Origin of the sequence: Blautia sp. DFI.3.45, assembly GCF_020593505.1 — a bacterium.
GTDB lineage: Bacteria > Bacillota > Clostridia > Lachnospirales > Lachnospiraceae > Blautia_A > Blautia_A wexlerae.
The window spans coordinates 1-57671 of sequence record NZ_JAJDMI010000001.1; the positions used below are offsets into that span (position 1 = coordinate 1).

The window sequence follows — 57671 nt, forward strand, 5'->3', positions numbered from 1 at the left end:
AAACGCTGAAGGCATCTAAGCGTGAAGCCCCCCTTAAGATGAGATATCCCATTCGAAAGAAGTAAACCCCCTTGAAGACGACGAGGTAGATAGGGCAGAGGTGGAAGTGCAGCAATGCATGGAGCTGACTGTTACTAATCGGGTGAGGGCTTGACCAAGAATCGCAGGAAGAATGAATCTCAAGGAAATGTCAACATGTATGTAGTTTTGAAGATACAGTGAAAACCAGCTAGGTGATAGCTGGTTTTTTTGTGTATAAAACAGATATCGACCGTACAGATGAGGGGATTGAGGCTGTAAAGAATGAGGAAATGCTTGGAATGGTTTATAATGATAAAGAGGGGCAGGCGCGTGAAATGCTGAATCTTGCATTTGTAATCGCAACGGATGGAGATAAGAGTGATATTCCGTTGATCGACGGAAAATATGTGCGCACGCCATATCATAAGCTTACGTTGGAAAATATAGAAGAGTCTGAGTAATTTCTCTGATCCGGTATTTATAGTAATTCTGTAAATAAAAAAGGCTGTTGTTAATGACAGCCTTTTTTATTGAGCATTTCTGATTAAAGTGTCTGTATATAAGATAATAATTCAGCTTTCTCAGCTGCGCTTAATTTATTTCCTGCTGTAAATGCAGCGATGAAATCTTTGATGGCTCCGTTGTAAGAATCCTTTACAATCTCCTGGGCATAATTTTCATAGAATTTCTTTGAGGTGACAGATGGAATATAGATAGCTCTTTTTCCGCTCTTGTCAATATTCAAAAAGCCCTTCTGTGCCAGACGGGAAAGAAATGTGTTTACTGTCTGTTTCTTCCATGCTTTCTTTTCTTCCTCATTAAAGTGAACCATAATCTCAGAAAAAGTTGCAGGTGTTTCTCTGGTCCATAAATATTGTAAAATATAAAATTCTGTTGCGCTCATTGCATTTCGTACCATTATTATAAGTCCTCCTTATCAGTGTAGTGATGTGTACTCTGGGGGTTATTAAAATTTTTATTGCCAGGTAAATACTTTTGTTTCTGGTAATCGTGGATGTTCAGCAGTCCGTTGAATGGAAAGTCTCCGAACAGTTAACAGTAATTAAAAATAGTAGCGGAAAAGTACACATGGTACTATAAACAAACAGATGTGGAAAAGTTTTATCCGACATCTGTTTGTTATTTTAATATAAAAGTATAAATATTACTAGACGTAGAAATAGACAAAAATGTAAGTGAAAAATAGGTTAATTTATCAATTACGGAGTCTTTATGTTAATAATTGCGAGAGCAGTGCAGGGACAGATTATACAGTAGCCTCTCGGATCATGCAATATTGTTTCAGACCAAAGTGAGGTTTTTCCACTATCCCGTATGTTTTAAATCCGAAGTGTTCATAAATAGGAACGTTATTGGGATTATGGGTTTCCAGAGAAATCAGCATCTTGTGTTTCTGGGCATAATTTATCACCTCATCCATCAGAAGTTCTGCCAGTCCATGATGCTGGTGTCCAGGGTCTACTGCAAGGTAGATCACATGGAGACGCTCTGTCTGGTGAAGCTGATCTGTCCAGCTTGAGTTCAGGTAGTCCTTGCCCTGAATGAAATTCCAGAAGGTTTTCAGGCTTGGATCTTCTTTGATCAGCCATCCGTCAGTGGTAAGTGCAGCTCTGGCCTCTGTGAGACAGTAGTGCAGAAAATTGTAAGGTTCGCTTTCGTCAGAAACAACCAGGATACTGTTCAGTTCGCTGCTGTCAGAATAAATTTCGCATGTCTGAAAGAACTCCGTCAGATCGCAGGAAAAGAGCTCCGGCAGAAGTCTTTCTCTGGTGTCATCATCAGGAATCAGGGTATGATACAGCGGATCCTGTGCGAAACAGACCGTTAACAGTTTCTGTAATCGTGGTAAATCTTCTTCCTGTACTCTGTACAAATTATCACTTTCCATGGTATGTAGTAATCTCCTTATTTATTGCCGGGAACATTGCTGTTCCCGGGAGTGGTAATGTTTTTTAAAAAGACAGTAGATTATTATAGATGTTATCCAACATCGCAGACAGCTTATTAACGGAGGTGTTTAAGTAGCGGATATCGTCCTTATAATAAGCCTTCTGTCTGCGCAGGGCAGCTTCCAGACGACGGATCTCACTGTCGAGTTCCGGTGTTTCTTCTTCCATGCGCTGCTTCAGTTTCTGCACGATCCCGTAGAGATTTTCGTGATGCATAATACGTCCGGCACCCCACATCAGACGGTCTTTTGGCTGGTGAAGAATGTATTCGGTGAAGTGATAGTAAACTTCTTCATCGAAGAGAAATGCGTACATATTATTGTCTACTCGATAGAGAGCCTTCAATGCATCTGTAATATTTCCCTCGGATAAAGCCCGGCTGGCTTTTTCCAGCTGTCGAATATTTTTGGAGGCAGCTTCCTGTGGGAAAATTACTTCATCTTGCCAGTTGAGACGTACCAGATAGTCTTGTGCCTTGCGGAAAGTTTTCAGCAGCTCCAGTCCGGCATATTCCCATTTGTGGCGGAAAGCAATGCGGGCGTCGGAGTCTGAAAGTGTGGCATATTCCGCATTAATCTGGCAGATTTTGTCATAAATATTTTCGGCAGAAGCGGTAATTGTCTGCAGGTTTCTGAGCAGAACATTCTGCTCAGGATCAGCAAATGAGAGTGCATTTTCGTGGATACTTTCTGCGACCGCGTTCATGGTATTGCTGAAATTCATCGGTGGCAGGACAAGTCTGTCAATGGCCATGATCAGTTTCAGATAGCATTCATGATGAAACTGATAGACAGCTTCCTGGTAAACATCCTGATTATCATATTGGGAATGATAATAATTCTGCATGAAGGGCCCGGCACTGAAATCATTGACTGTGGATGGGATACCTGCGATTGCCATGGAGAAATCATCAGACCATGTCTCGATGGGAGAGAGAACCGTGATCCCGTCAGGATATGCTTCCTTCGGGACAGTCAGGCTGTCTGTAAACTGTCTAATGAAATCTGCATATTCATAGGTACAGCGGATGGCATCCTGTCTATTGTGTGCGTGTGCAGGAAGTTCAAAGTTCAGGTCTGCAATCACTTTACCCTGCCAGTCAGGATGTACGCGGAATACCTGATTGTAGGCTCCTGTAGACCAGTCGTATTTGGAATCAATGATTCCCCATTCCTCGGCAGCCATTGCACAGAAAACGAGAGTGTGGGCAGGCTTATAGCCGCCCTTTACCAGTGAACGGGCAATGCCGAGCATCATGGCGACTGCTGCATTATCGTCCTGGAATCCATCGAAATAGGAATCATAGTGTGCAGACAGCAGGATCATAGAGTCTGTCTCAGTACCCTGTATTTTACCTGTGATATTGCCTGCTGTTGTATCCGGGATCACTCTGGAACGGGCATCCAGTGATACTTTTAATGAGGATCTGCGTAATAAAGCAGCATCCTGTTCCAGAGTGTTATGGGTATCTTCTGAATCAGTGGTGTTGTCTTCGCAGGCGGAAATTTTATTTCGGAGAGAACGCTTCAGGATACGTGCATCTGCCTGAGACAGAGAGAATGCAGGTGCGAAATCAGGACCTGCGATATCCTGTGCATTCAGCGCAGACTCTGCGATTTCTCCGTAGCCGTTTGCCTGAACTGCGATCAGGGCAGCAGCGCCGCGCAGATAAGCCTGATAAACAGGGAAGCTGATCCACCATTCGTCTCGCTGGTTGATCTCAACCATAACCAGCTTTCCTTTTACGTTTATGCCTTCATAATCTGCAGCAGTTCCTTTTCCCAGATAAACGAGTTCGTAATCTTCAAATCCGTCTGTCTCGAAATTTGTCTGATATCCGCCCATCTGAAAGGTGTGTTCCTGCCCGTCATCATCTGTAAATTTCAGGACTGCCTTCTCGAATTCCCATCCGTCCAGTGAGAATGTATCTCTGGTTACATCGGTAAGTCCGATAGCTTTCATTTCCCTGTATAACATATCTCCTGTAGCTGTTTCAGCAGCGGAACCTGCAGTACGATAGCCCAGAACAGGGTTTGTTTTCTCTTTTTCCATGCGTCTGGCAAGCTGGTAGGACCAGTCTGTGTCAATGCAGGAAATACAGGAATCTTCAATGTTCAATGTAATCGCCTCTTTCCTGACAGTTTGTATAATATGATCAGATATGATCAGTGCCGGAAATATCAGGGTACTGATCTGTCTGTGGTTTATGATTTTATACTGGAAATATTTTAGCATAGAACAGCAGCAGGAACAAGACAACAGTTGTTGAGAAAAAAGCTATTTTCTGTAAAGATACTGATATTGAAAAGAAAAAATAATTTTGTTATACTTCACTTTATTGAGGTGAATAAATATGGAAGTATTGTTGGCAGGAAATACAGGATATGTAACAGAAACTTTTATAGAAGAATCATTTCCTGAATGTGATGTAGTTGTACTGGGAAATGAGATGCTGAAATCAAATCGAAAAAAGAATATATTATCTCGTCCGTTCATAAAAGATGAGAAAGAACTGAAAGAGATTTTCGAAACATATGAGTTTGAAAGAATTGTTTATTTTTCCAATTATCTGACCATGCATGGAAGGATGACCGGAGAACTGGAACAACTGAGACAGATACTTCAGTTATGCAAAAAGAATAAGGAAATAAGAATGTTGTATCTGACCGGGCAGGAGAGCATTTATAATATTACAAGTGGAAAAACACTTCTGGTATCCGCAGCAGAAAATGTAGTTATGGAATATGGAAATATGTATCAGATAAACACCAAGATTCTGAGAATTCCTCATTTATATTCAGCGGTATACACACAGGACTTTTTTTATAAGCTGTTTACAGAGGCAGAAGAAAGCGGAAAAATTGTTTTTGAGGAATCACCGGAACAAAATATTTATTTTGTATGTATGGATGATCTGGCAGAACTGCTTTATAAAGTATATGACAATTGGGGAAAAGAACGCTGTCTGAATGTTCCGGATTGTTTCAGGCAGAGTTTCAGTGATCTGGAAAAAGAAATCAGAAAGACAATTCCCGGTAAACTGGATATAAGATATCAGAACAGCGGTCAGATTTATAAGGTACAGCCGGATGATCAGATTATAAGACATGAATATGGGTGGTTTCCAAAGATATCTGTTTTTGAAGATATTCCCGGGATGTATCAGGAGTATAAAAAATTATCAGATTCAGATTTCGGACATTTTGCAAATATCAGGAATTGGATATCAAAAAATACTTTGCTGATCCACATTCTGGAATTAATCTCAGGATTTATTTTATTTGAATTTCTAAACAAATATACAGGAACTTATGCTCAGTTTAAAATGATTGACCTGAGACTTGTATTTATTGTATTTATGGGAAGTCTTTATGGAATTAATTATGGAATATCAGCAGCTGCGTTGGAAACTTGTTCTTTGATTGCAGCGTACAGGCAGGAGAATGTAAACATATATACTTTGTTTTATGAGGCTTCTAACTGGATTCCATTTATTTTTTATTTTGCCGCAGGTGCTGTCTGTGGTTATATAAGGCTGAAGAATAAAGAGGATATAGAATTTGTAACAAAAGAAAACAGACTGATCAAGGAAAAATTTTTCTTTATGCAGGAAATGTATCAGGAGACCCTTCAGGATAAAAGACAATATAAGAAGCAGATTCTCGGAAGCAGGGACAGCTTTGGAAAAATTTTTGATATAACAAGAAAGCTGGATGTGATACAGCCTCAGAAACTGTTTATGGAAACCATAAGGGTAATGGAAGATGTTCTGGAAAATCATACAATTGTACTTTATTCACTGGATTCATGGAAACGTTTTGGAAGGATGGAAGTGTCATCACCTGAAATTCGCAGAAAAATGCCGAATTCTATAAGGATTGAAGAGTATCAGAATGCGGTAGAAACGCTGGAAAAGGGTGAGGTCTGGAGAAACAGGGAACTGCTTGCCGGATATCCGGCATATATCGCAGGGATAAAGAGAAATGGAGAACTTGTAATGCTGGTATTTATTCAGGATGCAGCCAGTAGTCAGATGACATTGTATTATCTGAATCTTATCAAAATTTTATGCGGTCTGGTAGAAGTTTCTCTGCTGCGTGCACTGGAATATCAGGAAGCAGTCAGAGACAGGGAATATCTGGAAGGAACTCATATATTAAAAACAGAGTATTTTATGGAAAGGCTGAAGTTATTTCATTCCATAAAAGAACAGAAAATAGGATCATATGCTCTGCTGCAGATTGAAAATCCGGAAATGACACTGGAGGAAACAGAAAGGATATTAAAAAATAAAATCAGAGAGAATGACATACTGGGAATATCGGAGGATGGACAACTTTATCTGATACTGTCACAGGTGGATGATGCCATGTTACCGATAGTAATTGAAAGGCTCGAAAAGAACGGACTTCATTGCAGAGTGATTGACACCCGTAACGAAAGCAGGGTAGCTGAAGAATGATACAGAATATAACAGGGGTTGTTTTTATTATATTCCATATTATCTGTTGTGTTTTAGTATGGACAGGAATAAACTCCCATTTACTGAAGGTGAAGAGGTATCTCATATTACCTGTGATCTTTGTACCGGTATGGGGTATGATCTGTGTATTGCTTCTGCATTTCCAGATATTTTTTCACCAGGATAAAAAGCGTGAAATCGGAATAGAAAAAATGAAGATCAATGAAGAAATTTACAGGAGCATTATAGCACCGAAAGAAGAAAGTGACAGAAATATTGTGCCACTGGAGGAAGTGCTTCTTATTGATGAGGCCGCTATGAGGCGTGATCTGATTATGAATGTATTGAATGATGATCCGGAGAATTACATCGATATGCTTAAACAGGCAAGGATGAATGACGATGTAGAGGTTGTGCATTATGCGATCACAGGAATGGTAGAGCTGTCTAAGGAATATGAAAGCAGACTGCAGAAGATAGAATACAGATATGCAAAAGAACCGGAAAATCAACAGCTTATTTCAGAGTACTGTGATTTTCTTCAGGAGTATTTATCTCAGGGACTTCTAGAAGGACAGATGGAACTGGTGCAAAGAAATCAATATATAAAACTTCTGAAGAAAAAACTGAAATTTAAAGAGGATCTTCATACATATGTATGTCTGGCTGAGAATCAAATGCAGACGAAGGAGTATGAACAGGTGCTTAAAAGTCTGGAAAGAATGGATAAGAAGTGGCACAGAAATGAAGAATACTGGATACTCAGGATCAGATATTACGTAGAACTGAAACAGGGAAAAGAATTAAAGGAAACATTAGAGCAGATTCAGCAGGAACATATTTACCTGTCGGCGAAAGGAAAGGAGGCATTGGCTTTTTGGCAGGAATGATAAAATATTTACAGTCTTTTCGATTTAAGGGTCTGACTGTTATTCTGGGAGTTTTTCTGGCAATCAGTGTGGTGCTTTGGACAGAGCGTTCAGGAATTCAGTATCAGGCAGAGATCAAGAAGAAGGCATATCTGGACAGGGATACGGTTGTAACTGAAACACAGGCAGTCAAAAATATTGAGAGCAGTTGTCTGGTGCTGATGGACAGCAGTCAGGCAGACAGTGTGGTGGCATGGGAACAGTTTGAAAGAATTTTCATGGATATGAAAACAGGAGTAGATCTGGCAGATATCAGACAGAGTGAGATTCCTGATTTCTCAGGCTATGAAACAATAGTGGTGCTGATGTCGGATCTGAACCCATTGAAGGATGTAGTTATAAAGATTGGAAACTGGGTAGAAAAAGGAGGACGTGTTCTTTTTGCGTTAACACTTCAGAAGGATACATATGTTTCGCTCATTGAGCAGAAATTGGGAATTACAGACTCTGATTATGGAAATGTTCTGGTAGATAAAATCTATATTGATGATGATTTCATGATTGGAGGGGGAAGATCTTTCCAGATTCCGGATGCATATGATTCAGCATGGGAAGTAAGTGTTGGAGAAACGGCGAAGGTTTATGCATGGACAGATGATGAAAAGAAGGTTCCGCTTATCTGGGAAAACAGTTATGGAAAAGGTAAATTTGTAGTTGATAATTTTGGATTATGTGAAAAAGCCACAAGAGGATTTTTTGCGGCATCCTATAGCCTGCTGACAGATGTGATGGTCTACCCGGTGCTTAATGGATCTGTATTTTATCTGGATGATTTTCCATCTCCTGTGCCGAGTGGAGACGGAACATATATCAAACGTGATTATGGTCTCAGCATCAAAGAGTTTTATACAAATATCTGGTGGCCGGATATGCTGGATATGGCAGAGGAACACGGCGTGAAATATACAGGTGTTATTATTGATAATTATGAGGATGATGTGTCCGGAGATGTTGTGGAACAGGAAGATGTGCAGAGATTTCAGTATTTTGGGAATATGCTGCTTCATCAGGGAGGAGAACTGGGATATCATGGATATAATCATCAGCCATTGAGCCTGTCAAATGTGGATTATGCAAATATCCTTCCATATAAAACATGGGAAAGCTATGATGCAATGAAAAAAGCCATGACAGAGCTGATACGGTTTGGAAAAGAGATGTTTCCGGGGACAGAATTGTCTGTTTATGTACCGCCGTCTAATGTGCTGTCAGATGAAGGGCGGGAAATGATCGTAAAAGAATTTCCGGAGATACGTACAATTGCAAGTAATTATTTTGTCGGAGATATGGCATATACACAGGAGTTTGAGGCTGCAGAAGATGGAATTGTGGAACAGCCCCGTATTATTTCAGGTGCTGTGATTGATGATTATATGGAACTTGCGGCTGTATCTGAACTGAATATGCATTTTGTCAATACACATTTTATGCATCCGGATGATCTGCTGGACGAAGACAGAGGTGCCAGACTGGGATGGAAGAAACTGAAAAAACGGCTGGATGAATATATGGACTGGCTGTATACTTCAGCTCCATGTCTGAGAAATCTTACTGCTTCCGAACTATCAGGTGCAATACAGCGGTATGGGGCACTGGTGATCGATAAGGATGTATCAGATCAGGAACTTAATCTTAAATTAGATAATTTTTATGATGAAGCTTATATTATGATAAGAATGAATGAAGGGACTCCGGGTAATATAGAAGGTGGAGAACTGACGCATATTACCGGAAATCTCTATCTGCTTCGGGCAAAAGAGAAATCAGTGAAAATAGAAATAAGGTGAGAGAATTGAGAATCTGTCTGGTTTTAGAAGGCTGTTATCCGTATGTACATGGTGGAGTTTCTACATGGATGCATCAGTATATCACTGTTATGAAAGAGCATGAGTTTGTGCTGTGGGTAATAGGAGCACATGCATGTGACCGTGGAAAATTTGTCTATGAACTGCCGGATAATGTGGTGGAAGTCCATGAAGTATTTCTGGATGATGCATTAAAACTGAAGGAACATGGAAATCAAAATGGACAGCTGCACAGAATCAATCATTTTTCGGAAGAAGAAACAAGGAGTTTAAGAGAATTGATGGAATGCAGTCATCCTGACTGGGAAGTATTGTTTCATTTATATCACGACCGGAAAATGAATCCGATGTCATTTCTGAAAAGTGAGCAGTTTTTAAATATATTAACAGAGAGCTGTCTGGAAAAATATCCGTATATTGCATTTGCGGACGCGTTTCATACAATGCGTTCCATGCTGCTTCCGGTTTTATATCTTTTGGGTTCTGAGGTTCCTCAGGCAGACACCTATCATGCGATTTCAACAGGATACGGGGGACTTCTTGCCTGCCTTGGAGGATATGTTTACAGAAGACCGGTATTACTTACAGAGCATGGGATATACACAAGAGAAAGGGAGGAAGAGATCATCAGGGCAAAATGGGTAATCCCATCATTTAAAAAACAGTGGATTTCTTTCTTTTATATGTTATCAGAAGCAATTTATAAAAGGGCTTTTCGGGTAACCAGTTTATTTACGAATGCGATGCTTACGCAAATACAGATTGGCTGTGATGCAGAGAAATGCAGAGTAATTGAAAATGGTATTGATTATGACAGGTTGTCACAGATCCCTCTGAAAGAGGAAGATGGATGGATAGACATAGGTGCGGTAGTCCGTCTCGCACCCATTAAAGATATAAAGACTATGATATATGCATTTTATGAACTTTCATCCAGAATGGAGAATGTGAGACTTCATATTCTGGGAGGGGTAGATGACGAGGAATATGCAGATGAGTGTTATGCACTGGTGAAACAGCTGGATATCAAAAATCTTGTTTTTACAGGAAGGGTAGATATTGTACAGTATATGAGAAAACTGGATTTTACGATCCTTACCAGTATATCAGAAGGCCAGCCATTATCCGTGCTGGAGTCATTTGCGGCCAGACGCCCATGTGTAACGACTGATGTAGGATGTTGCCGGGAACTTCTGAATGGAAAAGAAGGAGATGATTTTGGATGTGCCGGTTATTGCGTTCCGCCTATGTACAGGGATGGACTTGCTTTCGCTATGGAAAAAATGTGTGAATCCAGGAGAAGACGGATCAGAATGGGAAAAAGCGGACAGGCAAGAACTAAGGCATATTACAGGCATGAGCGCATGATCAGTGAATACAGAAAACTTTACAGGGAGGTGGAGGAAGCATATGGCAGGGATTGGATTTGAACTCAAAAAACTGTTCAGCAGAAGAGGGCTGTTTGCTTCTTTCCGCGCCTATGGATATGCAGGGATTATCTGTACCGGTCCCATGCTGCTGGGGATCGTCCTTCTGCTGGGTGTTATGTTTTTGTGTGACAGGACAGGCGCTTCGAAACAGAGCAGAGAATTACTGGTCTGCATGATCACATATACACTTCTTGCATCATTGACGGTAACCAGTTTCTTGTCAATGGTAGTAACAAGATTTATTGCAGATATGCTTTATGAAGAAAAAAATGAGGCAGTTCTGTCATCTTTCTGGGGTTCGACAGGCTTAATGCTCATTGCAGGAGGAATTTTATATGGGATTTTTCTGATATTTTCCGGAGTTGGGCTTATAGATAAGTTTTTATGTTTTGAGTTGTTTGGAGAACTGATCGTTACATGGAATGCGATGAGTTATCTTACTGCAATTAAAGATTACAGAGGAATTATGTTATCCTTTCTTGCTGCGATCGCTGTTACTTTTCTTTCGGGAGCTTTATTGCTGTTTCTGGGAATTTCCCATGTGGAAGCATTGATGGCTGCGGTATGCATTGGATATGGGATCATGCTTTTATGGGATGTTGTTTTACTGTATGAGTATTTTCCACAAAGTGATATCAGTGCATTCTTATTTTTAAGGTGGGCAGATGAGTTTCTGCCGCTGGCATTTACAGGACTCTGCATTAATATCGGGCTGTTTGCCCACCTTGTGATCATGTGGGCCGGACCGCTGGGGAAACAGGTAAAAGGGCTTTTTTATGGGGCACCGTCACATGACGTACCGGCATTGATCGCATTTCTGACAATTCTGATCACCACTGTAAATTTTGTGGTTTCTGTAGAAGTTAATTTTTATCCGAAATACAGGAATTATTACAGTTTATTCAATGATGGGGGAACCATTAAGGATATTATGCAGGCCGGTACAGAAATGCTGGATGTACTGAACAGAGAATTGAAATATACCGCTTTGAAGCAGTTACTGACTACTGCGCTGGCGATTTCAATGGGTGAGAGTCTTTTGAAGTACCTTCCTTTGGGATTTAATGATCTGATGTATGGATATTTCCGGACACTTTGTGTTGGTTACGGCATTTATGCAGTTGCAAATACGATGCTTCTGCTTCTTTTATATTTTACAGATTACAGGGGAGCATTGGCTGCTTCTGTAATTTTTGCCGTGGGAACTTCTGTGTTTACTGTGATTTCACTGTTTTGTCCGCAGGTATATTATGGCTTTGGGTTTCTTGCAGGATGTGTACTGTTTTATTTTATAGTTATGATCCGTCTGGAACGTTATACCAGACGTCTGCCATATTATATTCTCAGCATACAGCCGGTGGTAGCAGAAGACAAATCGGGGGTATTTACCAGAATCGGATATTTTATGGATGAGAAACTGGAAAGGAGAACGAACGTTGACAGGAATTAAAAAAATAAATCTGATAAGTGCAGTATTAGTCAGTCTTTCTCTTTGTGGAGGCTGCACTCTGGAAAAAGCGGGAAACTCTTCGCAGGATCAGACAGTACAGGAAGATAACGAAACAGAACAGGTAAAGGCAGAAAAAGCAGAGAAAGAAGAAATCAATGAGATTCATTTAAGAGATAAGGATTCTTTGTATGAAAATGATGATGATACCAGTGTTGTTACCATGTATCTTACTGTATCTAAGGGAAATTCATCCGAAAATACATATCATACATGGAAGGAAATCAACAGCTATTCTGTTTATGACTACGAAGATATGGGAGTGGAGAGATATCAGGTGGCAGGACTTTTGCAGGTGGGAGATGAGAATGGACCGACACAAGGGGAAGTCGGATATGGAGAAAGCGTGCCTAATGCAACTGTTCAGATCAGAGGCCAGACATCCAGCCAGAATGCACAAAAAAATTATAAAATTGAGTTAAAAAAGAATAAAGGAACGTGGAGAGGCCAGAGAACCATTAACCTGAATAAACATATGACAGAAGGAATGCGCTTTCGAAATAAGCTGGCATATGATCTGATCAGGGGAATTCCTCAGATGGTTGGTTTACGTACACAGTTTGTGCATTTGTATGTAAAGGATAATACAGAAGAATCAGGTGTAAAATTTGAGGATTATGGAATTTATACACAGGTTGAACAACTGAATAAGACGGCATTAAAGAGTCATGGACTGGATTCAAACGGACAATTGTATAAGATTAATTCTTTTGAATTTTATCGCTACGAGGATATTATAAAAAAAGAAGATGATGCAGGATATGATAAGACAGCCTTTGAAAAAATGCTGGAAATAAAAGGGGATTCAGATCATACCAAATTGATTGATATGCTGACAGATCTGAATGATTATTCTATAGGGATTGAAGATGTACTGAAAGAACATTTTGATGAAGAAAATATTGTTTACTGGATGGCATTTCAGATTCTGATGGGAAACGTAGACACACAGAACAGAAATGTTTATTTATACAGTCCTCTGAATTCAGATATCTGGTACTTTATTGCCTGGGATAACGATGGCTGTCTGATGAGACCGGAATATGAATTAAGGAATTTTTCGGATCAGAACAGCTGGGAAAAGGGAATCAGCAATTACTGGGGAAATATTCTGTTTCAAAGGTGTCTGAAGTCACGGTCTTTCCGGGAAAAATTAAATGATGCCATTCTGGATCTGAGGGAATATCTGAACAAAGATATGCTCACATCAAAGATAGAGAGCTATAAGAATGTACTGAAGCCCTATTTATATTTGATGCCTGATGCAGAGTATGAACCGCTTACATCTGAACAATACGATCAGATTGCAGCATCACTTCCTGATGAGATAGAGAAGAACTATCAGTTATATCTGGAAAGTCTGGAAACACCAATGCCATTTTATATAGGTGTTCCGACAATAGACGGTGATAAGCTGAAATTTAACTGGGATGTATCTTATGATCTGGACGCAGAGGACATTACGTATTCTGTGGAGGTTGCGCGAGATTATCTGTTTCAGGATGTGATCTATCAGAACACAACCCTGACTGTTCCGGAAGCCGAGATGGACCTTCCGAATGCAGGACAGTATTTTGTGAGAGTAAGAGCAACAAATACATCTGGAAAAACGCAGGATGCATTTGATTATTATGTAACAGATGAAGGAAAACATTATGGTATGAAGTGTTTTTACATAACAGAAGATAATACGGTAGAGGAAGATATTTATGAGGAAGGCTGACAGGAAGAAAGAACGTTTTCGTAACGAGTGGAAATATCTTATCAGTACCAGTGAGAAAGAAGTCCTGAATCTTCGGATGAAGCCACTTATGAAACTGGATCCTCATGCAGAAAATGGAGGATATCTGATACGGAGCCTGTATTTTGATGATTACTGGAACAGTGCATATGAAGAAAAGGAAAGCGGCGTTCTTATGAGGAAGAAATACAGGATACGAATTTATAATTATAGTGCTGAAAGTATCAAGCTGGAAAGAAAAAAGAAATTCGGCAGTTATATTTATAAAGAAGATGCCCCACTGACAAAAGATGAGGTGCAAAAAATTCTTTCCGGCGAGTATGAATTTCTTCTGAAAAGTCCGTATAGTCTTTGCAGGGAATTTTATATAGAATGTATGAGTAATATGATGCGGCCGAGAACAATCGTAGATTACGAGAGAGAACCATGGATCATGGATGAGGGAACAGTCAGGATTACATTTGATACAGATGTCAGAGCTGCTGTTGGAAGCTATGACATTTTCGACAGTACGCTTCCGGCTTTATCTGTACTGGAACCGGGAAAACTGATCATGGAAGTGAAATTTACAGAGATGCTGCCTCAGATTCTGAGAAATCTTCTGCCGCCGCAGGCAGCAGAATTTACAGCAGTTTCCAAATATGTACTGTGTTATGAAAAAACGCGGTACATGAATGGATTTGAGTATTGGTATGATACACAGGGGAGGATGATAAGATGAGTGTACAGGATATGATAAAAAAATCTGTACTGGAATCAGGAATGTTCAGTCAGTATGATATACCTAAGATATTGGCTGCTCTGGCAGTGGCTTTGATTTTGGGAAGTGTGATTTATCTGGTTTATCAGAAATTTTATGTTGGAGTTATTTTCTCCAGAAGTTTTGCAGTTACACTTGTGGGAATGACAGTGCTTACCTGTATGGTAACACTTGCGATCAGCAGCAATATTGTGATTTCTCTTGGTATGGTTGGTGCATTGTCTATTGTACGTTTTCGTACAGCAATTAAAGATCCGATGGATCTTCTGTATCTGTTCTGGGCAATCACATCGGGGATTACAGCCGGTGCAGGTATGTATGCATTAACTCTGTTGACAGCTGTGATTATCATTCTGATGATCACCCTGTTTTATCACAAACAACAAAATGGAAGAATTTATATTGCAGTGATTCATTATCAGGGAACTCAGGCGGGAGATGAAATTATCCGCTGTTTTGGAAAAAGAAAATATTTCGTAAAATCAAAAACTATGCGCAATGAAAAAACAGAAATGGCAGTGGAAATATATTGCAGACAGAATGATATGGAGTTTATGGAAAAAATCCGGGATATCGGTGGAGTGGAAGATGTTACATTGATTCAGTATAATGGAGAATATCATGGCTAAAAGTCAGAAACAATCTCTGGTTCTGTTGGGTTTTGGACTTTTAGTTATTATAGCAGCAGGAGTATGGATGGTATTTGGAAGAAAAACTCAGATATATGAAAAAACAGAAGAAATTTTTGGAAATCCATTAATGGGATATGCACCTTGTGCCTGGGAAGAAACAATAGGAGAGGATATATCTTTACTGTATATGGATATTACCTGGGCTGAACTGGAACCGGAGGAAGGAAAATATGACTGGGAGAAAATCGAAAGAGAAAATCAGACTGACAGATGGAGAGAAGAAGGGAAACACCTGGTACTGAGGTTTGTGTGTGATATTCCCGGGGAGGAAAAGCATATGGACATTCCACAATGGCTATATGACAAAACTGATCATGCGGGAACCTGGTATGATATGGAGTATGGAAAGGGATATGCTCCTGATTATAATAATGAACAGATGATACAATATCACAAAAGGGCAGTTAATGCACTTGGAGAGCATTTTGGCAGAGATGGACTGGTCAGTTATATCGAACTTGGAAGTCTGGGGCACTGGGGAGAATGGCATGTAAATATTTCTGCAGGAATACAGAGTCTGCCAGAAGAATCTGTAAGAGAACGTTATATGATTCCATGGACAGAGGCCTTCCCTGATTCCATGATACTGATGAGAAGACCTTTTAGTGAGGGAGAACATTATGGAACAGGTCTCTACAACGATATGACCGGACAGCCAGAGAGCACAGAGGAATGGTTTCGCTGGATCAATGAAGGCGGTGAGTTTGACCAGACTCATGAGAAAAAAGGGTTATCCGCAATGAAAGATTTCTGGAAAAAGTTTCCTTCCGGAGGTGAGTTTACAAGTTCAATTACAATGAAAGAGTTGCTTGACACAAATCTGGATCAGACAATAAATCTGATAAAGAAAGCACATACTACTTTTCTTGGACCGAAAGTAGCGGATAAAACTTATGAAAACGGTTATAGGAAAGTTTTAGGAAGCATGGGATATCGTTTGTGGATTTCGCAAGCAAGCCTTATTCAGATGCCGGGGTATGTCAGCCTGAATCTTAAATGGAAGAATGATGGAGTTGCACCATTTTATGAAGACTGGCCTGTATGGGTTCTGGTAGAAGATGAGGATGGAAATAGTCTTGAAAAAGAAGCGGTTGACATTTCGTTAAAATCACTTCTGCCGGAAGAAACTTTACAGACAAAAACAAGAATGCAGATAAAAAAGATGATCTCACTGGCCGGAAAGAAATATAAGATCAGTATAGGTATTGAAGATCCGATGACTGGGAAATTAGCTGTTCGATTTTCAATGAAAGGAACTTATAATGAAGGGAAAAATTATCTTTTTCAGTAAACTGAAAGAGTTACGTTTTGATATTTAGAAACTAAAATTACCTTATTTAATTACTATAAATGAGCAAATTTGAAAAAATGCACAAAATTATCCTGCTAATTTCATAAATGCTTCAAAATCATCACTTGCTTTTGCACATAGGAATAGATACTGATACTTTTCCTGATGAACGGCACTACAGATTCGATGATATCCATCTTGAAAAGACCGATATCCGCCAGTTCCTGTGACACAAATATAATGTGTCAGTGACATCAACAGCCAGTACCTCTGTATTCCCTTTGAGGAGCGTATCTGGTATGTATCCAGGGCCAGATGGTTTTTGCATTGCCTGAAAAATATCTCAATCGGCCATCGACAAACATAACAGGAAAGGATCTCCTGTGTAGATAAGGATACATTTGTGCTAATGAAAGCACGTAGTGCTTTAGGATTACCAAATGCTTTTTCAGGATAGCTTAAAAGAACAACTGCATTTTCTATGCCGCTGAGGTTTCCCTCATACCGGTACACATAATAGTTGCGTTTTTTGACTGTGACGAGGTCAAATCCTTTATGTGTTGTGGATCGTTCAGCAGCCAGTTCACTGAGTTTCTTTTTCATTCCTGATGGATACAGCAGACGGTTTGTTTTCAAAGCACCAATGGTATGGAACCCTTTCTGTACAAAAGTATTGATTATTTTTTCAGAAACATACCAGCAGTCACAAAGGAAATAAGACATTACTGGTGGAACAGGCAGTTCCTTTGCAATATTTTGTACAATATCAATCTTGGAAATTGATTTATTGTACATTACAAAAGCATAGTTCAGGACAATGCCGTTACAGGAAAGCATAACAGCTACTGCCTGATGTCCGTAGTCCTGTTTCCCCTTTAAATGGGATTGGTGAAAGTACGCATCTTCAATCGGATACAGAGCCTGTGACGAAGGCTTTGTCTTTGAAGCTATCGTATCGTCTACAATGCAGAAAACAGGCTTTCCGGTGCGTGCTGCTTCTGAATAAATAATCTCTATAACAGAACGTTTTAACGTATCTGAAAGTAGAGAATCATCCCATTTCCCTGAATTAAGGAAATGTGCAATCGTAGTTCTGTGACAGGAACTGTTTTTAGCAAAATCCGTGGTTTTTCCATGATATCCTGAAATGAAAATGCTGATCAGGATACTTATAAGGTGGTTTATCACCCGGTTCGAATAAAATTTGCATAAATTTAATTTCTTAAGCTGGTTGTATATGAATGCGGAATGATGTATAGTATTTGCGAGAGACACCTTCTTTCGTAAATATTGCAAATGTTTGTTTAGGCACTTTCATTATACAACACACGGAATCGAGGTGTCTTTCTTTTATGCAAAATCACGAACTTGCTCATTTATAGTAGTAAAAATATTTTAGCATAAACAAAGAAATGCCACAAGAGAAGGTAGTGCTGCAAAGAGACCCTTATTATGGAATAGATACTGGAATCTGAATATTCAAGACCATAGTAAAAGTGAATAAAAAAACATATAAATATTAGATGTAAATTATTGACGTTAACCAAATGGAATTATATAATAAAAATATAATGAAGTTGGGGAAAAGCCTTAGCGCGGAGTAAAAATAGTTTTTGACTTTTAGCCCCTGATATCATATTATAAAAATAATGCATGTTTCCAGTAATATGGAATTAAAAGGGAAACCGGTGCAAGTCCGGTACGGTCCCGCCACTGTAAAAGGGAGCTTTTTATCATATATGTCACTGCTTAAGAGGCGGGAAGACGATAAAATGCGATGAACTTAAGTCAGGAGACCTGCTTGCATTAGAAAAGGTTATTTCTTACGGTGTATTAAGAAAGGCTTTATTTTTATACCTAAAATACATTTTAAGAAGAGGATCTTTTTTACTTCAGGAAGGGATGTGAGAAAAGAAAACTTGAATTTTTATACAAATACGACAGAAAGGTAAAAAAGGAATGAAAAAGATAATTAGTTTTATATTGACAATGATTATGCTGCTTACCTGCACCAGTATTTCAGTTATGGCATCTGATGTCCAGAGTGATACAGCAGATCAGGATGAAAAAATGACAATAGGAGTGTCTGTATATAATCTGAATGATGCGGAAGTAAGAGAGTTTAGAAATTATTTTGAAAATTATGTCGGTATGGCTTTTGAAGTTGAGTTTTTATATTCTTCCAGTATAAGCACTGCAGAAGAAGAAATCAGCTTTATAAATGAGCTTCATGAAAGAAATGTAAAGGGAATTATTTCTTTCCTTTCCTCTGATCTTGAAGAAGTTCTTCCGGTATGCGAAGAATATGGTATGTATTATGTGCGTGGTTCAGGAACGATCAGTGATGAAATGTATGAGAAAGTAAAGGATAATCCTTACTTTCTGGGAACGATAGGAACATCTGTTGAAACAGAAAAGGATGCGGCTGCCAATATGGCGGAGTATTTTGCTTCAGAGGATCAGAATAATCAGAATCATTACATAATAGCATGTGGAGGATCTGCCATCGGTAATGAGATGCATCGTCTGAGAACGATAGGTATTCTGAATAAGCTTCAGGAAGCATATGGTCTGTCATATGAGAAGTCTGTAGAAGAACTGGTGAATACGCAGGATACGGAAGAAATTGAAACAGGCAGTGATATTAAGATTACTCTGGTTCCGGGTTATCCAAAAGATCATCTGGATGAAAAGCTGGCTGCTCCGCTGAATACAGGAGAGTATAATGTTATTCTGAGTGTAGTGAGCGCAAGTGATTTTATCAAGGTAATTGATGCTTATGAAGAAGAGAACAGTACAGATGTATTGTTGGGGTCAATTGATTGTTTTACAGAAGATACATACGAAATGTTTAACAAGAAGGGATATAACGGCAAGGAAAGAATCGACTATCTTGTAGGAAAATATGGTGCTATCGTTGCACCATCATTTGTTGCTATGAAGAATGCTCTGGAAGGCTTTGCAGAAGATTACCGTGAAGATGGAAGTGCTTTCCGGCTGCAGCAGTCATTTTGGACAGCGGATTCAGTAGATGAGTTTAATAAGCAGTATGTGTTATCTATTGGAATGTATGATAATACATATAGTGTAGAGGACATGATGGGAGTTCTGAAATCCTATACACCGGAAACAAATTTTGAAGAATTCCAGAAATTTACGGAAAAATAGATAGAAAATAAAAGTCTGAAATAATTGACGTATGCATGATAGTATGTTATGATAAAGAAGTATTCATACGGCCATTTGATGATTTTAGAGATAAGTTCAGACCAGCAGAAGCGTCCTGCTGGTCTGATTAAAAGGGAAACCGGTGTAAATCCGGTACGATCCCGTCACTGTGATAGTTGTTTTTCAGCTGCATACCACTGGAAGATATTTTCTGGGAAGGTGCTGAAAGTATATAGGCTTAAGTCAGGAGACCTGCTTATTTCTAGTAAAAGAGATTCTTGCGGACGACGAGAAATCCTGATTAAGAGTTACAACTTCATGTGTTGCATATATATATGTTTGATTCTTTAACGGTAAGATTTCGTGACGGATGCGGGAGCATCTGTCTTTTTTTCGCTCAAAATCATAGGAATGGACAGTATGAGAAGGAAGAAAAACAACGAAGAAACAAAAAAAGAAAGGAAGTAAAGGATGAAAAAAACAAAAAGAGAATTACTTGTGTTAGCAGCAGCAACAACAGTTGCGTTATCAATGGGAGTTACTGTACAGGCGAAAGGTGATGAGAAGGTTTTAAACTTCGGATGTCAGATGTACACAGATGGATGTGTAAACAGTGCAAATGATGAAAACGGTGGATGGAATGCTATGAGATATGGTATTGCTGAAGCATTATTTAAATTCGATGACAATATGGAAGTTATCCCGTGGCTTGCTGAGAGTTATGAAGTAAATGACGAGCATACAGAATGGACGATCAAGCTGAAAGACGGAATTAAATTCTCTGACGGATGTGATTTAACTCCGACAAAGGTAAAAGAGTATTTTGATCACATGAAAGAGGTAGGACCTTCCGGATCTGCCAAACCGGAGAAATATCTGGAATTTGAAGCAGAAGTTACTGTAGATGATGATGCAAATACAATTAACATCAAAACAAGCAAACCATATGCAAACCTTGTAGGACAGCTCTGCCATCCAACAATGGGAATTACAGATGTAGAACATATTGAAAACTATGATAACGGAATTATTGGAACAGGTCCATACAAGATTGAAGAATTCAATGGTGTAGGTGTTGGTTATACATTAGCTGCAAATGAGTATTATCGTGAAGATGTCCCATACGATAAAGTCAATCTGCTGTTCATGGGAGATAACTCCGCAAAAACAATGGCACTTCAGAGCGGTCAGGTAGACCTGGTTGAGAACATTACAAACGTAGCAGATATTCAGGACTTCCAGGATAACGATGACTATACTGTTGATATCGCATCAGGTGTACGTTGTGGATTTGCATGGATGAACTTTGACGGTGTTCTTGGAAACAAAACACTTCGTCAGGCAATCCTGATGGCAATTGATAATGATACAATCTGTAATTCCAGAACAATCGGTGGACTTTATACACCAGGATTCTCCGTACTGCCTTCTACTCTGAACTATGACTATGACAAACTGGAAAATCCATATACCTATGATCCGGAAAAAGCAAAACAGATTCTGGATGATGCAGGAATCGTTGATACAGACGGAGATGGAATCCGTGAACTGGATGGTCAGAATATCAACCTCAGATATATTTCTTATGAAAACCGTCTTCTGAATGACTTTGCAGATGCTCAGGCACAGTATCTTGCAGAAATCGGTATTGGTGTTGTTCCTGAATACGGAAGCTCAGATGATCAGTGGAGTAAACTTGCAGCACTGGATTATGACCTTAATAACAATAACTGGATCACTGTTGGTACCGGAGATCCTCTGGCATATATGGCTAACTGGGCAACTGATACCAGCTACTGCGCATACTCCAACCCGGACTATGACAAGTTATATGAAGAATTAAAAGGTGAAATGGATCCGGAAAAGAGAAAAGATCTGATCTTCCAGATGCAGCAGATTCTGGTAGATGATGCAGCGGTTCTGATTGATGGATACTACAACTCATCTATGATCTACAGTAAGAAAGTTGGTTCTGCACATATCCATACAGCAGATTACTACTGGCTGTCAACAGAAATTACTCCTGCAGAATAAGAAAAGTCTGCGAATTGTGAAGTTACTGAATAGTTACAAACAGAAATAAAAAGAGGTGTCTTTTTTGAGTAAAAAGCAAATAATCAAGCGTTTATTACAGATTGTGATCGTATTGATCGGTATCAGCTTTATTACATTTGCACTGACCTTTATGTCACCAGGTGACCCTGTACGAAACATGTACACGGCAACCGGTGTAATGCCTACTGAAGAAATGGTTCAGGAGACACGCGAGGAACTTGGTCTGAATGATCCGTTTCTGGTGCAGTATACCAGATGGCTTAAGAACTGTCTGAAAGGTGACTTTGGCAAATCATACAGCTTAAATAAACCAGTTACAGAACTTCTTGCAGCCAGATTATGGCCGACTTTGAAACTTACATTAATGGCCATGATCCTTATGCTGGTTATTTCTGTACCTTTAGGTATGTTGTCTGCCATATATAAAGATAAATGGATCGATTATCTCGTCCGGGGAATTACATTCCTCGGATGTGCGATGCCTAACTTCTGGGTTGGACTTCTGTTAATGCTGGCATTCTGTGTTTATATCAATGCATTTCCGGTTATCAGTTCTGCGGGAGACTTTAAGAGTCTGTTTCTTCCGGCTTTGACACTTGCGATTGCAATGTCTTCCAAATATACCAGACAGGTAAGAACAGCGGTGCTGGATGAACTGAGTCAGGATTATGTGATCGGTGCACAGGCAAGAGGAGTAAAGAAATCAAAGATTATCTGGGGCAATGTATTTCCAAATTCATTGCTTCCGCTGATCACAATGTTTGGTCTTTCCATAGGATCACTTCTTGGAGGAACCAGTGTTGTAGAAGTAATCTTCTCTTATCCGGGTCTTGGAAACCTTGCAGTTTCAGCAATCACATCCAGTGATTACAATCTGATCCAGGGATATGTATTATGGCTTGCCCTGATTTATATGGTCATTAACCTGATCGTTGATGCATCTTATGTTTATATTGATCCACGTATGCGTTTAAAGGAGTAGAATCATGAAAAAGAAAAACAGATTTTTAGCAAATAAAACTTTTGTCGTGTTTTCTATTCTTGCAGTCTGTATTATTCTGACAGCAGTATTTGCACCGGTGGTAACCAGAGGGGTTGACCCGTTAAAAGGTTCTCTGGTAGATGCACTGCTTCCGCCATGCAAGGAACATATTTTTGGAACCGACAAAATGGGCAGGGATATTTTTTCAAGAGTTATTTATGGAGCACGTGCATCTCTGTCAGCAACCTTTGGTGTTGTTGCCCTGATCTTTCTGGTGGGAACTGTTACCGGAGTCCTTGCAGGATATTTCGGAGGTGTCATTGATGCTGTTATTATGCGAATTGCAGATATGATGCTTGCTTTCCCAGGACTGGTACTTGCTCTTGCTGTTGCAGGTATTATGGGCGCAAGTATCAAAAATGCGATCATCGCTATTGTAGTAGTAAGCTGGACCAAATATGCGCGTCTGGCACGAAGCCTAGTTATGAAGATCCGTGACAGGGATTATGTATCAGCAGCGATCGTTACCGGTTCCAAAACACCGTATATGCTGTTTCGATATATGCTTCCAAATGCACTTCCTACACTGATCATTACTGCTGCCACAGATATAGGTTCCATGATGCTGGAACTGGCAGCAATGTCCTTCCTGGGATTTGGCGCGAAGCCGCCGGCACCGGAATGGGGTTATATGCTGAATGAAGGAAGAGCGTGTATGCAGTCCGCTCCGTGGCTGATGATCTTCCCGGGTCTTGCTATTTTTGTAGTAGTTGTTGTATTTAATATGCTTGGGGATTCCATCCGTGATATCCTCGATCCAAGAAATGAGTAGGAGGAATAAACATGCTGAAATTAGATAATGTGACAATCTCCTACAAAAATGTTCCAACTGTTCAGAACTTTAATCTGGATATGAAAGAGGGACAGATCGTTTCTCTGGTAGGAGAATCCGGAAGTGGAAAAACCACTGTTATCCGTGCTGTTCTGGGACTTCTTGCAGGTGGCGGTAAGGTCACAGAAGGAAGTATTACGTTTGAAGGAGAAGACCTTTTATCCTATACACCGGAACAGTGGAGAAAACTTCGTGGTTCTGATATTTCCATGATTTTTCAGGACAGTGGTGCAATGATGAATCCGACACGTAAAGTCGGAAAGGTATTTACAGAATATATTCTTACTCATGAGAACATTTCCAAGAAAGAGGCATGGAGTAAGGGAATCGCAATGCTGGAGCGAATGAGACTTCCGTCTCCGGATAATATTATGGAATCTTATCCTTTCCAGTTATCCGGTGGTATGAGACAGCGAGTTGGTATTGCGATGGGAATGACTTATCAGCCGAAGCTTCTTCTTGCAGATGAACCGACTTCTGCACTGGATGTAACAACACAGGCGCAGATCGTACGTCAGATGATGAAGCTCAGAGATGATTACCATACAGGCATTATTGTAGTAACCCATAATCTGGGTGTAGCTGCCTACATGTCAGATTATATTGTTGTAATGAAGAACGGAAGAATGGAAGACCAGGGAACAAGAGAGTATATTCTGAAAGAATCAAAGAACGAATATACCAGAAAACTTCTGGAAGCAGTTCCATCCCGGGGAGGTGAACGATATGTCTGAAAAAAGAGAAGTCATACTGGAAGCGAAACATGTAACCAGAAGATTTGCGGCATCACATGGACGTACTCTGCTGGCGAACAATGACATCAATCTGAAAATGTACAAAGGCGAAACACTGGGTCTTGTAGGAGAATCCGGATGTGGTAAGAGTACATTTATGAGATTTCTGGTTTCTCTTGATACACCTTCAGAGGGTGAGATTCTGTACCGCGGTACAGATATCACGAAATTAAAGGGAGAAGAACTGAGAAATAACCGTCAGAACATTCAGATGGTATTTCAGGACCCGACCTTATCTTTTAATCCGAAAATGAACATTCGTGATATTGTGTGCGAACCTTTGATGAATTTCAAAAAGATTAAGAAATCTGAGAAGGATGCTGTCTGCAGAAAACTTCTTGAGATGGTAGAATTACCGGGAGATTTTGCGGATCGTTATCCTCACAATATGAGTGGTGGACAGCGTCAGCGTGTTGCAATCGCGAGAGCACTGGCACTGGAACCGGAAATCGTTGTTCTGGATGAAGCAACTTCCGCTCTTGATGTTTCTGTTCAGAAAACAGTAATTGAACTGATCACGAAGCTTCAGAGAGAAAAGAACATCACATTTGGTTTTATCTGTCATGATATTGCACTGGTTCAGTTAGTGGCACATCAGGTAGCCGTTATGTATCTTGGAAACCTCGTAGAGGTTCTTCCGGGAAAAGATCTTGATATGAAAGCAATGCATCCATATACAAGAGCACTGATGGGTGCAGTATTTGATATTAATATGGACTTTTCCAAACCAATCGAGAGTATTGAAAGTGAGGCTCCGAGCCCACTGGATCTTCCACAGGGATGCCCGTTTCAGGGAAGATGTGAGCATTGTATGGATATCTGCAAAAAAGAGAATCCAAAACTTGTGGAAGTGGAAGATGGACACAGTGTTGCCTGCCATTTGTTCCAAAAGGGCAGTAAATAATGAAAAAAGATAGTCTGATCTCTGAAAATATAGGAAAAGCATTATTACTTTTTGTACTTCCACTGATTGCGGGAAGTCTGATCCAGCAGTTGTATACAACAGTTGATGCGGTTATCGTCGGACAGTTTACGGGAAAAGTCGGACTTGCTGCAATTGATTCTGTACATACACTTTTTAAGTTTCCGATTAACTTTATGAATGGTCTTGCAACTGGTGCGACGATTATGATCTCCAGATATTTTGGAGCAAAAGATAAAGAAGGACTGCATTGCGCAGTGCGGACAGCTCTTTTGCTTGCCGGTATTCTGGGAATTATCTGTGCAGCAGCCGGTGCTGTTTTTTCTCCATGGCTGCTTGATATCATGTCTGTTCCGGAAGAAGTTCGTGCAGGATCACTAATCTACTGCCGCATTTATTTTGGCGGAATATGGGCAATGATCCTTTATAACATGATGGCAGGAGTCCTGCGAGCGTTTGGAGATTCTAAAAAGCCATTATATGTACTGGTCGTATGCAGTGTGGTTAATATTGTTGTAGACCTCATACTGGTAGGACTTATGCATACTGGTGTTGGAGGAGCGGCAGCAGCTACTGTACTTTCTCAGATTGTAAGTGTTGTACTTACCGCATATTTTCTTGTGAAATCTGATTTCCTGGAAGAAAAGATAGGAATCAGAACTATGAAAATCTGCAAAGAGCATATGGGGATGATGGTAAAAAAAGGTTTCCCGTTAGCTCTTCAATCTATGTTGTTTCCAATTGCCAATTCTATTGTTCAGGCAAGTGTCAACACAATGGGAACTGACAGTATTGCGGCATGGGGAATTTGTGATAAACTGGATTTACTGATCTGGCTGATCGCGGATTCTATGGTACCTGTACTGACGACATATACCGCACAGAATCTCGGTGCCGGTAAGACGAAGAGAGTAAAGAAAGGAGCACTGATCGGTACTGGGTTATCTGTAATCGCAGTAGGAATTATCAGTCTTGTTCTTTACTTCGGTTCAGGACTGATTGGACCGTTGTTTATTGATCAGAAAGACGTTCCGACACTGATCCCGCTGGTTGTAAGATATATGCAGATGATGGCACCTTTTTTTGTATTTTATGCAGTTGCAGAGGCGCTTTCAGGAGCCTGCTGTGGTCTGGGTGAAACGCTGGTACCGATGATTACTACATTACTTACAATTTGCCTGTTTCGAGTAGTATGCATTTTGCTTGTTTTACCGTCATTTAAAACAATGGAATGTATTGTATGGATCTATATTGGATCATGGGTTGTGTCCGGTGTTGCTTTTGCTGTTTTATATCTGGCAAAAGTCAGGAAACTCTACCATAAGAAAATTAAATAAAAAGATTGCAATCATTTTGTAAATGATAGATGACACAGAGGATATGGCAGGAAGAATGATCAGGCGGTATCCTCTGTTTTTATATATTTGCTATTTTTCTAACATTAAGCTATTGACAGAGGACGAAAATCTGTTATAATAAAATAAACAAATGAACAAGTGCTCATATGATAATGTGAAAAAATATTCATGAGCCAGAAAGGAAAAAATACTATGAAAAAGACTTACAAAATTGACGTAGACTGCGCAAACTGTGCAAATAAAATGGAGGAAGCTGCTAAGAATACAGCAGGTGTTAAGGATGCAACTGTAAACTTCATGATGCTGAAAATGATCGTTGAATTTGAAGACGGACAGGATCCGAAAGCAGTTATGAAAGATGTTCTGGCAAACTGCAAGAAAGTAGAAGACGACTGCGAAATCTATCTTTAATTCAGGAACGATTTCTGTTGATAATATATTTACGGGAATTGTCGTAAATTAGCAGAGAGGGACTGCGGCACAGAGATATATCAGGCGGTTATGGTTATCCACTGATATATATTCTGGCGGCGGTCCTGTTTTATAAGAAGTGAGGTATTAAGATGAATAAGAAGCAAAAAAAGATGCTGATCAGAATCATCGTAGCGGCGGTATTGATCGTGCTTTTTTCTAAATTGCCGATAGATGGATATGTCAGATTTGGACTGTTTATGATTCCATATCTGGTAATTGGCTATGATATTCTTCAGAAAGCATTTAAAGGTATCAGAAATAAACAGGTATTTGATGAGAATTTCCTGATGGCAGTAGCTACTGTGGGAGCAATCCTGCTTGGAGATTATTCCGAAGGTGTTGCGGTTATGTTGTTCTACCAGATCGGAGAACTTTTCCAGAGTTATGCAGTAGGAAAGAGCAGACGTAACATCAGTGAACTGATGGATATCCGTCCGGATTATGCCAATATTGAAGTAGATGGAAAACTTGAACAGGTAGACCCGGATGAAGTTGAAATTGGTACTGTAATTGTTGTACAGCCAGGAGAAAAAGTTCCGATTGATGGTGTGATCATTGATGGTGTTTCTATTTTAAATACCAGTGCTCTGACCGGAGAAAGCCTTCCAAGAGATGCAAAAGCCGGGGATGAAGTAATCAGCGGATGTATCAATATGACAGGTGTTCTGAAAATCCGTACGATCAGAGAATTCGGAGAATCTACCGTATCCAAGATTCTGGAACTTGTGGAGAATTCCAGTTCCAGAAAATCAAAATCAGAGAATTTTATTTCAAAGTTTGCCAAATATTATACTCCGGTTGTATGCTACGGAGCACTTGCACTTGCTTTTATTCCTCCGATCGTACTTTTGATCATGGGAAAACCGGCTATGTGGGGTGATTGGATTTACCGAGCACTTACTTTCCTGGTAATCAGCTGTCCATGCGCACTGGTGATCAGTATTCCTTTAAGCTTCTTTGCAGGAATCGGTGGAGCAAGTAATCAGGGCGTTCTGGTTAAAGGTTCCAACTATCTGGAAACACTTGCACAGACCAGCTATGTAGTATTTGATAAAACTGGTACAATGACACAGGGTGTTTTTGAAGTAAGCGGAGTTCATCATAATGAGATTTCAGATGAAAAACTGCTGGAATATGCAGCTCTTGCAGAATGTTCTTCTTCCCACCCGATCAGTAAGAGTCTTCAGAAAGCATATGGAAAACCAATTGACAGAAACAGAGTCACAGATATTGAGGAAATCAGCGGTAACGGTGTGACTGCAAAAGTGGATGGTATATCTGTAGCAGCAGGAAATGCGAAATTAATGAAACGTCTTGGAATTTCCTATCAGGAATGTCATCATGTGGGTACAGTAATTCATATGGCTGTAGATGGAAAATATGAAGGTCATATTCTTATTTCTGATATTCTGAAACCTCATGCAAAAGAAGCAATTGCAGAATTGAAGAAAGCAGGCATTAAGAAAACAGTTATGCTTACCGGCGATTCTAAACGTGTTGCAGACCAGGTAGCAAAAGAACTGGGAATTGGGGAAGTTTACAGTGAACTTCTTCCGGCAGATAAAGTAAGTAAAGTAGAAGAATTACTTCATCAGAAATCCGAAAAAGAGAAGCTTGCATTTGTGGGTGACGGTATCAATGATGCGCCGGTACTGTCCAGAGCAGATATTGGTATTGCTATGGGTGCACTGGGTTCTGATGCAGCGATTGAAGCAGCAGATATCGTACTGATGGATGATGATCCGCTGAAAATTTCCAAAGCGATTAAGATTGCAAGAAAGTGTATTCATATTGTATATGAGAATATTTATTTTGCAATTGGCATTAAGATTTTGTGTCTGATACTTGGTGCGCTGGGAATTGCCAATATGTGGATGGCTATTTTTGCAGATGTAGGTGTTATGATCATTGCGGTATTAAACGCAATCCGTACTTTATTTGTAAAAAACCTGTAACTGTGAAGGTACTGAACAGTTACAAAAATTTATAGAATAACAGACAGTTGCAGACAGGAAGGAAAATGGTGAAAGCGTGGAAAAACATAAAGACGAGGCTTGTGACTATTATGAAATTCATGAAGATTCAATGGAAATTATAAATAAAACAATGCCAGAAGAGACGGAACTTGAGGATTTGGCAGATTTGTTTAAGATTTTCGGAGATTCTACAAGAATCCGTATTCTGTTTGTGCTTTTCGAAACAGAGGTATGTGTATGCGACCTTGCGAAAGCACTGAATATGACACAGTCTGCAATTTCCCATCAGCTTAGAATCCTGAAGCAAAACAAACTGGTGAAGAACCGACGAGAGGGAAAGTCCATTTTTTATTCTCTGGCAGATGATCATGTGCGGACGATTATCAATCAGGGAAGAGAGCATATAGAAGAAAATTAATCCGATGTGAACGTATGGTAAAAGTAAAAAGCAGGGAGTTGATATTTCAAGTATTGGCTCCCTGTTTGAAAATATAAAAGTTTTATAGAACTAACTATTGAAAGTGGAATTTACAGAATGAAATAAGAGCCTGCCAGTGGATGATAAGATCTGGCAGAGATGGAATGAGTGGAAGGAGAAGATTTGATGCGAACATTACGAGTAGCAGACCTGGAAGCAAAACCGGGTGAGAAAGTATCAGGATTTGTGCACATCATCGGGGCAGAATTCGGAATTCCGGTAACACTGATCTGTGGAGAAAAAGAGGGGGAGACTGTTCTGATCTCCGGTGGGGTACATAATGCAGAATATGTAGGAATTCAGGCAGCTATGCAGCTTGCAGATGAGCTGGATCCGAAGAAGATCGCAGGAAATATCATAGTGATCCGTCTGATGAACCGAACTGGATTCGAACACCGTACCATGAGTCTTACTTATGAGGATGGAAAAAACCTGAACAGAGTTTTCCCTGGAAATCCGAATGGTACACTTAGTGACAGGATCGCTTATACTGTTGTGACAGAATTTTTCCCGAAGGCAGATTACTATGTGGATCTGCACTGCGGTGATGGATTTGAGGGACTGGTATCTTATGTATACTGTACAGGGGCAGCAGCTCCGGAAGTAGCTGCAAAGAGCCGTGAGATGGCGGAGATCGCACATGTAGATTATCTGGTAACTTCCATGTATGGAACAGGCGGAGCTTACAACTATGCCGGAAGCATGGGAATCCCGAGTATCCTGCTGGAACGTGGACACAGTTCCCGCTGGTGCGAAGATCTGGTAGCGGAGGATGTTCATGATGTGAAGAATATCCTCAGACATCTGAGAATCCTTCGCGGGAAGTCCCATATTCATGGCAAACCACCGATAGAAGTAAGTCCTGTGATCTATGAAGATGCCCCGGTATCAGGCTGCTGGTATCCGGCGAAACAGCCCGGTGAGACCTTTAAAGAAGGCGAAGTACTGGGAAGAATCTGCGATTATTTTGGACGTGAACTGTTTGTATACAGAGCCAAAATGGGTGGTATTATTCTTTATCAGACCATCAGTCTGTGCATTATGAAGGATACGCCGATGGTTTCTTATGGTACCTGGGATGAGGATACACAGGGTAAGATTGAAGTAGGATGTGAAGTGTGCGGAAATGAGAAACATAAGCATGGACACCATCATCATAAATCAGAGGAAAAACATCATAAACGGCATGAACATCATAAGCATCATGAGGATAAATAAATACTTAAGTAAGACAGAAATGGGTTCGACCAACTCAAGTGAACAGCAAAGCAAATGAGCTTATCGGTTCGACATAAATATAAAAACAGGGTATAAAAATACGGCTGACTATATCCGGGTTAAATGCGGATATAGTGCAGCCGTATTTTATACTATAGCAAGCCTCTTAATCAATATGCATTATTTATGAGGCTTGCTATAATCTTCGTGAAACAGAATCTGTGTAAAGAATCTTACATCTGAGTCATCTGCCCAGCAGACCATACCTACTGCATCAGCCATTTTCTGTGCATCTACACTGTAGGCGGACATACAGGAACAATTCTTATACGGTCCTGCGCTCATGATCAGGATATCTTCTTTTCCCGCTTCCTGCATCTGTCTGGCAAGCTGTTCTGTAAGAATATTCTGTGCATGCTTCGCCTGCTTGAAAAGTACCGGATCCATGATCGGATCCTTCAGAACAGTCTGGAGAACCAGTGCCTTTTCATATTTCAATGCTTTTGCCTGCATTTCTTCTACAGTACCGCAGGCAGGCGGACATGCAGGAACCAGGTTATAATTTCCACAGAGATTGTCCTCGCAGAACTGTCTGTATTCCGGCACAAATACCAGATCCTTTGTATCCATGATCGCCGCATCTGCGAAACCCATGGAAAGTGCTTCTTTTATTAAATCCATAAGAATGACTCCCTTCTTAAAGCGGATTATTTTGGCTTGAACATATCAAGGTGAATTATAACATTTTGAAATAAATAAAATCAAGTTTTGTCGAGAACTTCTGATGAGGGAAACTTGATGTAACAAAAAACTTATGTTAACATATAGATATGCAAATTGGGGGATATTAATAAGAGGAAGTGATTATATGCCGGAAAATATCAGAAACATCATATATAGATTTTCTCAGGAGTTAAGACGTATTTTGGGCGATAAATTGACAAAGATTATCGTATATGGATCATATGCGAGAGGAGATTTTCGAGAAAATTCTGATATAGATATTATGATTTTGGTGAAAATGTCTGATGAAGAAATTCGATTAGTGAAGAATGATATTTATGATCTTGCATTTGAGTTTGAAATAAATACAGGAATAGAGTTCTCTCCCATCATTAAAAATGAAGACCAGTATGAGTATTGGATTGATACGTTACCTTTTTACCGAAATGTGCGAGATGAGGGGGTAGTGATCGATGAATGACAAAAAAGAGGATTTATGTATATACCGTATTCGGAATGCGGTGGAGACATTGGGAGTGGCAGTATTATGCTTAGAAAGTCAACATTATAAAGATTCAATAAATCGTAGTTATTATGCTGCTTTTTATGCAATAAAAGCAGTATTAGCTTTAGAAGAGATTGATTTTAAGCGTCATAAGGATGCGGTTGCGTATTTTAATAAAACTTATATAGCAAAAGAGATTTTTCCAAGAGAAATGGGAAAGAGGTTGGGAAGACTAAAGCAGGAGAGAGAAAATAGTGATTATGATGATTTTTACGTTGCATCTTTAAAAGATGCATCAGATCAATATAAGTCAGCGAAGCTTATTATTGAAAAGATAGAAGAATATCTGTCAGAGAAAGGTATTCAATATTAACTTGTCGACACACTAGAGAAATGAATTAGCGAGAGGAAATCTTATGAAGCTGACGGCAGAAAACAGCAAGGGTGAAAAAATGAAATACCGTCTTGCGCGGTCGATGAAGGAATGTATGAAAACGATGTCTGTAGATAACATCACAGTAAAACAGATCACAGAGAATTGTGGTGTTACGAGGCAGACTTTCTATCGGAATTTTATGGACAAATTTGACCTTATCAACTGGTATTTCGATAAGCTTCTGGCGAAATCCTTTGAGCATATGGGAATGGGAAAAACTGTTTATGATGCTCTGGTAAAGAAGTTTACCTATATTCAGGAAGAGCATGTTTTCTTTGCAGCAGCATTTAAGTATGACAGTCAGAACAGTCTGCGCCAGCATGATTTTGAACTGATCCTGGACTTCTATGAGAATCTGATTCGTGAGAAAACAGGAAGGATTCCGGATGAGACCATACATTGCATTTTGGAAATGTACTGCCATAGTTCTATTTATATGACTGTAAAATGGGTACTGGGAGAGTTGGAATGTGCACCGGAGGGACTGGCGAAAATTTTAGTTGACGGGATGCCTGGAAAACTCTCGGAATTGTTTGAAAAGCTGGAAATATTGTCATAAATATAACAATATTAATGCATAATTTTGCACCCAGTTTTTCGGCATTATTGCACAAATATTGTGAGAAGGTTACATTTGAGCTAAAGTGTAACTTTCTTTTTTTATTTTATATTGTTAAGATAATAACAAAGATAAGTGATGCGGAAACTTACCTAATACTGAAGAATACCGAAAGGAATGGAAATCATTATGGCAAACAGAATTAACTTAAATCAGACATCTTATCACGGAGCAGGAGCGATCGAGGAAATCGCAAACGAAGCAAAAGCACATGGCTTTAAGAAAGCTTTCGTATGTTCTGACCCTGATCTTGTAAAATTCCATGTAACAAGCAAAGTTACAGACATTCTTGAGAAAAACGGACTTGCATATGAACTGTATTCAGACATCAAACCGAACCCGACAATCGAGAACGTACAGCATGGTGTTCAGGCATTTAAGAATTCAGGCGCAGATTATCTGATTGCAATCGGCGGCGGTTCTTCCATGGACACTTCCAAAGCAATCGGTATCATCATTGCAAACCCTGAATTTGAAGACGTAAGAAGTCTTGAAGGTACAGCTCCAACTAAGAAACCCTGTGTACCGATCATTGCAGTTCCGACAACAGCAGGTACAGCAGCAGAGGTAACTATCAATTACGTTATCACAGATGTAGAAAGAAAACGTAAATTTGTATGCGTTGACCCACATGACATGCCGATCATCGCAGTTATTGATCCTGAAATGATGTCCTCCATGCCAAAAGGATTGACAGCTTCTACAGGTATGGATGCCCTCACTCATGCAATCGAAGGATATACAACAAAAGCTGCGTGGGAAATGACAGATATGTTCCATTTAAAAGCAATCGAGCTGATCTCCAAATCTCTCCGCGGTGCTGTTGAAAACACAAAAGAAGGTCGTGAAGGAATGGCTCTTGGACAGTATATCGCTGGTATGGGATTCTCTAACGTAGGTCTTGGAATCGCTCATTCCATGGCTCATACACTTGGTGCTGTTTATGACACACCACACGGTGTTGCCTGCGCAATGATGCTTCCAATTGTTATGGAATACAATCAGGAATGCACAGGTGAGAAATATCGTGAGATTGCCAGAGCAATGGGCGTAAAAGGTGTAGATGAAATGTCTCAGGATGAATACAGAAAAGCAGCAATCGAAGCAGTTAAGAAACTTTCTGTTGATGTAGGAATCCCGACTAAACTGGAAGCAATCAAAGAAGAAGACCTTCAGTTCCTGGCAGAATCTGCACACGCAGACGCATGCGCACCAGGAAACCCGAAAGATGCAAGCGTAGAAGATTTGAAAGATCTGTTCCGTAAGATTATGTAATTAATAATGGTTATAAGATGAAATAAAAAAAGCACCGGCTGTAATGGAGTACTGTCACAGTCAGTGCTTTTTTATTTCCCATAAGTGTGCTGATGCTCTGAGTGTGGCGGGATTGTGCATGAGAAGCAGTGCCATATGTAAGTGTAAACGGACGAGAATTTTGTTTATAAAATGATTAGAATTGGGACACTGATTAAACACATTTCTTTTGTATGATGGAAACGTAATGGGGAAAAAATGGTTATTTTGCAGTACAAATGTGGAAAAAAGGTAAGTTCTGCAAAGAAGTACAGAATAAGAAATATGAAAGACAGAAGAATAACAGCAGAGGTTTTTACAGGAGAAATAATATGACAGATGAAGAATACTATGAATTTATACAACCATATGAAGATGCTAAACAGATGCTTCTCACACGTCTTGATGTGTTGAATCACAACCTGTACGGTGAAGCATCTGCAAGACCGATCCACAACATCCAATGCAGGATCAAGAAGAAACAGAGCATTGAAGAGAAATTACAGCGAAAGGGAAAAGAACCTACTGTGATGAATGCGAAGGATTATCTTCAGGATATTGCAGGTGTCAGAGTAATCTGCTATTTTGTAGATGATATCTATAATCTGACAGAACTTCTGAAGAGTCAGAGTGATTTGATCGTGATCAAAGAACGGGATTACATTGGAAACCCGAAGCCAAATGGATATAGAAGCTATCATGTGATCGTAGGAGTGCCGGTATACTGTCTGGATGGAATGGAATACTTCCCGGTGGAGATACAGTTTCGCACTATGTCCATGGATTTCTGGGCCAGTATGGAGCATAGGATTTCCTACAAAAAGGAACGCACAGATAAAGAACAGCTAAAAGAGGAATTAAGAGAATATGCGAATATGCTGGTAGAGATCGAGAGCCGTTTTGAGCAGTATAATGAGACGGATCATCAACAGGAAAAAAGAACAGCAGAAGTAAAACAGTCACTGTAAAAGGTGGCTGTTTTTGTGTCTTGTATTTTTTATAGTGGGATGTTAGTATAACATTGGTTTATAGTACTCTTATATTATTTTCTGACAGCACCTTCAGAAAATAATATAAAGGTAACTATTCAGCAGTTTATTATCCTGCTGAGGTACTGAACAGTTGTGATTCTGGAAATAAGAGAAGGAGAAGCGTGTGAAATATAATCAGAAGAAGAAAAAAGAAAACATAGAGATATTTCTGTTTATCATGGTGATGGCTGTTTTTGCTGCTGTTCTGGGAGTTATGTCACTGGGAGAAAAGATGCAGCCGGTGAACCAGATCAGGAAGATATCTTCTGGCTGGTACTATTATGACAACGGAAAAAGAACAGAAGTTACTCTTCCGGATACAATACAGGCAGAGAAAGGGGAAGAACTGATATTATATAATGACGGGATTACTGATCTGGATGCCGGTAAGGTAGTTACAACCAGAGGTGCACAGTATGATCTGAAAATCTGGCTGGGTGACCGTCCCATCTATGAATATCAGGATACAACCTTTGTAAGGAATACGCAGATGAAATCAAAACTGGAATGTGTAGGGGAAATCCCTACAGACATGCAGAATGAGCCGCTGAAGCTGGTTTATTCAAATCCACATCACGGAAAGTACGTTTTGACTTCTGTTTATATTGGAACCGGAAGTGCAGTCATTGCTTTACATTTACAGAATTCAGGAATAGTTATAGGTATTGCTTTGTGTTTTCTTGTTTTGAGCGTTATTTCTCTGTTGATTACAGTTTATCTGAAATACCGTCAGATGCCGGATGCCAGATTTCGCGATGTAGCATTGTTCCTTATGATATGTGCAGTCTGGCTGATTACAGATTCTTCTGCGATCCAGACCTATAGCAGTCATCCGGATATGCTTTGTACGATTTCTTTTTATATGTTTATGTTACATTCGGTACCGATGCTGCATTTTGCCCAGAAAATAGGTGGACTGAAAAAGGAACGCATTTTGGATGCAGGAATTGCTGTGTTTTATCTGAATGCATTTATTCAGGGACTTCTGGCCTATTTCGGGGTATTCACGTTTGCAGATATGCTGTTTGTAACACATGTTCTGCTGATAACGTGGGTACTGATCGTAGCGGTACTGCTCTGGAAAGAATATAGAAAGAAGCCGGATCGAAGTGTGCAGATCATATTGATCGCTTATATGATATTATTGTTCAGTGGACTTTTGTCACTGTCATTGTACTGGCTGTTTGAAATATCCTATTATGGAGCAATATTTGAGTTTGGAATACTGGTATTTCTGGTTATGATCATTGCAGATACTGTGATCAGTCTTGTTGGAAAGGTCCGTTACCGGACAGAAATGCAGGCATATGAACGACTGATGAAAGAGGACTGGATGACCGGAATGCAGAGCAGGGAACCTTTTGAAAATCTGCTGGCGGAAATTCCGAAAACCATGAATGAGCATAAGGATATCCTGCTGGTCTTTATGGATATTGATTATCTGCGCAGGATCAATAATGATTTTGGCAGAGCGGCAGGAGATGAGGTTATTGTGGCGGCTGCCAGATGCATTGAGAATGTTTTTGGAGCAATCGGAAAATGTTATCGCACAGGAGGAGATGAGTTTGCGGTAGTTGTGTTTGATCCGGAGGAAGACAGGAATGCATTGTCTGAGAAACTGGATAAAGAAATAAGGCGTTATAACAGAAACAGCAGATATCGTATGTCTATTTCAAGAGGTTTCAGTTCAATTCGGGATGACAGGGGAAAGCTGAAGACAACTGGTGAATGGAAGTATGAGGCAGATACGAATATGTATCAGAATAAAATGAAAGAGAGAAAGACACATGAATTATAATATAAACTTTCAGGTAGCGGCAGTTATTATTACAGCGTTACTCTTATATCATTTTCTGACGCAGAAGAAACTGCATAATGCAAATGTGAAAACATTTACATATATACTTGTCCTGAGCGGTTTATATACTTTGTCTGACCTGTTGGGTACGCTGACAATTATGAATTACACAGCGGAAGATGAAGGAACTGTCATGGGTATTCTGACAGGAATCTATTTGCTTGATATTCTGATTCCTTATATTTTGTATTCATGTATTCCTGATTCGCGTGAAAATGAGAAAAAGAGCGGTGCATTATCTGTGATCTGTGCCGGGATTACGGTGGCTATGATGATAGCTGTACTTGGAAACCTTGGAAGCGGGGGATTTTTCTGTTTTGACAGTAATGGCGTTTTTCAAAAAGGAACAGGGTACGTGTTTCTTTATCTCTATGCCCTGGTTTATATCGTTCTGATAATGCAGCGTATGATCAGAAGCAGAGAGGACTATACGCCGGAAAAGATGAGTATTGCAGGCGAATTTCTTGTGATCGAAGGCGTATGTATAGGAGTGGAACTGTACACAGGGTACATATTTCTGTCAGATTTTGGACTGGCACTTGGTCTCATATTTCTCTATCTTATGATGAACAATCCAGGTGATTATATAGACAGTACAACAGGAGCATTTGATAAAAGATATTTTGATAACTGGATACAGGAGAAATTTACCAAAGGAATCGAGTTTCATGTGATTGCTGTAGAGCTGTTTATGCTGAAACAGATTAATAAGGTTTACGGAAGCAGTACAGGTGATCTGCTTCTGGTACAGATTGCAAGAGAACTGCAAAACATTACAGGTTCTGTACAGGTGTTCCGAACCACAGGAAACTGTTTTCTGATCATTACAGATTCATTGACAGAATATGAGAAAAACAGACAGGAGATTGAGAACTATTTCAAAGAACCTTTTGAAACTGACGGGGAAAAAATCACTTTTCCGGCAATCATCTGCGGGATTATCAACGGTGAAAAGATGGAGAAGGAAGATGTACTGCTGGCATATATCGAGTATCTGATATCTTTGATAAAACGTGCAGATGAAACGGTAGTGATCCAGTCAGATGACAGGATTCTGGAGGGCTTCCGTTATGAAAAAGAGGTGGAGCATTTCCTGAAAACAGCAGTGGATAAAGACCTGTTTGAAGTGTACTATCAGCCGGTATTCTGGACAAAGGAAGATCGTTATATTACTCTCGAAGCTTTGAGCAGGCTGAAGCATCCCTGTATGGGAATGATCCCGCCGGATGTGTTTATCGGTATTGCAGAAAGGCAGGGGCTCATTGCACAGATCGGACTGCTTCAGTTCAGAAGGGTGTGCCGTTTTATTAAAGAGAATGAATATATGATGAAACAGATTAAGAATGTAAAGTTCAATCTGTCACCTTCCGAACTGCTAAAACCGGGACACAGTCAGCTTCTGATTAATATAGTGAAGGAGCATGAACTTTTACCGAAATATTTTCAGTTTGAGATTACTGAGACAGTGGCAACTGAATACAGTGAAAGTTTCTGCAAAGCTGTGGAGGATTTTACGAATGCGGGAATCGGATTATGTCTGGATGATTTTGGTTCAGGGTATGCAAATCTGAATGCAGTATTGAGACTTCCGTTTGATGTGGTGAAAATGGACAGATCGTTGTTAACAGGGATTACCTGTGATGAACAGGCTGCTGTTTTTTACCACAGTATTGTGACGGTTATGCAGAATATGGGTTATACAATTGTAGCAGAAGGAGCAGAAACAGAAGAAGAGGTGAGTCTGCTGAGAGAGTGGGGTGTGGACATGGTCCAGGGATATTACTTCTCAAGACCACTTCCAGAGACAGAGCTGCTGAGACTTTTCATGTTATAGTAAATTACTCCGTAATGTACCTATAACATAAAAAAGCCTTTCGGGCAGAATCGCACTGCGCCGGAGAGAAAGCAGGTGTTGTTCAATCAGATATAAATGATTGAACGACATCTGCTTTTTTAAATAATTTAAAAACAGAAATACAATACACTTATAAAGATGTTCTTGCATATTCTATTTGCTTCCTTTATAATGTAACGTATCATTGTTTTATCAAATTAAAGGGAAAGAGGATTAAAGAAATGAAAAAAGTTTGGGACAAATGGACCAGGATTGCTCTTGTAAAGAGAATCCTGGTTGGCCTGATCCTGGGTGCGATTCTGGGAATTGCTGTACCGCAGGCAACAGGAATCGCAATTCTGGGTGATGTCTTTGTAAGTGCGTTAAAGGCAATTGCACCTTTGCTGGTATTCTTCCTGGTTATCAGTTCCCTGTGTAATGCAGGAAAATCTCACGGAGGAGTTATTAAGACAGTTATCATTCTCTATATGTTCAGTACAGTTCTGGCAGCAGTGATCGCAGTATTTGCGAGTATGGCATTTCCTGTAAAGATGACACTTGCAAATGCAGCAACAGATACAAGTGCACCACAGGGTATCGTTGAGGTATTAAATAACCTGCTTCTGAACGTAGTTGCCAACCCGGTATCTTCACTGGTAAATGCAAACTATGTAGGGATCCTGATGTGGGCTGTTCTTCTTGGGCTTGCTTTTCGTGCAGCTGATAAGATGACAAAGAAGGTTCTGGCTGATGTTGCAGATGGTATTTCCATGGTAGTAACCTGGATCATTAATCTTGCACCTTTTGGAATTTTTGGTCTGGTATTTAACACAGTATCTACAAACGGTCTGGATATCTTTACGACTTATGGAAAACTGTTGCTTCTTCTTGTAGGATGTATGCTGTTTATCTATTTTGTGACCAATCCGCTTCTGGTTTACTGGTGCATCCGCCAGAATCCATATCCGCTGATTTTCCAATGCCTGAAGAGAAGTGCGCTGACGGCTTTCTTTACAAGAAGTTCCGCAGCTAATATTCCGGTAAACATGAAAGTCTGTGAAGAGATGGGACTGGACAGAGATACTTATTCTGTAACCATTCCGCTTGGTGCAACTATTAATATGGATGGTGCGGCTATCACTATCACGGTTATGACAATGGCAACTGCATTTACTCTTGGTATTCATGTAGATATTCCGACAGCAATTATCCTGAGTCTTCTTGCAGCTCTGTCAGCATGTGGCGCTTCCGGTGTAGCCGGCGGATCACTTCTTCTGATTCCGATGGCATGCTCTCTGTTCGGAATTTCAGATGACATTTCCATGCAGGTTGTTGCAGTAGGATTTATCATTGGCGTAGTTCAGGACTCTGTAGAAACAGCTCTGAACTCTTCTTCAGATCTTCTGTTATCTGCTTCCGCAGAATTCAGACAGTGGAGACTGGAAGGGAAAGAGATTAAATTTAAATAAGATTGCAATGAGTGAAACGGTCGTCCGGTATGGACGGCCGTTCTTTTATAAGGCACAACTATAAAAACGATTGCTACATATTCGGAAATTTCTGTGCATACACTGTAAAAACAGCGTCTTCGGAGGCTTATCCGTGAAAGATTATATCGAGGAGCGGGCAGTGGAAATTGCAAATTATATTATTGATACAAAGGCAACGGTGCGTCAGGCGGCGAAGAAATTCGGGATTAGTAAGAGCACTGTACATATGGAAGTAACAATATAGAACGGTTCGTTTGGGTAATAGAATAAGAAAAACCAAGGAGGAACGAACCATGAAGGATTTGAAAACAAGAATTACGGAGAATGGCATTGATTATGTACTTGTCGGGGATTATTATATCCCAGACTTGAAGCTGCCGGAGGAAAAGCGATCTATCGGTAAGTGGGGACGAATGCACAGGGAGTATCTGAAAAAGCAGTGCTACGGTAGATATTCCAGTTTACTGCTGACCGGAAAACTTTGGAGCTATCTGGAGGATTTGGACGAACAAGCGGAGGAACGGTTTACGTGTATTGTTGATCAGATGAAAGCGGCTGAGGGAGTGACGGAGGAATTGAAGCGGAAAGATGCTATGCTTTGGGTACAACGGTGTAATAATATTAGAAACAGAGCAGAAGAAATTGTACTGAACGAAATGGTTTATATTTAGTATGGAGCAGTCAGCCGAAAGGCTGGCTGTTTTTCTTTTCCTAGCGACAGAAAATGATTGACAATGTTATAAGACTGTGGTAGTCTGAAAACAAGAACAGACTACTGTAGTCTTATAGGAGGCGAAACAAGTGACAGAGGAAAATATCAAACTTTTTGATTCGGAATTAAAGGTAATGGATGTTCTGTGGAAGGATGGTGACGTGCCAGCGAAATATGTTGCAGATACTTTAAACAGAGAAGTCGGCTGGAATAAAAACACAACGTATACATTGATTAAGCGGTGTATCAATAAAGGCGCGATTGAACGAACGGAACCGGGATTTATGTGCCATGCGCTTATAGCAAAAGAACAGGTACAGGATCTGGAAACAGATGAACTTATTGATAAGATATATGATGGATCTGTTGACAAGTTGTTTGCGGCACTTCTTGGCAGAAAAAAACTTTCTATGGAGCAGATTAAGAACCTGAAGCAGATCGTCAGTGAATTGGAATGAGGTGATGTATATGAGCCTGCTGCAAATGAGTTTTCTGGGAACGGTTATTATTTTACTTATTGTGGTATTAAGGGCTGTGCTTATCAACAGATTACCGAAGAAAACATTTTTGATTTTATGGTGGATTGCATTAATACGGTTATTAGTTCCATTTTCCATAAAATCAGTCACAAGTATTTATTCTCTGTTGCAGAGTATTTATTCTGATATAAACCCAGTGAGAACGGCGCAAACGACAACATTTTTACCCATTCATGGGAATATGCCTGAGATAGCAAATGGATTATCAGAGGCTATGGTACAGAGAACAGAATCCATTTCGATTTTGAGTGTAATATGGCTGGCAGGTCTGTTACTTTGTTTTGGATTTTTTGCGGTTTCCTATATAAAATGTTATCGGGAATTTCGATTTTCGCTGCCTGTTGAAAATGATATTTTGGAAGCATGGAAGGAAAAACATCCACTAAAAAGGAGTCTATCCATCCGGCAGACAGAAACCATAGCTGCACCACTTTCTTATGGTGTGATTCGCCCAGTTATTTTAATGCCGAAAAATACAGAATGGAAAAATATTTATCAGCTTCGTTATGTGTTGGAACATGAATATGTGCATATCAGACGGCTTGATATGCTTACAAAGCTGATAATGATTGCTGCAGTATGCATTCATTGGTTTAATCCTCTTGTGTGGGTAATGTATATTCTTTTTAACAGAGATTTGGAATTATCCTGTGACGAAACCGTAGTCCGTAGATTTGGAATGGATATAAAGTCGGTATATGCAACTGCTTTAATATCTATGGAAGAAAAAAAGAGCGGACTGACACCATTATGTAACAGTTTCAGTAAAAATGCGATTGAAGAGAGGATAAGAGCAATTATGAAGATAAAGAAGACATCTAAGTTTGCAGTAATTATAAGTGCAGTATTGGTAATTTGCGTGACAGGTGGATTTGCAACTTCCGCATCATCCTTGGAGAAAAAGACAGAGACAGCGCAAGAAAACGGTGAAACAACAGTTGCTTTAAACGAAGTGAATATCCGGGAAGATGAATCACTTTCAAGTTCGGATGTGGAATGGTGGACAGCAGAAGAGTATGCGAAATGGCTGGACGAGGAAAAAGAAGTTCTGCAGTCTATGATTGGTGAAAAAGCTTATACAGGCGGCGACGGATGGTTTGTATGGACACAGGAAAAGGTAGATGAGACGATTGCACTTTATGAGGATAATCTTCAAAAAATAAAAGATGGGATGAAGTTGTCGAAATCATCTGATGATGCAGTGGGAATTACAATGGCATATTCTCCGGAAAATATAGAATATGCGAAGCAGGAAGCAGAAACGGTCACCGAAAATAAAGACAGTAATGAAAATGTATTCAGCGAAGAACAGCTTTCTGAATATGCAAAAGCGGGAATAACTTACCAGAAAGAAACAGGATTTCTGATGTATGATGGAAAGACCATTGGATATTTCCGGGATGAGTTTAAGCCGGGTACTTATACAATAAGTTCCAAACGTGGAGGTACGCTTCGAGTTGAAGTGCAAAGGGAAAACTATGGCACCATCACAGACGTAAAGGCAGAACCGTTATCAGATGATTTTTGGTCAGAACCGGCAGTATTGGTTGAAAGTTCCGGCGGAGAAGCTGTAACTGCAGATGAAATGAAAGGATCTGTTTTTGAAGAAGGAGGAAGTGAGAACATAGCGGCTGATGACATGGGCGAATATAGCAGTGAAGAGGGAAAAGGTCTTAATATTGCTGTTCCACAGGAGTATGCTGATTATGGAGTATCTTGTGATGCTCAAGGAAACTGGGTTTATAATGGTAAGATTATAGCAGATTTATATGATGAGGGAAGGGGAATCTTTTCTAACAGCAACGGAACTATGTACATTGAAGTAACGAGAGACAAAAGTGGAAAGATCAGCAGCTTTCAAAAAGTAAGCAAAAATAGAATGCAGGAATTATTTACTGAATTTAATCCGGAAGCGGAAACATTTGATGGATATACTTCAGAGGCGAAACATTAAGTTAGTATTAAATGAAACGAGGACGATTAGGTGGGAAAAATATTGCTGGTATCATTCGAGGGAGCTGAGGAAGATTTGGTAAATTCTGTTATTTCTGTGTTAGATTCCGGCAGAGAGAAATTTCTTTTTCAGGAAATACAATTTCAATCGAAAATATGGCATAAGGGTATAGCGATTGATTTGAAACGGAGAGAAGTCGTTCGTGATAATAGAAAAATAGAATTAACTTACACCGAGTTTGAAATCCTGCAGTTATTAGCACAAAATCCAGGAAGAGTATTTAGTAAAGAACAGATTTATGATATAGTCTGGAAAGAATCCTATTTTGGCGATTACAATATAGTAATGAGCCATATCAGTCATATTCGTGAGAAAATAGAAGATGATCCGGGTAACCCGGTATATATTCAAACCGTCTGGGGTGTAGGATACAAGTTCAATGAGAAGGCAGGCAGCGAGTAAATTCGCTGCCTTTCCTTTACAGGGATGGATTCAGATTTTGCTGAGTTTTAAGATAATATTGCTCTGCTGATACAACCAGTCTGTGAATTCTGTCGGACTGGTTGCTCCTGCCTTTACAGCTTTCTTACGCTGCAGAGCTTCTTTCTTAAAAAGGTCAAACGCATTTTTCATTTCTTCCAGGCGTTCAATCGGAAAATTAGCAGTTTTTTGGGACTTATTGATTTTATTACGCCAATTCTGGCATTCATTTTTATAAAGCAGATCATAGTTATTTTCTCTGGCTCGTTCATCAAACTCCCTTTTGTTTTGAAGTGCCTGTGCTTTACGGCACTTATCACTGCACAGTTCATAACGCTGGCTTTTTGCCAGAAAATATTTTCCACAGACTTTGCACTGACGGAAACAAAGGCCCCAGTCATTCAGTCGATTCAAGTAATAAGTGATAAGCGGATAAAAAGAGCTATAGGCAGCTACGCATTCTGTTCTGCGCCTATTATCCGGAAACCAAAGTTCAAGTCGAGTGATTTCAGCAGGAGTGTTGCGGAAATAAAGACTGCCAGTATGAAAACGTTCTGGTTTTCCGGTATCAGAATTAAAATTCATGACATTTTCTGTTTGGAATGCCTGAGTCAAAATTTGGATTTTTTCTATAAAACGATCACAGGCAGTATTACGGTCACGATATTCCCTTGTAACAAGATATTCATTCCAAATACGGAATGTAGCATACATTCTCACCGGATCACCGGTGAGATATTTTTTTGCCAGAAAATCACCAGCAGTCTGTTCCAGTGCAGGCTGTTTCCAACGGTTAGTGTGCAATGCATCACGTAGGGGAGCAAGTCCATATATATTCCAGTTCTTTTCTTTATCATATTCAAAATCTATCAGAAAACGTCCTAGAGGACGTGTTATATCATATATGACATCGTTATCTTTATTTCCGTCCAGTCGAAAACGGATTTGCTGTTCCGTTCCGATTAAAATTCGCTCCTTCATTTTGTCTCTATCCAATGCCAGAACGAAGAGGATGTGGTCGTAGCAAGGTTCTTGCCTTATAAATTGATAAGCCATTTCTATTTGCTCCTGTTTTGTATGGTAATTTTAAAAAATATAATATTAGTTACATTTATGGTATCGCGAAAGTATTGAAAAGTCAAGATGAGATTGATAAGATACGATTGAATGGTAATTTCGTACTATGCAGTGTACTTTGACAACTTTATGACCGTCTAACCTGAGATAAACCGCCATGACCTTCGATAAAAGAAGTGAGCGCATCCGAATGGATGACGTGTTGTATGCCTTGACAGCAGTATGACTCAGGAAACAGGAAAGAGAAAACGGCAATGAGAAGCTAAAAAGATGAGATCAAAAATGGAGGAACAACATGAGTGAAAATAAGAGATTAAACAATTATGATGAACTGCCTCTTGTACTGGATGTGGCTGATATTCAGCGGATTATGGGGATTTCCAGAGTAACGGCTTATGAACTGGTTCATACACCCGGTTTTCCGGCATTTCGAAGCGGCAGATTAATTAAGGTTAGTAAAATTGCTTTTTTCGAATGGATGGCAAAGGGGAATGGAAGGGTGCCGGAGAATAGTAACTAAATCTGGAGCAGAGCGGAGAGCGAAGTCTTTTGTGCAGGTTAAGGGCGGCAGCCATTGCCCAGTGAGTTGATGCGTGCGTCTACTCGTACTGGGTATTACCTGACGCAAATTCACGCAGGTTTGCAGCTTCGCTGCCTTATTTAATTTGGAAAAACGTGAAAAAGGAGGGCAAGAAAATTATTGAAAGCAACAAGACACAATGGACGCTCCGGGAAAAATGGCACTTATAATCCCAGGCATAATGATCGCCGTTTCGACTTGGAAAACAGTGAACATATTGATGCTGGAAGAGTCAGAGAAAATATTTACTGGGACTGTTACCGTGGCTATACCACAATGCAGAACAGGGAAGAAGATTCTCAGGATATCAGTTTTGAGAAAATTGAATGTACTTTTTATCAGGAACATTATGGAAAATATATAGAAGCGCAGAATGAAAGAAATGCAAGAACCCGTCATACAGAGCGTAACCGATCTGTGGAAGATTTACTAAAGAACAATAAAACCTGTCCAGAGGAAACTATTTTTCAAATAGGAACAGTAGAAGAATCTGTTTCCTATGAAATATTACTTGCGGTCGTACAGGACTTTACAAAGCAGTTCACAAATCGGTTCGGTTCTCATGTCCATATTCTGGACTGGGCACTGCATTTGGACGAAGGAACGCCGCACATTCATGAACGTCATGTTTTTGATTGTGAGAATAAGTACGGGGAAATCTGTCCCCAGCAGGAAAAAGCACTGGAAGAATTAGGGATTGCACTTCCAAAACCGGATAAACCTAAAGGCCGCAATAATAATCGAAAGCAGACTTTTGATGCTATTTGCCGGACAATGCTTTTTGATATAACTCGAAAATACGGGTTGCATCTGGAAGAAGAACCGTCTTATGGAGGGCGAGATTATCTTGAAAAGCAGGATTATATCCTGTTTAAGCAAAAGGAACAGATGAAAAACCAGACAGAAATACTGGATACACTTACTTTGAAAATTGAAGAAGTAGAAGCTTTGATCGATGAAGTTTCAGATATTGCTTACGACAAAGCTGTGGAGGTTGTGACGGATGAGGTCAGAGTGGAAACCCATAAAGAAGACATTCGTCTGGTAGAACAGTCAAAGGCGTGGGTGCTTTCCCCTGAGCGCAAGGCTTCCCAAAAAGAAAGAACTTATGCTGTAAGTCGATTGGACGGAGTAATTACCAAAATTACAAAAGCTATGCAGACAGCAGTTAAAACAATCCAGACCACGCTGATAAAACCGGAAGTCAAAAAGGTGAATACCGAACAGATTAAGAAAAAAGCCAGAAGTTCCATTCTGGATAGGCTGGCAAAAGCAAAAATTACTGCGGAACAGGAGAACCGAGAGCGATGGGAACACGAAGGAAGAACTAAATTGGGAAGGAACGATATGGAGTTGTGATGTAAAGAAAAGAGGAAAAGGATGAATATATTTGAAGCAGTTAAACAGTCTGTGACTACCCGGCAGGCTGCAGAAAGCTATGGAATACGGGTAAACAAGAATGGAATGGCGGTCTGTCCATTTCACCGTGACAAGAATCCAAGCATGAAAGTGGACAGGCGTTTTCATTGTTTCGGATGTCAGGCAGATGGGGATGTGATTGATTTTACGGCACACTTGTACAATTTAAAACCAAAAGAGGCGGCAGAGAAATTGGCAAGAGATTTTTCTATACATTATGAGAACATGGGGCACAGCCCGCCACAGAGAAAACAAATCAAACGACAGCTAACACAGGAACAGAGGTATCTGCAGGCAGAAAATAGATATTTCCGTGCACTGGCAGATTACCTGCATTTGTTGAAACAGTGGAAAGAAGAGTGTGCTCCGAAACAGGTGGAAGATGTCTGGCATCCGCTGTTTATGGAGGCATTGGAAAAAATATCAGAAACAGAGTACCTGTTGGATACATTATTATCAGGCACATTAGAAGAACGAGTTGCCGTAGTGGTGGCTCATGGGAAGGAGGTGACAGCGATTGAACAGAGAATTTCAGACTTTATCACCACAGACACGACAGGAATTGTGCGAAGTAATGGATATAATGGAAACGGAGTTGACAGTAGAGGAAATCAGAGAACAACTGGAAATGACACAGAAGGGTGCTGTGAAAAACAATCGGCATAACTGTAAGCTAATTTTAGAACATGATCCTCTGTTAAAAGATGTATTCCGGCACAATATTTTGACTGAGCAGACAGACATTGTAAAACCCGTGTGGTGGGAACGGATAAGCCCGGCATTCACAGATATGGATTTGAACTATATTATGCTTTATTTGGAAGAGACTTACGGTCTGACGATGGATAAGATTGTGCAGAAAAGTATTGTCCATCAGGCAGATCGGAACAAATATCACCCTGTCCGGGATTATTTGAACAGTCTGCAATGGGATGGGCAGGAACGTATCCGCTATGTGCTGCATCATTTTCTTGGTGCACCTGTGGATGAGTTGACCTATGAAAGTATGAAAATGTTTTTGCTGGGAGCTATTGCCCGTGCGTTCCGCCCCGGAATTAAGTTTGAATATATGCTCTGTCTGGTCGGGGGTCAGGGCGTGGGAAAATCTACATTTTTTCGTTTCATGGCAGTAAAGGATGACTGGTTCACTGATGACATCGGCAAACTGGATTCGGAAAAAGTTTATTGTCAGCTTCGTGGTCATTGGATGATTGAAATGTCTGAAATGGTCGCAACGGCACGCTCTAAGAGTATTGAGGAAACAAAGAGCTTTCTGAGCAGGCAGAAAGAGACTTATCGGGATTCTTATGCAGTATATGCTCTTGATCGTCCGAGGCAATGTGTATTTGGAGGAACATCCAATATTAAGCGATTCCTGCCGTTTGACCGTACCGGAAATCGAAGATTCGTTCCGGTTCAGACGAACCGGGCAGAGATGGAGGTTCATATCCTCGAAAATGAGAAGGAATCCAGACAGTATATTGATCAGGTGTGGGCGGAAGCAATGATGTTGTACCGTAATGGAAATTTTAAACTGGCGTTTTCAAAGGAAACAGAAACACAGCTTGATAAACTGCGGCAGGAGTTCATGGCGGATGATACGGAAGCCGGAATGATACAGGCATGGCTGGATGAACATGAAGACAGAAAAGTCTGTTCATTGATGCTTTTTAAAGAGGCACTGGACAATCCTTATGTAAAGCCGAAGAAGGCGGAGACAGACCGCATCTGTGAAATCATGAATACAAGCATTGTGGGTTGGAAACAGGGGACGATGACAAGATTCAAGGATTACGGTACACAGCGTTCGTGGGTATGTGTAAACGAAAACTGTAAACGAGACGCAAAAGACTTAAAAAATGAAAATGACTGGCATCCGATTACTGAGAAGGAAGCCCGGCAGGTGGAGTTACCTTTCCAGTAAAATGCCAGTCAGGTTTACGGTAGTTGGCGTGTTGTTTACACTTTTTTCTATGGATATTGCTTTGACTTGTAGAATTTGTAAACAGTAAACAGATATATAAGAGTAATTTGGTATTGAGGAAAGAAAACTGAAAAAACAAAAAGAATTAGATTTTTTGGAGTTTGTTTACAGCGGTGGTTTACAACAGGGATGCCCCTTTGACCGGCATCTATTTAAGTTGAACAGGAATGGCATTTGGCAGGACTATTTCAAAAAACATTTTCATAGTTATGGACAAAGACATACGGGAGGAGGTGGAAATTCCGCTATGAAAAAGAGAAAACTTAATTATCGATTCCATAATCCAAACACTGCGGAAGTAACCGCCGACTATCTGTTAAAGATATTGATTGAAGCAAATGCAAGTAAGGTGGAACAGGCAATACAAGAAGCAGCGAATGAGCTTCCCGAGCAGATGAATGGTACAGAAGGGCACTCTACATAGGAATGTAGGGTGTCTTTTGAGCTGTGTGTGGAGAGAGGAATAAAAGTGTCATAAAGAAAAACAAGGGTAGATATAGACAAATAAATTTGATATAATTAACCTGATAAAGTATACGGAGGTGAAAAGTATGGAAAAGAACAAATTAAATATTTTGAATAAAATTTTTTCTCGTAGTACTTTTCGCAACTGTTTTGATAATGGATATGATAAAACATACAGTCAAGTTGTTAGAAGATACGTCGATAATGGTACAGGAAAGCAAAATTCAGAATTGATAAGTCAAATTTATAATGTATTAAGAGAAGGTTATAGAAACGAATATTATTATAAAAATACATTGTTGAATAAATTATTATTAGGCATACATAGTGTGAATACGACAACCGCATTAACGGAAATTCCTATTGCAAAGTCTAAAGCAGATTTTGTTTTGATTAATGGTAAAGCAGTTGTGTATGAAATAAAAACGGAATTGGATAATTTTGATAGATTGGAAAATCAAATAAATGATTATTATAAGGCATTTGATCATGTAGCGGTTGTTACTTGCAAAGAAAATCTTCAGGTATTGAAGAAAAAGATAGAAATGATTGGAAAACCTGTTGGTATTTACATTTTGCAAAAACGTGGAACTATAACAACAATACAAAAGCCACAGGCATATAGCGTAGAGTTAGATGCTGAAATTCTTTTTAAGATATTGAGAAAACAAGAATACGAAGAAATCCTTTTTAATAAATATAAACATTTGCCGGATGTTTCAGAATTTAAATACTATTCAGAGTGTAAAAAAATGTTTTTAGAGATACCATTAGAAGAAGCATATTTATCAGTTTTGAAGCTTTTAAAAAAGAGAAGTCAAATTATAAAAGACGAATTTAGTAAGATTCCTTATGAACTAAAATTTTTGGCATATTTTATGAATTTGAAATCTGATGATTATAAAAAGATAACGAAATTTTTGAATGAATCCTATGGAGGTGTGTAAAATGTATTTTCCGTATTTACGTGGAAGACAATTTGAGTTAATTGCTTTGCGAGAATTGCTGGAAGGAAAACGTATTAGCGAAAAAGTTATTCCGATAATAGAACCGGTGAAACCATCTTCAACATTATTAAAAACATTAGAAACATTTGTTAAAAATGATAGAGAAATTGCGGTAGTATTTAATCCAACAGTGGGGGATTTCGCAAAAAAGTTGAAGGAAATGCGTGAAGAAGATTCCAAGGTTGCTAATGAATTGTATGATTTACTAACCCAAAATGATAAAGTGATTAAGTCTTATATCATGGATCGTGGTATTTTATCTGAAATAAAAAGTGAAGCATCTAAGAATAAATATCTTATTATAAATTTGAATAGGGATTGCTTGGATGACTTTTTGGATGCATACGAAGATACATTACCACGATTTACGTTAATTCCGGATGATAGAGCTTTTAGACGAGTAATTCCAGATTCAAAAGTTTTATTTGAAGATAACTTTAATAAGCAATCCAGAAATATTGATTATATAGACAATCAGGATGAATTCTTTTCAGATAGTCATTTATATTATCAGAATGAAAATTATGTTGGATTTGCAGATTATTCTGTTGTTGGAGAAGAATTTAATGAATCAGGATTTGCTCCGGTTGCAGTAGCGATTCATGTTGTTTATTTTGATAAAAAAAAGGAATTGCGGATACATCATTTTGTTTCTGATTCAAATGAGGGAATCGAAGACCCGGGTGGAAAATTTGGTGAAGCACTGGAAAAATTAGTTTACTGGTGTGACGAAAATAATGTACAGAATACATTAGGTTTACAAGGGTTTTATGATTGTTATAGTTCTGGAAAATATCCAGGTTTAGGAACAGTTAAGAAATATTCTATTATGCATCATATTGAGTTGGTCAGCAATTTCTTGGGAGGAAAATAATAATGCAGATTGGATTAGAATGCTTTTTGGATGAGCAGCTCAGTTCAATGATTGCAAGTGAAAATCGACATGGTGATTGCGAAATCCAACATAAAACGGATTGTATTATTTATGATACGGAAGAAGATCATTATTTAGAAGAGTATCTGGAAGAAATTATGGATGCTTTTACGGTAGCTAAACATCTTAAAGTTGCCGAGTCAGATGTAAGGGCAGATTATTTAAAGAATTTTTTGAGTAAATGGAAAGTGTTTTCTGTTACAGGGGACGATATACAGCAGATCATTACAGCTATTTGTAGTGAACGGTATCAAGATGAACCAGAGTTATTTGACAAGAAGGTTACAATACGAGAATTCTTTTCGGCGGATACAATGGAACAACAATGTATCCTAAAAACTTATAATTGGGATGATTTTTGTTATAATATCAAGCATGTAAATAGATTTCATTCTCAGCAAGTTAATTTTGATCAATTAGAGAATTTGTTAAAAAACATGGTCATTGATATTCCGAAAGGTACTTTAAAATTATTTCGTTCAAGAATATGCGATGAGGATAGTTATACTTCTGGATATTCTACGAGAAAAATGGGAGTGCCACCAGTAGCATTAACAACGGCTGGACGAACAAATTCAGAAGGTATTCAATGCTTGTATCTGGCAGGTGATGAGGAAACCACCTTTCATGAAGTAAGAGCAAGGGATTATGATCATGTATCTGTCGGAGAGTTTATTCAAACAAAAGATTTGCGAATAGTGGATTTGAGTTTGTTTGATAAAATAGGTCCTTTTTCTATCCCTGATTTTGATATGACATGGTTTGCAATTAACATTGAAATCATTCGAAAAATTGGAGATGAGGTTGCAAAACCGATGCGACGATTTGACCGTGCATTGGATTATGTGCCAACGCAGTATATTTGTGATTATATCAAGCACTTAGGATATGATGGAATAAAATTTAAAAGTACGTTGGTTGATGGTGGAACAAATTATGCTATTTTTAATGAAAAGAAATTTGAATGTACGAATGTAAAGGTTGTTCAAATAGGAAACATTGATTATAATTGGAGTCCATTATAAGTATAAGGTTAAAGGCAAGGGAAAATGTGAAAGTTATCTCTTGCTTTTTTTACTTGTTTTGCTATAATAAAGTTGTAACAGAACGACTTAAATATAACAGAAAGGCACTGAATATGAATATAGCAGCTTACTGCCGTGTCTCCACTGATAAAGCCGACCAGTTCAACAGTCTGGAAGCTCAAAAGCAATTTTTCTCTGAGTACACCCAGCGTACTGGTGACAACTTAGTTAGATTATATGCAGATGAGGGTATTTCAGGCACGAAAATAAAAAATCGAAAAGAATTTTTACGCATGATGGCTGATGCTGAACATGGACTATTTGATATGGTAGTAGTAAAGGACATCTCTCGCTTTGCCAGAAATACTGTAGACCTTCTGCAGAATGTCCGCAAACTGAAAGCATTAGGAATCGAGACACAGTTTTTGACGGCCAACATGACCAGCATGGGAAACAGTGAATTTGTTCTGACAATCTTCGGTGCATTGGCGCAGGAAGAAAGTGCCAATACTTCAAAGCGTGTGAAATTCGGCAAGAAAATGAATGCTGAAAAAGGACGAGTTCCGAATATTGTGTACGGATATGATAAAACCATTGGAGATTACTTTAATTTGGCAATCAACGAGGAAGAAGCAGCTGTTATCAGGCAGATTTATAAATGGTATATCGAAGAAGGATATGGTGCCGCCAAGATTGCAAACATGCTGAATGCGAAAGGTATCCGAACAAAGCGTAATTGTCAGTGGAGCCAGAATGCGACGTGCCGGATTTTAACGAATGAACTTTATACCGGAAAAATTATCAACGGCAAGCAGGAAGTAGCTGACTTCCTGACTGGACAGAGAACGGAAAAAGACGAGACGGAGTGGATGGTAACAGAACGTCCGGAACTGCGGATTATTGAGCCGGAAATGTATGAAAAGGCACAGGAGATTTTGGAGTGCAGAAGCAAGACTTTTAAATTAACAAAGGAACGGCAGAGCAATAAGTATTTGTTTTCTACTCTGATTAAATGTAAGGAATGTGGCTGGTCATTTCGACGAACTGTTCGTACTTATAAGAATACTTATATTCGCTGGGTATGTTCCGGTCATAATGGACGTGGGGCGGATAGCTGCCCGAATGCTCAGACAGTGGACGAGGAAGAGTTGATTGAAGTTCTGTCCGAATACTTTTCCGAGCTGCTGAAAGCAAAGAAAAATGTAATTCGTCACGTAACAGGCGAATTCCAGAGGGTTTACAAAGCCAAGGATGAGAACCTGAATTACGAAAAGGAATTGAACGCACAGCTTCACAAGCTTAAAAAAATGCGTCAGAAATACATGGATATGTACACCGATGACCTCATTACACGTGAGGAACTGAATGAAAAAATCGGCGGCACAAAACAGGAAATCGAGCGTCTGGAGAATGAGTTGAAAATGGTTGCTTATCACCTGACAAAAGGTGAACAACTGGAAACAATCTTGAATCGCACGTTTAAAGAGATTGAAGATATTTCCGATGTTCACCAGATGACCAATGCACAGCTTAAACGGATTATCCAGAAAATTGAAGTAGACAAGGATGGTAACGTAGATATTTACTTACGAATCTTCGGTGATTTAGGCTTAGATGAAACCGTTCTAATTAGTGACAACCAAACATAAGGACTGCACTGACCGTCTCAGTCAGCTCAATCCGGGACTGGCATGTGAAGTGAGACAGGTTCTGGATGTGAACAAGCAGGAGCGGCATATCAGAGGTGGGCTCGCCACCAGAGAGAAATATTTACATCAGCATTAACAAAAATGGCTGCTGTCGGATATGACAGTAGCTTTTTTGATACATTTTCTGTATAATAAATCCAGATATTTCAGGATATTTTGTATATACATAAGGAGAACAAGAAGATGGCATTAATGGAAGTGAACTTCTTTTCAAAAGCACTGATGCGTCCGGTAACGATGAATGTAATCCTGCCGGTTGATAAAGTGTTTTTTGGAGAAGAAACAGAAGAAGAGAACAAACCGTTTAAGACTTTGTATCTGCTTCACGGAGTAATGGGAAATTACACAGACTGGGTAACAGGAACATGTATTAAGCGATGGGTAGAAGAAAAGAATCTGGCAGTAGTTATGCCTTCCGGAGCAAATATGTTCTATATGGATCATCCGAATGCAAATGAAAACTACAGTGAATTTATCGGAAAAGAACTTGTAAAGATCACACGAAGAATGTTTCCGTTATCCCACAAAAAAGAAGATACATTTATCGCCGGGTTATCTATGGGAGGATACGGTGCAATCCGAAATGGTCTGAAATACTATGATACATTCGGATATATCGCAGGCCTTTCGTCAGCCATGATACTTGAAAAAATGGGGACAGCAGATGACAGTTCTCCTATGTTCTTTGAGAAAAAAAGTTTTCTGGAGAGTGTATTTGGAGATCTGTCCCGGATCAAAGACTGTGAGATCAATCCGGAATGGATTGCCGAAAATATGAAAAAAGATGGAATCCCATTTCCGCATATGTACCTTGCCTGTGGACTAGATGATCCGCTTCTTCCTCCGAACCGTAAGTTCAGAGATACCATGCAGAAACTGGGTGTGGATGTAACTTACGAGGAAGGTCCGGGAGCACATGAGTGGGATTTCTGGAACCGTTATATTAAGAAAGTACTGGACTGGCTGCCACTTGATAAGGACAGTAAAGAAGGGCTGAACAGCGGGAATGTAGGACTGTAAAAGAGAGAGTCGCAACAGATGGATATGAAATCTGTTGTGGCTCTTTTTATTTCTGTTGCAGGAAATTACTCCGTAATGTTTCTGTAACAGAATAAAGTTATATGGGCAGGACTCCTTCTTATACAAAATTATCATAGCAATTCTGCAGAAAATATATTGAATATCAGACAGAAGTTGTGTATAATGAAAAAGCAAAATAAAGTATATTATTTTAGAAAAAGGTAAAATAAAAACCTGAAATCATAAACTGTGGAGGTAAAAATGACTAAGCTTGTAATTAATCCATCAAAGAAACAGAGCAAAATCAACAAAGAGATCTATGGACATTTCTCAGAGCATCTGGGAAGATGTATCTACGAAGGAATCTATGTAGGTGAGGATTCACCGATTCCGAACAAGAATGGAATGCGTACAGACGTAGTAGAAGCACTGAAGCATATCAGGATTCCGGTACTTCGCTGGCCGGGTGGATGTTTCGCAGATGAATACCACTGGAAAGACGGTATCGGACCAAAGGAAACACGTAAAAAAATGATTAACACACACTGGGGCGGTGTGGTAGAGGATAACAGCTTTGGTACACATGAATTTTTTGAACTCTGTGAGCAGCTTGGCTGCGAAGCTTATGTTAATGGTAACCTGGGAAGCGGAACAGTTCAGGAAATGTCTGAATGGGTAGAATATATCACATTCGAGGGTGTTTCTCCGATGGCTGACCTCCGTAAGAAAAATGGACATGAGAAACCATGGAAACTGGATTTCTTTGGAGTTGGAAATGAAAACTGGGGATGCGGCGGAAATATGAATCCTGACTTCTATGCAAATGAATACCGCCGTTATCAGACTTATGTCCGCAATTATCATCCGGATCACCCAATCCACAAAGTCTGCTGCGGCGCCAATGTAGATGATTATGAGTGGACTTCCGAAGTATTAAAGACTACACATAATCATTGCCTGAAAGAGCTTCACGGAAATATGGATGGTCTTTCTCTTCATTATTATGTACATCCGGAAGGATGGGAGATCAAGGGAAGTGCTACAGATTTTGATGATAAGGTATGGTATAAGAGTCTGAATAAAGCGCTCTTTATGGAAACTTTGATCGAGCGTCACGGACATATCATGGACGAATATGATCCAGAGAAAAAAATCGGCATGATCGTTGATGAATGGGGCGCATGGTACACAGTAGAACCAGGAACAAACCCGGGATTCCTGTATCAGCAGAACACAATGAGAGATGCCCTGATCGCAGGTATCACTTTGAATATCTTTAACAAACACAGCGACAGAGTAAAGATGGCGAACCTTGCACAGATCGTAAATGTGCTTCAGTCTGTGATTCTTACTGACGGTGCTGATATGATTCTGACACCAACTTATCATGTATTTGATATGTATAAATATCATCAGGATGCAATGCTTGTAGACAGTTCTGTTGAAACAGAAACTATTGGTGTGGAAGACGAATGGCAGGTACCGAACCTGACAGAATCCGTATCTGTAGCAGAAGATGGAGCTGTACATATCACACTGACAAACCTGTCTCTGGATAAAGATTATGAAATCAGAACTATCCTTACAGATTACCAGGTAAATGAAGTTAAAGGTGAGATTGTACACGGTGAAATGCACGAAATGAATACCTTCGAAACACCGGATCAGGTTCGTGTAAAAGAATTTAACGAAGTGGAAAAAACAGCAGAGGGAATTAAATTTATAATTCCTAAATGCAGTGTTCTCCATCTGGAAGTAAGATAATTACAGTATTTTTAAACAGATAAAATGAAAGATTAATAAACTTTACAAATTCACAGAAAATGCCGTTTCTGACAAAACAGACAGGTATTTTCTGTGAACATTTATAATGGAAACAAAAAGGAGACGAAGGTATGAACGGGAAGCTGCGTGTGTGCAGGAAATGTCTGCCCGGACAGAAGAATGAAGAAGCTTTTTATGAGGATCTGTCACGCTATATTCAGCGTATGGATGAAGAGCTGAAAGTAGATCAGCAGACCTATGAGAAAAGGCTTGGCATATGCAGCTCCT

General features: G+C 39.6%; 51 protein-coding genes, 1 rRNA gene, 2 pseudogenes and 2 riboswitches (1 of these 56 running past the window's edge). Of the genes and pseudogenes, 48 read left to right on the forward strand and 6 right to left on the reverse strand.

Translation table 11 applies throughout. The features are described 5' to 3' along the window. Positions 1-158 (forward strand): 23S ribosomal RNA (locus LJE09_RS00005); the annotation flags it as partial. Positions 159-251: 93 nt separating this feature from the next. Next, entirely contained in the window at positions 252-482 is a 231-nt protein-coding gene (locus LJE09_RS00010; RefSeq protein ID WP_227310886.1) for a hypothetical protein, read from the forward strand. A gap of 83 nt (positions 483-565) precedes the next feature. On the opposite strand, the gene LJE09_RS00015 is transcribed toward LJE09_RS00010, so the two are convergent. The 3 genes from LJE09_RS00015 to LJE09_RS00025 all read right to left on the reverse strand — a co-directional run bounded on the left by LJE09_RS00015 (position 566) and on the right by LJE09_RS00025 (position 4043). Further along, entirely contained in the window at positions 566-940 is a 375-nt protein-coding gene (locus tag LJE09_RS00015; RefSeq protein ID WP_008707184.1) for a BlaI/MecI/CopY family transcriptional regulator, read from the reverse strand. Positions 941-1288: 348 nt separating this feature from the next. Further along, positions 1289-1930, reverse strand: coding sequence for a GNAT family N-acetyltransferase (locus LJE09_RS00020; protein ID WP_008707183.1), 642 nt, complete (start codon positions 1928-1930; stop codon positions 1289-1291). A gap of 64 nt (positions 1931-1994) precedes the next feature. Next, a complete protein-coding gene (locus tag LJE09_RS00025) occupies positions 1995-4043 on the reverse strand; it encodes a M28 family peptidase (RefSeq protein ID WP_008707182.1) in 2049 nt (682 codons plus the stop codon). A gap of 301 nt (positions 4044-4344) precedes the next feature. On the opposite strand from LJE09_RS00025, the gene LJE09_RS00030 reads away from it, so the two are divergent. From LJE09_RS00030 to LJE09_RS00070, 9 genes are read left to right on the forward strand one after another with little or no spacing between them, the layout of a single operon-like run. After that, positions 4345-6453 (forward strand): NAD-dependent epimerase/dehydratase family protein, encoded by a 2109-nt coding sequence (locus LJE09_RS00030; RefSeq protein WP_008707181.1) that lies wholly within the window; start codon positions 4345-4347, stop codon positions 6451-6453. After that, positions 6450-7343 carry a membrane protein gene (locus LJE09_RS00035; RefSeq protein WP_008707179.1) on the forward strand — a complete coding sequence of 298 codons (894 nt, stop codon included), beginning with the start codon at positions 6450-6452 and terminating at the stop codon, positions 7341-7343. Before LJE09_RS00030 ends, LJE09_RS00035 begins: the two co-directional genes overlap by 4 nt. Beyond that, positions 7340-9169 (forward strand): DUF2194 domain-containing protein, encoded by a 1830-nt coding sequence (locus LJE09_RS00040; protein ID WP_008707178.1) that lies wholly within the window; start codon positions 7340-7342, stop codon positions 9167-9169. Before LJE09_RS00035 ends, LJE09_RS00040 begins: the two co-directional genes overlap by 4 nt. A 5-nt stretch (positions 9170-9174) precedes the next feature. After that, positions 9175-10617, forward strand: coding sequence for a GT4 family glycosyltransferase PelF (gene pelF / locus LJE09_RS00045; protein WP_020993294.1), 1443 nt, complete (start codon positions 9175-9177; stop codon positions 10615-10617). Continuing rightward, positions 10598-12067 carry an exopolysaccharide Pel transporter PelG gene (pelG, locus tag LJE09_RS00050; protein WP_227310887.1) on the forward strand — a complete coding sequence of 490 codons (1470 nt, stop codon included), beginning with the start codon at positions 10598-10600 and terminating at the stop codon, positions 12065-12067. The genes pelF and pelG overlap by 20 nt, the downstream gene beginning before the upstream one ends. Further along, on the forward strand, positions 12054-13847 hold the full coding sequence (locus LJE09_RS00055; RefSeq protein WP_227218577.1) for a CotH kinase family protein: 1794 nt from the start codon (positions 12054-12056) through the stop codon (positions 13845-13847). Before pelG ends, LJE09_RS00055 begins: the two co-directional genes overlap by 14 nt. Further along, a complete protein-coding gene (locus LJE09_RS00060; RefSeq protein WP_055053308.1) occupies positions 13834-14586 on the forward strand; it encodes a polyphosphate polymerase domain-containing protein in 753 nt (250 codons plus the stop codon). The genes LJE09_RS00055 and LJE09_RS00060 overlap by 14 nt, the downstream gene beginning before the upstream one ends. Further along, positions 14583-15254: a DUF4956 domain-containing protein gene (locus LJE09_RS00065; protein WP_008707171.1), complete on the forward strand. Its 672-nt coding sequence runs from the start codon at positions 14583-14585 to the stop codon at positions 15252-15254. The genes LJE09_RS00060 and LJE09_RS00065 overlap by 4 nt, the downstream gene beginning before the upstream one ends. Then, positions 15247-16608, forward strand: a complete 1362-nt coding sequence (locus LJE09_RS00070) for a DUF4832 domain-containing protein (RefSeq protein WP_227310888.1) — start codon at positions 15247-15249, stop codon at positions 16606-16608. Before LJE09_RS00065 ends, LJE09_RS00070 begins: the two co-directional genes overlap by 8 nt. 87 nt (positions 16609-16695) lie before the next feature. Here the strand turns inward: LJE09_RS00070 and LJE09_RS00075 are convergent, their stop codons facing one another. After that, positions 16696-17796 carry a transposase gene (locus LJE09_RS00075; RefSeq protein ID WP_008707169.1) on the reverse strand — a complete coding sequence of 367 codons (1101 nt, stop codon included), beginning with the start codon at positions 17794-17796 and terminating at the stop codon, positions 16696-16698. Between the two features lie 448 nt (positions 17797-18244). After that, positions 18245-18427: riboswitch (cobalamin riboswitch) on the forward strand. A 140-nt stretch (positions 18428-18567) separates the two neighbouring features. Here LJE09_RS00075 and LJE09_RS00080 point away from each other — a divergent pair. From LJE09_RS00080 to LJE09_RS00130, 11 genes are all read left to right on the forward strand, one after another. Further along, complete coding sequence (locus tag LJE09_RS00080; protein ID WP_008707168.1) at positions 18568-19776, forward strand: hypothetical protein; 1209 nt, start codon at positions 18568-18570, stop codon at positions 19774-19776. Between the two features lie 75 nt (positions 19777-19851). Further along, positions 19852-20050: riboswitch (cobalamin riboswitch) on the forward strand. A 197-nt stretch (positions 20051-20247) separates the two neighbouring features. Next, positions 20248-21810 carry an ABC transporter substrate-binding protein gene (locus LJE09_RS00085; protein WP_008707167.1) on the forward strand — a complete coding sequence of 521 codons (1563 nt, stop codon included), beginning with the start codon at positions 20248-20250 and terminating at the stop codon, positions 21808-21810. 55 nt (positions 21811-21865) lie between these two features. Then, positions 21866-22813, forward strand: coding sequence for a nickel ABC transporter permease (nikB, locus tag LJE09_RS00090; RefSeq protein WP_306452298.1), 948 nt, complete (start codon positions 21866-21868; stop codon positions 22811-22813). 4 nt (positions 22814-22817) lie between these two features. Next, positions 22818-23645 carry a nickel transporter permease gene (gene nikC / locus LJE09_RS00095; RefSeq protein WP_008707164.1) on the forward strand — a complete coding sequence of 276 codons (828 nt, stop codon included), beginning with the start codon at positions 22818-22820 and terminating at the stop codon, positions 23643-23645. A gap of 11 nt (positions 23646-23656) precedes the next feature. Further along, positions 23657-24439, forward strand: coding sequence for an ABC transporter ATP-binding protein (locus LJE09_RS00100; RefSeq protein WP_020993291.1), 783 nt, complete (start codon positions 23657-23659; stop codon positions 24437-24439). Beyond that, on the forward strand, positions 24432-25403 hold the full coding sequence (locus tag LJE09_RS00105; RefSeq protein WP_020993290.1) for an ABC transporter ATP-binding protein: 972 nt from the start codon (positions 24432-24434) through the stop codon (positions 25401-25403). Before LJE09_RS00100 ends, LJE09_RS00105 begins: the two co-directional genes overlap by 8 nt. Further along, entirely contained in the window at positions 25403-26758 is a 1356-nt protein-coding gene (locus tag LJE09_RS00110; protein WP_008707162.1) for an MATE family efflux transporter, read from the forward strand. Before LJE09_RS00105 ends, LJE09_RS00110 begins: the two co-directional genes overlap by 1 nt. 213 nt (positions 26759-26971) lie before the next feature. Continuing rightward, a complete protein-coding gene (locus LJE09_RS00115) occupies positions 26972-27190 on the forward strand; it encodes a cation transporter (RefSeq protein ID WP_020993289.1) in 219 nt (72 codons plus the stop codon). A 152-nt stretch (positions 27191-27342) separates the two neighbouring features. Continuing rightward, positions 27343-29208: a heavy metal translocating P-type ATPase gene (locus LJE09_RS00120; RefSeq protein WP_008707160.1), complete on the forward strand. Its 1866-nt coding sequence runs from the start codon at positions 27343-27345 to the stop codon at positions 29206-29208. A 130-nt stretch (positions 29209-29338) separates the two neighbouring features. Beyond that, positions 29339-29647: an ArsR/SmtB family transcription factor gene (locus LJE09_RS00125; protein ID WP_081017038.1), complete on the forward strand. Its 309-nt coding sequence runs from the start codon at positions 29339-29341 to the stop codon at positions 29645-29647. 186 nt (positions 29648-29833) lie between these two features. After that, positions 29834-30925 (forward strand): M14 family metallopeptidase, encoded by a 1092-nt coding sequence (locus LJE09_RS00130; RefSeq protein WP_020993288.1) that lies wholly within the window; start codon positions 29834-29836, stop codon positions 30923-30925. A 180-nt stretch (positions 30926-31105) separates the two neighbouring features. Here LJE09_RS00130 and LJE09_RS00135 read toward each other — a convergent pair whose 3' ends face one another. Beyond that, a complete protein-coding gene (locus tag LJE09_RS00135) occupies positions 31106-31606 on the reverse strand; it encodes a DUF2284 domain-containing protein (protein ID WP_008707157.1) in 501 nt (166 codons plus the stop codon). Between the two features lie 187 nt (positions 31607-31793). Between LJE09_RS00135 and LJE09_RS00140 the strand changes: the two genes are divergently transcribed. The 13 genes and pseudogenes from LJE09_RS00140 to LJE09_RS00200 all read left to right on the forward strand — a co-directional run bounded on the left by LJE09_RS00140 (position 31794) and on the right by LJE09_RS00200 (position 44381). Beyond that, positions 31794-32129, forward strand: coding sequence for a nucleotidyltransferase domain-containing protein (locus tag LJE09_RS00140; RefSeq protein ID WP_008707155.1), 336 nt, complete (start codon positions 31794-31796; stop codon positions 32127-32129). After that, positions 32122-32526, forward strand: coding sequence for a HEPN domain-containing protein (locus LJE09_RS00145; RefSeq protein ID WP_008707154.1), 405 nt, complete (start codon positions 32122-32124; stop codon positions 32524-32526). Before LJE09_RS00140 ends, LJE09_RS00145 begins: the two co-directional genes overlap by 8 nt. 43 nt (positions 32527-32569) lie before the next feature. Then, positions 32570-33148, forward strand: coding sequence for a TetR/AcrR family transcriptional regulator (locus LJE09_RS00150; protein ID WP_008707152.1), 579 nt, complete (start codon positions 32570-32572; stop codon positions 33146-33148). A gap of 189 nt (positions 33149-33337) precedes the next feature. Beyond that, positions 33338-34483, forward strand: coding sequence for a lactaldehyde reductase (gene fucO, locus LJE09_RS00155; protein ID WP_008707151.1), 1146 nt, complete (start codon positions 33338-33340; stop codon positions 34481-34483). A 350-nt stretch (positions 34484-34833) separates the two neighbouring features. Beyond that, on the forward strand, positions 34834-35469 hold the full coding sequence (locus LJE09_RS00160) for a GTP pyrophosphokinase (protein ID WP_008707150.1): 636 nt from the start codon (positions 34834-34836) through the stop codon (positions 35467-35469). Between the two features lie 187 nt (positions 35470-35656). Continuing rightward, positions 35657-37330 carry a GGDEF domain-containing protein gene (locus tag LJE09_RS00165; protein ID WP_008707149.1) on the forward strand — a complete coding sequence of 558 codons (1674 nt, stop codon included), beginning with the start codon at positions 35657-35659 and terminating at the stop codon, positions 37328-37330. Further along, on the forward strand, positions 37320-39224 hold the full coding sequence (locus tag LJE09_RS00170; protein ID WP_227310889.1) for an EAL domain-containing protein: 1905 nt from the start codon (positions 37320-37322) through the stop codon (positions 39222-39224). Before LJE09_RS00165 ends, LJE09_RS00170 begins: the two co-directional genes overlap by 11 nt. Before the next feature lie 242 nt (positions 39225-39466). Beyond that, positions 39467-40693 carry a serine/threonine transporter SstT gene (gene sstT / locus LJE09_RS00175; protein ID WP_118338954.1) on the forward strand — a complete coding sequence of 409 codons (1227 nt, stop codon included), beginning with the start codon at positions 39467-39469 and terminating at the stop codon, positions 40691-40693. A gap of 133 nt (positions 40694-40826) precedes the next feature. After that, positions 40827-40952: pseudogene (locus tag LJE09_RS00180) on the forward strand (sporulation transcriptional regulator SpoIIID); the annotation flags it as partial. A gap of 55 nt (positions 40953-41007) precedes the next feature. Next, entirely contained in the window at positions 41008-41385 is a 378-nt protein-coding gene (locus tag LJE09_RS00185; protein WP_008707145.1) for a TnpV protein, read from the forward strand. Positions 41386-41515: 130 nt separating this feature from the next. Further along, positions 41516-41884: a BlaI/MecI/CopY family transcriptional regulator gene (locus tag LJE09_RS00190; protein ID WP_008707144.1), complete on the forward strand. Its 369-nt coding sequence runs from the start codon at positions 41516-41518 to the stop codon at positions 41882-41884. Positions 41885-41909: 25 nt separating this feature from the next. Beyond that, positions 41910-43919 (forward strand): M56 family metallopeptidase, encoded by a 2010-nt coding sequence (locus LJE09_RS00195; RefSeq protein WP_081018946.1) that lies wholly within the window; start codon positions 41910-41912, stop codon positions 43917-43919. A gap of 30 nt (positions 43920-43949) precedes the next feature. After that, positions 43950-44381 (forward strand): winged helix-turn-helix domain-containing protein, encoded by a 432-nt coding sequence (locus LJE09_RS00200; RefSeq protein ID WP_020993285.1) that lies wholly within the window; start codon positions 43950-43952, stop codon positions 44379-44381. Between the two features lie 30 nt (positions 44382-44411). Here the strand turns inward: LJE09_RS00200 and LJE09_RS00205 are convergent, their stop codons facing one another. Further along, complete coding sequence (locus LJE09_RS00205; RefSeq protein ID WP_025577902.1) at positions 44412-45455, reverse strand: DUF6076 domain-containing protein; 1044 nt, start codon at positions 45453-45455, stop codon at positions 44412-44414. 316 nt (positions 45456-45771) lie between these two features. Between LJE09_RS00205 and LJE09_RS00210 the strand changes: the two genes are divergently transcribed. From LJE09_RS00210 to LJE09_RS00270, 13 genes and pseudogenes are all read left to right on the forward strand, one after another. Next, positions 45772-45996 (forward strand): helix-turn-helix domain-containing protein, encoded by a 225-nt coding sequence (locus LJE09_RS00210; RefSeq protein ID WP_008707138.1) that lies wholly within the window; start codon positions 45772-45774, stop codon positions 45994-45996. 180 nt (positions 45997-46176) lie between these two features. Next, a complete protein-coding gene (locus LJE09_RS00215; protein ID WP_008707136.1) occupies positions 46177-47415 on the forward strand; it encodes a hypothetical protein in 1239 nt (412 codons plus the stop codon). 21 nt (positions 47416-47436) lie between these two features. Beyond that, positions 47437-48141 (forward strand): CHC2 zinc finger domain-containing protein, encoded by a 705-nt coding sequence (locus LJE09_RS00220; RefSeq protein ID WP_008707134.1) that lies wholly within the window; start codon positions 47437-47439, stop codon positions 48139-48141. Further along, positions 48050-49399 carry a virulence-associated E family protein gene (locus LJE09_RS00225; protein ID WP_008707132.1) on the forward strand — a complete coding sequence of 450 codons (1350 nt, stop codon included), beginning with the start codon at positions 48050-48052 and terminating at the stop codon, positions 49397-49399. The genes LJE09_RS00220 and LJE09_RS00225 overlap by 92 nt, the downstream gene beginning before the upstream one ends. A gap of 307 nt (positions 49400-49706) precedes the next feature. Beyond that, positions 49707-49883 carry a hypothetical protein gene (locus LJE09_RS00230; protein WP_008707130.1) on the forward strand — a complete coding sequence of 59 codons (177 nt, stop codon included), beginning with the start codon at positions 49707-49709 and terminating at the stop codon, positions 49881-49883. Between the two features lie 127 nt (positions 49884-50010). Beyond that, entirely contained in the window at positions 50011-50871 is an 861-nt protein-coding gene (locus LJE09_RS00235) for a sce7726 family protein (RefSeq protein WP_008707128.1), read from the forward strand. A gap of 1 nt (position 50872) precedes the next feature. Further along, a complete protein-coding gene (locus LJE09_RS00240) occupies positions 50873-51805 on the forward strand; it encodes a sce7725 family protein (RefSeq protein WP_008707126.1) in 933 nt (310 codons plus the stop codon). A gap of 2 nt (positions 51806-51807) precedes the next feature. Further along, positions 51808-52890: an RES family NAD+ phosphorylase gene (locus LJE09_RS00245; RefSeq protein ID WP_008707124.1), complete on the forward strand. Its 1083-nt coding sequence runs from the start codon at positions 51808-51810 to the stop codon at positions 52888-52890. 113 nt (positions 52891-53003) lie between these two features. Continuing rightward, on the forward strand, positions 53004-54539 hold the full coding sequence (locus LJE09_RS00250; protein ID WP_227310890.1) for a recombinase family protein: 1536 nt from the start codon (positions 53004-53006) through the stop codon (positions 54537-54539). Next, positions 54526-54675 (forward strand): annotated as a pseudogene (locus LJE09_RS18550) (sporulation transcriptional regulator SpoIIID); the annotation flags it as partial. The gene LJE09_RS00250 and the pseudogene LJE09_RS18550, both read left to right, overlap by 14 nt. A 107-nt stretch (positions 54676-54782) precedes the next feature. Further along, on the forward strand, positions 54783-55619 hold the full coding sequence (locus LJE09_RS00260; protein WP_227310891.1) for an alpha/beta hydrolase: 837 nt from the start codon (positions 54783-54785) through the stop codon (positions 55617-55619). A 261-nt stretch (positions 55620-55880) separates the two neighbouring features. Further along, positions 55881-57383, forward strand: a complete 1503-nt coding sequence (locus LJE09_RS00265) for an alpha-N-arabinofuranosidase (RefSeq protein ID WP_118409211.1) — start codon at positions 55881-55883, stop codon at positions 57381-57383. A 131-nt stretch (positions 57384-57514) separates the two neighbouring features. Continuing rightward, a protein-coding gene (locus LJE09_RS00270; RefSeq protein ID WP_008707104.1) for a DUF6171 family protein crosses the window boundary here: on the forward strand, positions 57515-57671 show its 5' portion. Its footprint extends 116 nt past the window's final position; 157 of the gene's 273 nt are visible here — the first part of the coding sequence; the start codon lies at positions 57515-57517; its stop codon lies beyond the right edge, outside the window.

Excerpts from the sequence above, each read along its gene's own strand:
- LJE09_RS00015 (WP_008707184.1), bottom strand. The coding sequence starts at position 940 with ATGGTACGAAATGCAATGAGCGCAACAGAATTTTATATTTTACAATAT.
- LJE09_RS00020 (WP_008707183.1), bottom strand. The coding sequence starts at position 1,930 with ATGGAAAGTGATAATTTGTACAGAGTACAGGAAGAAGATTTACCACGA.
- LJE09_RS00025 (WP_008707182.1), bottom strand. The coding sequence starts at position 4,043 with ATGGAAAAAGAGAAAACAAACCCTGTTCTGGGCTATCGTACTGCAGGT.
- LJE09_RS00030 (WP_008707181.1), top strand. The coding sequence starts at position 4,345 with ATGGAAGTATTGTTGGCAGGAAATACAGGATATGTAACAGAAACTTTT.
- LJE09_RS00035 (WP_008707179.1), top strand. The coding sequence starts at position 6,450 with ATGATACAGAATATAACAGGGGTTGTTTTTATTATATTCCATATTATC.
- LJE09_RS00040 (WP_008707178.1), top strand. The coding sequence starts at position 7,340 with ATGATAAAATATTTACAGTCTTTTCGATTTAAGGGTCTGACTGTTATT.
- pelG (WP_227310887.1), top strand. The coding sequence starts at position 10,598 with ATGGCAGGGATTGGATTTGAACTCAAAAAACTGTTCAGCAGAAGAGGG.
- LJE09_RS00060 (WP_055053308.1), top strand. The coding sequence starts at position 13,834 with ATGAGGAAGGCTGACAGGAAGAAAGAACGTTTTCGTAACGAGTGGAAA.
- LJE09_RS00065 (WP_008707171.1), top strand. The coding sequence starts at position 14,583 with ATGAGTGTACAGGATATGATAAAAAAATCTGTACTGGAATCAGGAATG.
- LJE09_RS00070 (WP_227310888.1), top strand. The coding sequence starts at position 15,247 with ATGGCTAAAAGTCAGAAACAATCTCTGGTTCTGTTGGGTTTTGGACTT.
- LJE09_RS00080 (WP_008707168.1), top strand. The coding sequence starts at position 18,568 with ATGAAAAAGATAATTAGTTTTATATTGACAATGATTATGCTGCTTACC.
- LJE09_RS00085 (WP_008707167.1), top strand. The coding sequence starts at position 20,248 with ATGAAAAAAACAAAAAGAGAATTACTTGTGTTAGCAGCAGCAACAACA.
- nikC (WP_008707164.1), top strand. The coding sequence starts at position 22,818 with ATGAAAAAGAAAAACAGATTTTTAGCAAATAAAACTTTTGTCGTGTTT.
- LJE09_RS00100 (WP_020993291.1), top strand. The coding sequence starts at position 23,657 with ATGCTGAAATTAGATAATGTGACAATCTCCTACAAAAATGTTCCAACT.
- LJE09_RS00105 (WP_020993290.1), top strand. The coding sequence starts at position 24,432 with ATGTCTGAAAAAAGAGAAGTCATACTGGAAGCGAAACATGTAACCAGA.
- LJE09_RS00110 (WP_008707162.1), top strand. The coding sequence starts at position 25,403 with ATGAAAAAAGATAGTCTGATCTCTGAAAATATAGGAAAAGCATTATTA.
- LJE09_RS00115 (WP_020993289.1), top strand. The coding sequence starts at position 26,972 with ATGAAAAAGACTTACAAAATTGACGTAGACTGCGCAAACTGTGCAAAT.
- LJE09_RS00120 (WP_008707160.1), top strand. The coding sequence starts at position 27,343 with ATGAATAAGAAGCAAAAAAAGATGCTGATCAGAATCATCGTAGCGGCG.
- LJE09_RS00125 (WP_081017038.1), top strand. The coding sequence starts at position 29,339 with ATGGAAATTATAAATAAAACAATGCCAGAAGAGACGGAACTTGAGGAT.
- LJE09_RS00130 (WP_020993288.1), top strand. The coding sequence starts at position 29,834 with ATGCGAACATTACGAGTAGCAGACCTGGAAGCAAAACCGGGTGAGAAA.
- LJE09_RS00135 (WP_008707157.1), bottom strand. The coding sequence starts at position 31,606 with ATGGATTTAATAAAAGAAGCACTTTCCATGGGTTTCGCAGATGCGGCG.
- LJE09_RS00140 (WP_008707155.1), top strand. The coding sequence starts at position 31,794 with ATGCCGGAAAATATCAGAAACATCATATATAGATTTTCTCAGGAGTTA.
- LJE09_RS00145 (WP_008707154.1), top strand. The coding sequence starts at position 32,122 with ATGAATGACAAAAAAGAGGATTTATGTATATACCGTATTCGGAATGCG.
- LJE09_RS00150 (WP_008707152.1), top strand. The coding sequence starts at position 32,570 with ATGAAGCTGACGGCAGAAAACAGCAAGGGTGAAAAAATGAAATACCGT.
- fucO (WP_008707151.1), top strand. The coding sequence starts at position 33,338 with ATGGCAAACAGAATTAACTTAAATCAGACATCTTATCACGGAGCAGGA.
- LJE09_RS00160 (WP_008707150.1), top strand. The coding sequence starts at position 34,834 with ATGACAGATGAAGAATACTATGAATTTATACAACCATATGAAGATGCT.
- LJE09_RS00170 (WP_227310889.1), top strand. The coding sequence starts at position 37,320 with ATGAATTATAATATAAACTTTCAGGTAGCGGCAGTTATTATTACAGCG.
- sstT (WP_118338954.1), top strand. The coding sequence starts at position 39,467 with ATGAAAAAAGTTTGGGACAAATGGACCAGGATTGCTCTTGTAAAGAGA.
- LJE09_RS00185 (WP_008707145.1), top strand. The coding sequence starts at position 41,008 with ATGAAGGATTTGAAAACAAGAATTACGGAGAATGGCATTGATTATGTA.
- LJE09_RS00195 (WP_081018946.1), top strand. The coding sequence starts at position 41,910 with ATGAGTTTTCTGGGAACGGTTATTATTTTACTTATTGTGGTATTAAGG.
- LJE09_RS00205 (WP_025577902.1), bottom strand. The coding sequence starts at position 45,455 with ATGGCTTATCAATTTATAAGGCAAGAACCTTGCTACGACCACATCCTC.
- LJE09_RS00210 (WP_008707138.1), top strand. The coding sequence starts at position 45,772 with ATGAGTGAAAATAAGAGATTAAACAATTATGATGAACTGCCTCTTGTA.
- LJE09_RS00220 (WP_008707134.1), top strand. The coding sequence starts at position 47,437 with ATGAATATATTTGAAGCAGTTAAACAGTCTGTGACTACCCGGCAGGCT.
- LJE09_RS00225 (WP_008707132.1), top strand. The coding sequence starts at position 48,050 with ATGGATATAATGGAAACGGAGTTGACAGTAGAGGAAATCAGAGAACAA.
- LJE09_RS00230 (WP_008707130.1), top strand. The coding sequence starts at position 49,707 with ATGAAAAAGAGAAAACTTAATTATCGATTCCATAATCCAAACACTGCG.
- LJE09_RS00235 (WP_008707128.1), top strand. The coding sequence starts at position 50,011 with ATGGAAAAGAACAAATTAAATATTTTGAATAAAATTTTTTCTCGTAGT.
- LJE09_RS00240 (WP_008707126.1), top strand. The coding sequence starts at position 50,873 with ATGTATTTTCCGTATTTACGTGGAAGACAATTTGAGTTAATTGCTTTG.
- LJE09_RS00245 (WP_008707124.1), top strand. The coding sequence starts at position 51,808 with ATGCAGATTGGATTAGAATGCTTTTTGGATGAGCAGCTCAGTTCAATG.
- LJE09_RS00250 (WP_227310890.1), top strand. The coding sequence starts at position 53,004 with ATGAATATAGCAGCTTACTGCCGTGTCTCCACTGATAAAGCCGACCAG.
- LJE09_RS00260 (WP_227310891.1), top strand. The coding sequence starts at position 54,783 with ATGGCATTAATGGAAGTGAACTTCTTTTCAAAAGCACTGATGCGTCCG.
- LJE09_RS00265 (WP_118409211.1), top strand. The coding sequence starts at position 55,881 with ATGACTAAGCTTGTAATTAATCCATCAAAGAAACAGAGCAAAATCAAC.